Raw genomic sequence first — 57671 nt, forward strand, 5'->3', positions numbered from 1 at the left:
TTAATCCCTTCATATTTCGCCTATTTTTTTTCAGGTAACTGCAGTTCGGGGTCGCCGATACAGGCCCCGCCCCCCCCCCCCCGACCGGGCCCCATCATGCTGACTACCTGCCAACTCTGCGAGAGGATGTGAATAATAGATGGACTTGATACCTGTAATTTTGTCCGGTGGCGTAGGTAGCCGGTTGTGGCCCGTGTCTCGCGAGGCCCATCCAAAACCATTCATGAGATTGCCGGATGGTCAGAATTTGATCCAGAAAACCTTTCTGCGAGCTTCCAAGCTGGCAGGGGTTTCACAAATTCTCACTGTTACAAATCGTGAACTGCTGTTTAAAACAGAAGATGAATATCGCACTGTCAATCGGAGCGGACTTGCACAAGGTTTCATCCTCGAACCTTTTGGCCGCAATACCGCCGCAGCGGTGGCCATGGCCGCCTTGCAAATTAAAGAGCTTAAGGGCGCTGAAGCGCAGATGCTCGTATTGGCTGCCGATCATCTCATCCAGAATGAAGAGGCTTTTTCTGCCGCCGTCAGTAATGCAGTTATGCTTTCTGAAAAAGGGTGGCTCGTCACGTTCGGCATACAGCCTAGCTATCCGGAGACGGGCTTTGGCTACATAGAAACAGACACTTCAGTTACGCTTGAGCCTGGTTTCAAGGTGCGACGTTTTTTAGAAAAACCAGACCTGGAATCAGCAAAATCCTATATCGCTGCAGGCGGCTATCTTTGGAACTCTGGCATGTTCTGTTTTCAAGTAGGCACACTGCTGGCTGAACTTGGCAAGCATGCGCCTGACGTACTGGAGTCGGCGGAGCATGTGCTTGCGCAATCGCGACTCAGTCAAGCAAATGATTACTACTGCCTTTCTATAGACGCTGACGCTTTTGCCAAAGTCCCTGACATTTCCATTGACTATGCCCTGATGGAGCGCTCTGAGAGAGTTGTGACCGTGCCATGCGATATTGGCTGGAGCGATATAGGCTCCTGGAACGCAGTGAGTGAGCTAACTCCCGCGGATGAAAATGGCAATCGGTTTGAAGGCGAGGTACTTTCGTATAACGCTCATAACAACTACGTTAAAAGTGAGGATCGGCTGACCGCTTTGGTAGGCATCGAAAACCTGATTGTCGTGGACACACCCGATGCACTGATGATCGTAGATAAAAATCATGCACAAGACGTGAAGCATATTGTCGCCAAGCTGAAGAACTCTGGCCACACCCTTCATCAGTTGCATCAGACCGTCCACCGCCCATGGGGAACCTATACAACCCTTGAAAGCGGTGAACGCTTTAAGATCAAGCGTATTGTCGTAAAACCCAAGGCATCATTATCCCTGCAATTGCACCACCACCGCAGTGAACACTGGATTGTCGTCAGCGGCATGGCGTCAGTGGTCAATGATGAGCAGGAGATCATGCTCAACACTAATGAATCTACATTTATCCGCGCAGGCCACAAGCATCGCCTTAGTAATCCCGGCGTGATTGATCTCATACTTATAGAAGTACAGAGCGGTGACTACGTAGGAGAAGATGACATTATACGACTGGAAGACATTTACGGCCGAGCAACCTAAAAGGGATCTATCCGGCGTGTAAAAAGCGGCGTTTATCCAATCGCCGCTTTTTCATCGACTGCTGACCTCCATAAAAGAGCAACACCCCTCGTAGCGTCAAAGCAGACTAAAGAAATAGCCGGGTAGATCCGGCTATCTAACTCAACGCCCGAACCTGAACCCGCCCTCTACTATTTTTGACATCAGCAGCTTTGACCCAGCTATATTCAGGTGATTGGTATCGCGATATATTAACGTATCGTCAATCAACATTTTGCACTTAGACTCATCGCACACAAAGTCGGACACTGGTACAAAGGTAACCTGCTCATCACCTTTCATGGCCTCACCCAACACACTCGAATAGAACTCTTTTTGGGACTTGTTTTGTAAAGCGCTCATCTCACACGCTTCAGTTTTTGTAGAAAAGCGCCGGCCATACATACATTTTTCAGGACCAAAATCGTAGACCGGAATATCATCCAACACATAAACTTTTTTACCACTGCGGACAAACTCATCAAGCATACCCTTTAGCCTCCCGACGGGATCCACTGTCGTTTTATTTATCTTATCAATCCACATCGCACTAATAATCACTGTTTTAATATTTGTGCGAGATGAGATTGCGGGTATCGCATTCTTGAAAAGCTCGCTGCCCATTGAAGGCAAATCAGGCTGTATCAGGGACCCTACACTCACACCTCTTAGCTGATCGGAAAGACCCGGGAGCCAATGTTCGGCATGACTGTCGCCGAGCAACAGCACCTCTATGGGTATGTTGGGTTGTGACTGAAAGCATCGAAAACCGTAACTCGTGTCCAGTACAGACAAATTGAGCAGCACTGGGTCAGCGCATCGGCTAAAGTGATTGGTTATGTACTGCAGGTAAGGATCACGCCCTAGATCAGCAGGGTGGTGCACGACAGGATTTGCACCCGAACGCGTTGAAACGCCATCAGCCACATATACAACCGCTGAGAAAGATGCAATTAATATCATTGCACTGGAAAGAGCCAGAACAGATTGACGCCTGCCCACCCGCCCTTTACGAAACGGAGTTTCAATAAATTTGTAGGTAGCAAAGGCTAAAACAAACGACAAAAACAGCACTGTCACTCTGATCGTCAAGCAAGGTGTGGCGCTCTCGACAATCCTTGAAAAAGACAGGAGCGGCCAGTGCCAAAGGTACAATGGATAGCTTATGACCCCAACGCCAACCATTAACGGGTTTGAAAGTATTATACGGTTCGCTACGCCCCGCCTACCGCTCGCAATGAGCATCGCGGCAGCTGAAACAGGTATAAGCGCAAGGAATCCGGGATAAGCATCCTTGCTCGTGATGGTAACTAGCCCTACGAGGACAAGTAACATACCGCAGACCGATACAATGTTGGCACTTTTCTCACCAAGCGACACTCTATCAATATTTGCGGCAATCAGCGCACCGACCAACAACTCCCAGAACCTGGTCAGGGGCGAATAAAAATCAGCTGTAGGGTTATTGGAGGCTTGATAGATATTCAGCGCAAATGACGCGACTATAATAGCCAGCAGAGAAACGGTCAGCCGCGTGGGCTTTTTCCAAACCACCAAAAGCACAACAGGCCACACCAGGTAAAACTGCTCCTCTACACCAAGACTCCACAAGTGCAAGAGCGGCTTTGCCTCTGCAGCCACGTCAAAATAACTTGCCTCGCTCCACAACGTCAGGTTAGCTACGAATCCAGCCCCGGACACGACGTGTTTAGCAAGCGATTTATACTCATCAGGCAGCAACGCCAGCCATCCGAAAACCACGCAAAATAACAAAACCGTGATCAGCGCAGGAAATAGTCGAATGATTCTACGCTGATAAAATCCGGAGATCGAAAACTGTGCGCTGTTAAAATCCTTGATAAGAATAGAAGAAATAAGATACCCGGATATTACAAAAAAAACATCAACGCCGATGAAGCCTCCAGTTAAGACTGAGGGAAAGGCGTGATAAATGACAACGGAAAGCACCGCAAGAGCACGAAGCCCATCTATATCGGATCGATAAGGGATGTGTTGATCATTCACTATTTCTTGCTGCTTTGATCCGTTGCCTAACGACTTCATCGATCCTCACCGTACGAATAAAACTTTACTGAAAAAAATGCTACAGCCTAACCCGGTGATCAACCTCTCGCCCAGCTGAATCCCCCGTCCCTGTCTTGCCATCGTGGGCCACCATGCCTGCCACAACGCAGTGGCCGCCGCTTATTGGCACTGGCGCAGAATCGTAAAGGTGGTTTCGTTGTAGCGGTATTCTGTGCCTTATGAGCGTGTGCCAAGTCATAACGAAACTGCATGCCTACTGCCTCATATCGGCAGCGCGTCATTTACGCGAGGATACCTCAAACCAGTAGCGACTGCCCCAGTCAAGCCTTCATAACGCCACTACGACAGGGGCAAATGCGTGTTCTGTCATACAGTTACACGGGGCGAAAGTCACCGAGTGTTTTGCGCGTTTACTGCATACGTACTGCCCGCACAACCAAGAAGAGTCGTCAACGAATGCCGGCAGTGCTAGGATCCATAAAATTTGCAAAAAGCAGGATTTCGTTAAGGTATGTCCATCTCTGATAATCTAACCAGGCATCTGTCGTCCGTCTCAGCGAGTGAAAGGAGCATGATCAAGGACCAGCGACCTGTAGTGATCTGGCTGACAGGCCTTAGCGCTGCTGGCAAGTCTACAATTGCCAACGGGCTTGAACGTGCGCTTCTGGCGCAGGGAAAACACACGTATTTGCTCGACGGAGATAACGTTCGATTAGGCCTTTGCAAAGACCTGGGATTCAGCGACTCAGACCGCGAGGAAAATATTCGGAGGATTTCAGAGGTCGCCAGCCTGTTTGTTGACGCTGGACTGATCGTTATCACCGCGTTCATATCACCCTTCACCAAGGATCGGGCCTTGGCGAGAACTGTCGTGGGTAACGAGAGGTTCATTGAGGTGTACGTCAACGCAACGCTCGAAGAGTGCGAGCGGCGTGACCCAAAAGGCTTGTACAGCAAGGCCCGCCAGGGACTCATCAAGAACTTCACAGGCATTGGCTCTAATTACGAGCCTCCCTTGAACCCTGAAATCCAGGTAGACACCACTAGCGAATCTATCGAAACAGCGGTCGCAAAAATTGTTCATTACCTGGATGAGCGTCAGCTTTGAGAACCCTGGCTATCGTAGGAGCGGGCTTCTGCGGGGCCGTTGCGGCAATCGAGTTCATTAAGGCCTGCCGCGTACCGGCAAAGCTCATCATTATTGAGCAGACCGGTACTTTTGGTCCTGGGCTAGCTTATGGAGATCAAAACCAGGGCCATGTACTGAATGTCCCGGCCGGGAACATGTCGGCCCTTCGGGACCATCCCGACTCATTTGTCGAATATTGCCTCAGCAATGATATCAAGGCTCACCCTGGCGACTTTGTCCTGAGACAGGAATATGGACGCTACCTCAGTACCCTGCTGGACAACGCAATAGCCTCTTGCTGCGAGACATTAGAGGTAGAACGGGTCCATGCCGAAGCCATTCAGCTCAAGGAGAGCATCGGTGGGGCCACTGTGGTATTAAGCAATCAACGTTGCTTGAACGTGGAGCATGTCCTGCTTGCATGCGGCAACTTTCCGCCCTCGACACCTAAACCTTTAGCTTCCTTCAAGGATCACTCTGCCTATCAAGATGCACCGTGGGGTTCATCGCAGGTCGATAGGCGAGCCATCTCCCCATCTGATTCGGTGCTCCTGATTGGAAGCGGTCTTACGGCGCTGGATATGATTGCCAGACTGACGGAAGGCGGCCACACCGGAAAAGTAACAGCATTATCCAGAAGAGGCTTGCATCCTCAGGCTCATCGAGGGCACTCGCACTACACAGCAAAGCGTGCACAAGCAACACGAGATATTGTCTGCAACGCTGAAGCCACCGCACTCGCTTACATGAAGACCGTGCGCCGATTAATAGGCGAGTCTCTGGATATTGACTGGAGGGACATTGTCGCCGCGCTGAGGCCTTGCACTCCGGAACTCTGGCGACGCTTGCCCCTCTTGGAGAAACGCCGTTTTCTTCGTCATGTCAGGCCCTACTGGGACAACCATCGTCACCGCGCCGCACCGGAAGCGAATGAGTTTTTTGAACGTTCGAGACAGTCCGGCCGGCTTTCAGTAGTGAAGGGACGACTTCTCGCAGTCAATGCGCTCGACGATAAACTTGTCTGTGAAATATCAAGAACACCTGACAGGACCATCACCAAAAGCACGTTTGACGTTGTTATAAACTGTACGGGACCGAATACGTCTGTCGCGAGCACTCAGTCCCCTCTTGTTCAGCAGCTGCTGAAGGACGGTATCATCGTTCCCGATCTTTTAGGATTAGGCATAGTGCTGGGTGAGGACTTATCGGTCGTCTCCTCAGAGAGCAAAGCTGTCAGTTGGCTCAGCTATGTAGGTCCGATGCTCAAATCAATGTTCTGGGAAGCAACGGCGGTTCCGGAGCTTCGTCAACACGTCAGTGCTCACGCAGCTCGTCTTGCCCAGCGATTCAATGACGATTCAGGCAAGGTCGGTTAGCTCGTGGGGTTCAGAGCCTGTTGAGGGACGTCCCTTCACAGCGGCTTCATGATGGCCGGCAACTGCAACTGCAGACTGGGTCAGCAAAATTTCCTGCCTTGCGCCTCAAAGGATCTACTCTGCTATCACCCGTTTCACTAATCACTGCAACACGACAAGAGGCGTCATCTCAACTCGTGTTCAGCGCGAGTAGCCAGTATCATGCTGCGCGGGCGGTCTCCCCTTGCTTGAGCCACTGCGGCGAGGGGGCTATTTTAAGTTTGGAGGTTCTATGAAAGCCATTATCACTGGTATCACGGGTCAGGACGGAGCTTACCTAGCTGAACTCCTGCTCAATAAAGGCTATACCGTTTACGGCACGTATCGCCGTACCAGTTCGGTCAACTTTTGGCGTATAGAAGAGTTAGGTGTTGCACAGCACCCTAATCTTCATTTGGTCGAATACGACCTGACCGATCTTTCAACCAGCATTCGATTGCTGGAAAGGACCGAGGCAACGGAGGTTTACAATCTCGCGGCACAGAGCTTCGTGGGAGTTTCCTTTGACCAGCCGATGACAACGTCAGAAATCACCGGACTGGGTGCGGTCAATCTGCTAGAAGCCATCCGCATCGTCAACCCCAAAATTCGTTTTTACCAGGCTTCGACATCCGAGATGTTCGGTAAGGTGCAAGCCATTCCACAAGTGGAAAGTACGCCCTTCTATCCAAGGAGCCCCTACGGTGTTGCAAAGCTCTTTGCTCATTGGATGACCATCAATTACAGAGAGTCGTACGACATATTCGGCACCAGCGGTATTCTGTTCAACCATGAGTCCCCACTGCGTGGTCGCGAATTTGTAACGCGGAAAATCACCGATAGCGTCGCCAAGATCAAGCTAAACAAGCTGCAGCATCTGGAGCTTGGAAACATGGATGCCAAACGCGATTGGGGCTACGCGAAAGAGTATGTGGAAGGCATGTGGCGCATGTTGCAAATCGACCAGCCGGATACCTTCGTACTCGCAACCAACCGGGCAGAATCGGTACGAGATTTCGTCACACTGGCCTGCAAGGCAGTCGATATCGACATTACCTGGACCGGTAAGGATGAAAACGAAGTCGGTATAGACGAGGCGACCGGCCGGAAAATCGTTTCGGTCAATCCCAAGTTCTACCGTCCTACCGAAGTTGACCTACTGCTGGGTAACCCGCAAAAAGCAAAAGATATTTTGGGTTGGGAAGCCAAGACCAGTCTCGAAGAGCTGTGCCGAATGATGGTTGAAGCAGACCTGCGTCGAAATGAAAAGGGTTTCTCCTTTTAAGGCCAGTGCGACACCCTATCTGCGCCCCGTGAAACCCAATGATGAGCAATTAGCATGATGATGTGGAGCAGTCCAAGTGAGTAGAATCCTGTTGACCGGGGCCAACGGCTTTGTGGGAAAGGCACTTCATAAGCGTTTGCTAGAAGAAAACCATGAGGTGTTCGGCACTGTAAGGTCGTCGTCAGATTCGCTCATGTCGGACCAACAGTACAGCTTATTGGATGTTTGTAATCGCGATGAAGTAGACGAGGTTGTGCAACGGGTAAACCCCACACACCTTGTTCATTTAGCCGCTATTTCGAGCGTTGCCAATAGTTTCAAGGATCCACTGCTGACCTGGAACACCAATATTATCGGCACCCTTAACCTCATGGAGTCCTTGAAAAAGAACGCTCCGGACTGTTTTGTGTTGTTCGTTAGTTCATCTGAGGTTTACGGCGAATCGTTCAAAACCGGCGAACTGCTGAGCGAAGAGACCGTCTGTCACCCCATGAATCCCTACGCGGCCAGCAAACTGGCGGCGGAGATCGCCGTCAAGCAGTACCTGCGGCAAGGCCAACGAGGCGTTATCGTTCGGCCTTTCAACCACATCGGTCCCGGGCAAAGTGTTGATTTCGTCACCGCTTCGTTTGCCCGACAGATTGCTCTGATTGAAGCTGGCCTGCAACCGCCGGTCTTGAGGGTTGGAAATCTGGAAGCAAGCAGAGATTTCCTGGACGTGAACGATGTGTGCGATGCGTATGTAAAAATACTGGGGCAATACCAGAGTACATTCGCTCACGCCGTTTACAATATCTCGTCAGGATCCACACGCAAGATTCAAACAGTCCTCGACGAACTCCTTGCCCAAACCTCGCATCTGATCGAGATTCAGACAGATCAGGAACGCCTGCGTCCTTCCGACATTCCAGTTGCAGCTGGTTCGAACGCACGTATTCATGCCGACTTGGGATGGAGCCCTGCAACGCCATTTTCGCAGACGCTTGCCAGCGTCCTGAACTACTGGCGAGAACAGACAAGCTCTTCGAAATAAAACCTGCTTTATATGTTCGTGTAAAAAAGGGCGCCGATTTTATCGAGCGCCCTTTGTTTTACTAAGTAGGTGCAAAGACCGGTTGAGCTACAGCGTGCCCTTTAAGCGCAGCGGGCCTGGCACACACCTGCTCTATAGCCGGGCACTGATTTCGCTCAAGCGATCACGGTACCGCAGGCCTGTGGAGCGATAGTCAAAGTAACCTTGCATATGCAGCCGAGCACGATTGCCAATAGTCCGCCCCATGGCCGGGTCATCCACAAGGTCGATCATATATTTGGCCGCTTGTTCGTAATCCGGTTCAGCCCAACGCTGGTTCTCATGATGAGGATACTCACCCTCGAGTACAGGAACCAGGTGGTAGTTCACCGCCAGGCTAGTGTCTTCTGTCATGAAGTCCATGTTTCCCGAGTACGCTGTCGCGATGGCAGGCTTGCCCAGTGCCATTGCTTCTGCGACGCCAAAGCCATAACCCTCAGAGCGGTGCAAGGAAATAAAGCAGTCGCTGCATCTCAGCAGGTTTTTGACATCGTTGCTGCTCATGCTTTGGTGAATTAGCGTCACCCTGCCTTGAAGCTCTTGAACACGCTCCCTGAGAGCGTCGAACTCTTTCGGATTCGTCTCTACGCCATTCACCTTTATGACGAGGTGCGCCTTGGCATAGGGCCTCTTGGCCAGGAATTTGTTAAAGGCGTTCAACACGCCCTCAGGATTCTTTCGCGTGGCGTAAGAGCGCAGGTCATAAAAAAACAGGAACACATAATCCGCTTCCGGCAGCCCGAAAAAACGTCGACTCAACAAGGAGTCCAGTTTGATTTCGGTCGCCAGGGGCATGTGTATCACGGGCTTTTTACAGACCTCCTGCAGCCCTTCCATTATGAACTTCGAGGGTGCCCAGACTTCATCAAAGCGGTCCAGCTCCGCTGCCCACTCTTTCGGGTAACGAGGCAGCTCCCACAGCGGATAGATAACGTTGTATCCCGTCCACGGTCGGTTGTAGTTCATGTGCTTCCACACCTGATCAACCTCATTCCCGTTGATATGGAATATGTTGATCGGTGAAGGGGTTTCTACCATAGCTCCGGAGAACTCAACGACATCTGCCGCTGCGGCATTCTCAAGCTTGTAAATGTCATGAAGCTTGGGCGTGTTGTAAACCGCACGCAACGACCGGAAGGTAGCACGCACATGCTCACCCATTCCGATGGGCGCGTAAGGATGGCCGATCAGGCAAATATCACTGTTGTTGGTTATACGAGTCATCAATCACCCACTACTCAATTTTTTTTCAGGAGAAGCGAGGCTTCAGTCGCATTCTTGACAGCTTCCAGATAGGTGTGACCGAAGCGACGATCAGGCTCCAGATAAGCACCCTCGGCCCACTCGTTCCACGCGTTGACGAATACTAGGCGTTCGTCTCCAAAGTTCTGCTCTTTGGTATCTGCAATGGACTCTTCAAGCCAAGCTTGAAAGGCTCCAGGGGTCGCGTTTTCGAAGCAAAAACTAGTATGTGGACGGCGCGCCGTATTATCCCAGCCGGGCATCACCCCTTTGAATCGTGTATATCCCGGCGCTGGCCGTGTGGCATAGCGCACGGCCAGGTCGCGGTAATCTGCAACGTGCCCGGCGAACTCGGGATTGATGATTTCACCGGTTGGCTGCTTCACTTCAGCGAGGCCCTGTGGAGGGAATTCTACTGCTGCATCACATCCCAATGCAGAGGGATGAGTATTGGACTGAACGAGCTCGAACGATTCGACCATGGCGATATATATCTCGCCCAGTCCCTGCTCTCTGCAGACCTTACGCCAGGTCATGGCAGTCTTCGCAAAGTCAGGGAACAACGTGGCGCGGTAAATAAGGATCAAAGGCCGACCATCGATCTTGATATAGCGGTCGTCCTTGAAGAACCTGATCAGGTCGTAAATGACAGCCACGTCATCTTCATTGGTGTGCGCCTGGGCCATCAAAACCTCATGTTCCTGGCCATCCCAGCGACGGGTCCAGTTCTCGTTCGCCCAGCAGAGACAGAACGGGATATCCGGTTTTTTGCTAAGCAGCAGCTGTTCTACCGGCCGCTCCAGCAGACGTTTACCATCAAACCAGTAATAGTAGAAACAGAACCCGTGAACACCATACCGCTGGGCAAGGTCGGCCTGAGCCTGCATAACCTCCAGCAGACGGAGGTCGTAATAACCATGATCGGCAGGAATACGCGGCTGATAGTGCCCGATGAAGTTAGGGCGCGCCTTGCTAACGTTCGTCCACTCAGTAAAACCTTTTCCCCACCAGAGATCATTTTCCGGCACTGGATGAAATTGAGGGAGGTAGAACGAGATGAGACGAGGGTCGACTTTCTTCTCTATAGTCGATGCCCATTTGCGGCTCAGAACGTTCACGTTCTTGGCAATGCACGACATTTTGAACGACTCATCCACGGCGGCGGTGGTCTTGGACAAGTGGTGAATAATCGTCGAGCCCGGGTTGTAGTAAATATCGTACCCGGCACCACGGATATTCATGCACAGGTCGCTGTCCTCGCAGTAGCAAGGCAGGAAATCTTCGGAAAACCCACCCAACTTTTTCAGCAAATCTGTTGGTGTAAGCAGGCAAGCCCCGGACACATAATCAACGCGCCGGGTGTAGTTATAACGCGGCTCATCCGGGTCGCCATTGAGGCCTACCATGGTTGCCGTTCCGTCGACAGCCAGCGATGCACCCGCCTCTTGCAAATGCCCTGAGGGATAAACGAACTTGGGTCCGACGGCGCCGACATTTTCAAAATCGTCGAACGTCGACAGCAGCGCTTCCAGCCATCCCGCAGTCACTTGAACATCATTATTAAGGTAAACAGTGAACGTGCCCGTCACCTGATCAAGTGCGTTGTTACAGTTAAGCAAGAACCCCAGATTCTGCTCGTTGCGTATATATTTTATGCTCGATACGGACTGAAGCAACGTCTGTGTTTCATCGGTGGAAGCATCGTCAGCAATAATGATTTCAACGGCTATGTCTGCCGGCGTGTGCTGGTGTATGGACGACAAGCACTCAAGCGTCAGTTTCACATTGTTGAAAACAGGAATGATAACGGAAACGAGCGGAGTGGGACCCGGATCGGCAAAACTGTAACCGGATACTGTGGACGCAAAAGCCGAAGGCTTGATATCCAGAATATCAAGCGCTCGTGGCTGAAATCTGGCGCGCTCGGCAGCTTTGAGCTGGGCAATTCTAGCCCGCACTTCCGGGTAATCTTTCCATTCCCAGACGCCGTTTGCGTTGGGCAGCTCGACGTTAGGCTGACTCGTCACGGGAGGCAATTCAGCAAGGTCAGTTTCCTGGCTTTCCGCCACTGGCCAGCTGATTGAGCGCTCCTGATATTCTTTCCATAACTTATAAGCGGCCAAATCCTTGAATACAAATCCAAAATAGCGGAAAAGCGCGCCCTTAAGCTTTTGCTTGTTATGAGACGCCATTGGCAGGTCACGATAAACATTAACAAGGCTGTTCTTTATTCTTCTCTTCATTTTGGACACATCCGCATTCGCTCTTCTCACAGGCTTCGTCCATCTCCACGTTCTAGAATTTTGAATAGATTCCAATAACGCTCTATAGGTGTTTATTTCCTGCTCCGAACCATTGCGATATGCCTCGCCATCTACCGTCAGCGCTGCCAATGTCGCCTCAAGCTCAAGCAGGCGGTCCACGCTTGCTCTGCCAGTGGTTTCGGAATCACTAATCATCGTCTCTAGCTGCCGGAGACGCTCCAGGCTAGCTCTGCTAGTGCTTTCAGAAGCTTCGATCATAACCTCGAATTGCTTAAGCCGCTCCAGACTGGCTCTGCCACTGGCTTCGGAAGCTTCGTGCATCATCTCGAACTGCTTTAGACGCTCCAGGCTGGCTCTGCCACTGGCTTCGGAGGCTTCGTGCATCATCTCGAGCTGCTTTAGCCGCTCCAGACTGGCCCTGCCACTGGCTTCGGAAGCTTCGTGCATCATCTCGAGCTGCTTTAGCTGCTCCAGACTGGCTCTGCCACTGGTTTCGGAGTCTTCGACCATCTGCTCCAACTGCTGGAGACGCTCATGGTCAGAGTGCTCGTTCTGCTTGAAGACAACGATCGCCTCTTCAAGCTCCAGCAGCTTCTCTCTGGAAGCCTGCTCGCTTTCAAGGTAGCCGGTTACGAGTACTTCCAAGTGCCGAATATGCTCGCGATAGGAAGCTTCCTGAGCTTGGGAGATAGCATTTACCGCGTCAAGCATGCGCTTGATATCAGCAATCGCAGCCCCTTCATTATCAGCAGTTGGAGCTGCGAAAAATTGTTCCAGTGCATGCGCCTGGATAACGGCGCCCAGTGAAGCATCTCTACCGAGATGGCTGTCGTCGCTGAATTGACGAAACGCATTCAACCAATCACGGAGTTGATCACTGATGGCGTCGATAAACTCACGACGGCTCAGAGAATTGACATGCTCTTCATTTGCCTGCTCAAGCAAGTCCGAAACACGGTGTTCCAGTCGGGAGACCGTATGACTAGCGATCTCTGAAACTGCCCATAACAACTCGGCGTCATCGGAAATACTGATTACCGAATAAATCTCAGAAGCAGGTAATGCAATACGTCCTAACTCTTCCCAGGTATCAGTGTCCAGAGCTATCAGCACGGCAGAAGCCAGACCTCCGGCGTCCAGGTTTCTTGATTTGCTCATGCCCACATAGATGGCGTCGCCGGTGACGCAGATACCTCGCGTGTAGCCTGGCAGCACTTTTTTCCTGATCAGATCACCGCCCGGACCGTATTCGTGCAGCTCGCTTCGCTCGGAATTAGCGAGCAACAGGTTGTCCCCATGCCCGACAGGCGTATGCGGTTGCGACAACCCGGAAACAAGTCGCTTCCCCGAAAACAGCTCATTAACGAAACCCTGACCGTCCGAAAGCCCCTTGTAGCCGCGGTGGCGGGTGAATTCGCCAAACGCCGAATACACAATTGTACCGTTCCAGATTCCCAGACAATTGACATGGCGTGAATCATCCTCACCGGGAAAACGCCAGCGCTGCCGCTCCACACCTTGCTTATCGAGCTTGATGACTTCATTGCCTGTAGTACCGACAACATAGATGTGATCTTCAAACTCGAGAACATCATGAACATCCCCGACCGGAACGGTACCGCTGTCTATCTCAAGCGCCGTGTCGCCGTACACCCAGAGGGAATCGGGCTGAATCCCCCTGAAAAACCTGCCTGACTCGGCGAAAAGACCAACCGTGTTGAAACTGTCGAGTTTCTTGACACTGTTCGCGTTGATAAAAAACAATCCCCCCCCATTAGGAGAGGAGACCAACAGGTTTGAAAAAAGGCCACTCATAGATAAGTCACACTGGAAGTACAACCGAAATCGACCAGCTCGGTTGCAAGGTTATTCTGGATGGGGGCGACTCTAAATACCACGGCATCGACAAGGCGATGCATAACCGTTTCTTCCTGGCCGTCACTGGAGGTGCCAAAGACACCTGCGTTGACAAAGTAGGTCCCTGGGTTCACCAGGCAATTGAATTGAAAACTGACGAGCAATTCGGTACCGGACTCGACCACCGATATGGCCTGGTTTCCAGAGCTGGAATGCGCACCTCCCAAGGCAAGCCCGGTTGTGGTACGAATAACCATACCAAAACGCACTCTTTCGGCGGCTCGCTCGAACTGGACTCGATAGTTGTAGATGTACGTCCTGCCACGGACGAGGTTGTTCACCGCGCGCCCATTCAGGTCAGTGATGTAGGGATGATCAATGTAGGCACCGTGAGACTCGAACTCGACCATGCTCGAGGACTTGAGATTCTCATCAAAGAAGTCATCTGCATCAATATCTGCCGCAACGCCCTCGCCAGTGACCGCAGAGTCAAGCGCATCAAGTTCCACCGCCTGAATGGTCAGACCGTCCTTTATCGCTGCGCGGATAGTTTCGCGCTTTTCAGCTGGCGCATACATGAGCTTCTGATATTGGCTTACGATTGCCTTCGGGTGTCCCTGAGCGAGCAACTCACCTGAATCGAGCAATATTGCGTGATCACACAACTCGACAATTGTGCTTCCAGAGTGAGACACGAACAGTATGGTCGCCCCCCTGCTCCTGATGGCCTCAAGTCTGGCGAAACACTTGCGCTGAAATAACTCGTCGCCGACGGAAAGAGCCTCATCGACGATGAGGATTTCCGGATCGGCGTTGATGGCCACGGCAAAAGCCAGTCGAACCAGCATCCCGCTGGAGTAAGTCTTGACCGGCTGGTCAATGAAAAGTCCAATATCTGCAAATGTTGTTATTTCATCAAACCGCGCATCAGTTTCCGCCTTGGTCAGCCCCAGAACCGAGGCGTTCATATAGACGTTTTCCCGCCCCGTAAACTCAGGATTGAAACCCGAACCCAATTCCAGCAAAGCAGCAATGCGGCCATTGGCTTCAACACTTCCCTCTGTCGAATTCAACGTTCCACAGATAATCTGCAGGAGTGTTGATTTACCTGAACCGTTTCGGCCGACGATGCCTACGGTAGAGCCCCGCTCGATCTGGAAAGAAATATCCTTAAGCGCCCAGAACTCACGATAGTAGCGCTTGCTGCCACGGGACAGCATCTGCATCAGTCGATCGCGGGGCTTATCGTATATATGAAAACACTTGCTGACGGCGCTGACATTTATTGCGATTTCAGAGCACATCAGCAAATCCTTTCCTTGTCTTTTGAAACCATGCAAAACCGAGCAAGGCGATGACCATAGACCCCAGGTAATACTGGAGCAGTACGAGCAGGTCAGGCAGTTGCCGCCAGAACATCACCTCACGAGCCATTTCGATAGCCGGGGTGAGCGGATTGAACTCAAGCATGCCGCGATATTCTTCAGGAAGCGCCGTCACAGGATAGAAGATAGGCGACATAAACATCAGGACCGTGATCACGATGCCAATGAACTGAGAGACGTCTCGAAAATAAACCCCCAGGGACGCCAACGCCCAGCTCACCCCCATGATGAACAGAATCAGTGGGAGAATGACCAAGGGGAGCAACAGAAGCGTGGCAGACGGAACCCCGAAGAAAATCGAGTAGGCAGCCAGCCATACGCCGACACTGACCAGCATGTGAAAAAGCGCAGCGCCCATGTTGACCCATGGAAGAATTTCAAGAGGAAACACAACTTTTTTAACATAGTTAACGTTCGCCAAAATAGCCGCGGGTGCCCGCCCCACGCACTCGGCGAATAAATTGAACATTATGAGGCCGGCAAAAAGTACTAATGCAAACTCTGTCTTGGAGTCACTGCCTGTGCCCCAGCGCGCCTTGAAAACAATACTGAACACAAATGTATACACGGCCAGCATAAAAATCGGATTAAGGAAAGACCACAGAATGCCTATGAACGACCCTCGATACCGGCCCAAAACCTCACGTTTGATCAAAGCAGATATCAGTCGCCGATTACGTACGAAGCTGGCAACCATTTCCCTTGGAGATGCGGAAAAATCTTGCATTAGCCTTCGACCCCGGTTTTTCCCGTCCCAAACATTCAGCAAATTCCTCATTCCGCGGGAGCCTGCAAAGGCAGGCCTCCCAAACCAATACTGTTACGTTGCTGCAGGTTACGACAACCGACATACGAAGCCCTCAGCTGACTACCTGGCGCTTTGAGTATGTCGAGCGAATTCGGCAAGAGAGCAAGACAGGGGGCATTTTTTGACAAGAGATCATCTCACAGTAGCGCCTCCCCTGCCACCCGCACCCGACGTCGAAATACTGACCATAAGTGGCTACACGCCATTAGCCCAAACAGACAACCAGTGGCTGACGCAGAGAGTTTCAGACGTTAAGATACTGATCTTTTGCCAGTGAAGAATCTCTTGAAAACCCAGCCTGTGGAGAAGGATGAAGACTACGACGCAGGTCGTGTAGACGTTGCGATCCTGATGTGCACGTACAACGGCGCGACCTACTTGCGCGAGCAGCTCGAATCCTTCCGTGCTCAATCCTTTCAGAACTGGACTCTGTACGTATCCGACGACGCCTCAACCGATGCAACGCGCAGCATCCTGACTGACTACCGGCGCCGCTGGGGTGAACACAAGGTGGTGATTTTCAACGGACCTTGCCAAGGCTTTGGCAAAAACTTCATATCGCTGCTCAAAAGACAGGAAATTCAGGCGCACTACTACGCATTCAGTGATCAGGACGATGTATGGTTTAGCGACAAACTGGAGCGTAGCGTAAAGCGACTCGAAGCCATCACTGAAAAGACCCCGGGCCTGTATTGTTCAAGAACACGACTCATTGATGCGACCGGCAGGGTTATCGGCTTCTCACCGCTATTCCCACGCCTGCCTTCATTTCGAAATGCATTGGTGCAAAGCATCGCCGGTGCCAACACCATGCTGGTTAACCACGCTGCGCGTCAGCTGCTGATGCTTATACCGGATGACGCGAAGATTGTGGCTCACGACTGGTTGACCTACATCATCGTGACGGCGTGCGGCGGAGAAGCGTGCTACGACGGTGAACCGAGTCTCGACTATCGCCAACATAGCGGCAATCTCATCGGAGCAAACTCGAGTTTCAGTGATCGTATTACACGCCTTCGGAAAATGCTGTCAGGCCGGTTTTCAGAATGGAATGACACGAATGTTCAGATCCTTAAGGACATCTCCCACTGCACCAATGAGGACAGTCAGGCTGCACTCCAGCACTTTGCCTCTGGACGCAAGATGAAGCTGCCAGGAAGACTGTGTGAGCTGTATAAGTCAGGCATTTATCGGCAGACAGCATCAGGTAATATCAGCCTGATATTGGCAGCGTTGCTGAAACGAATGTAGAGGCCCTTTTTTCTGCACTCTGGAAGATACGAAGAGAAGTGACGAAGTCATTAACTGCGTGTCAGCGCTTGACGCTGACCGCAAACGGCACTTCTCGAACAAGGCCTAAACAAGCCAGGCACCTATAAAAGCATTCCAGCAAAACAGATCGGTCGCGACGGCTGCCCCGCCCCATGCAAATGCTACGCTTTTACCGTAATGATGATGCCCAGGATAATGACGGCAACGCCAATAAAGTACTGAGACTGAAAGCGTTCACCAAATACGAAGTGACTGCCTATCGGAACAATAACGAACGCCAAGGCCATGAGCGGGTACACCTTACCGAGCTCAATTTTCTGAAGCACCCACACCCAGGCGATTGTTGTAATACCGTACAGAGCGAATGCAGAAAACAGCGTGGTTAGCGTGGCCAGGTCAAAGAAACTTCCCGTTCGCTGTAAGGTCGCCGCGCTGAGCTTGAACAGGATCTGGCCAGCTGCAATGCCCAGCACGCAAATAAGCGCAATGAAATAAGTCATTTGGTTTCCTGCTCTGCTGCTGACCTGTTCTTGCGCAACAGATGGAACGCACGCTTGGGGACTGCCTGAACATCGTGCCCGATGAACGCAAGGATAAACTGCGTACCCAGTATCACCGGGAGAGCAGAAAGCATCACCGTGCCCGCAGAAGTAGGCACACCAGAACTGACCGACGCCGCCCAATGGGACAAGCCAAAGAGACTGCCCAATGTAACCAACAGTAGCCCCAAAGGTAGCTCCAGTGAAGCAAGCGACATATCGCGCAAATAATAGCTGTAAAAAATACGCTTCCCAAGATTACGCATATGTTTAATGAAAAACTCGCCGATGATCTTGGAAATCTTGAGGTTGCTTACTTCATCCGCATACTTGGCGTCCATTGGGATGTCGACGGCCACTGCCCTCAGCGTGTTGAGGCGAAACAACATGTCGGTTTCGAAGAAGTAGCGACGGCTGATTTTATGAAAAGGCAAGTGACGGGCAACATCGCGATGTATTGCAGTATAGCCGTTGGTGGGGTCGAACAAATCCCAGTAGCCTGACGACAACTTCGTCAAGAAAGAGAGCGCCGCATTACCAAACAAGCGGATTTTTGGCATCTGGCGTATTTCTTCAAGGTCAAAAAAACGATTACCTTTTGTATAGTCTGCCTCGCCATGGATGATGGGTGCCACAAACCCCGGCAGTAAACGAGGATCCATTTGCCCGTCACCGTCAATTTTTACGAAAATATCCATATTGTCGTTAATAGCAGCTTGATAGCCTGCCATCACCGCTCCACCAACCCCCTGATTCTCTGCATTACGTACCACCGTGACACGAGGGTCCTTGCAGTGTTCCTCAATGAAGTCACCCGACTGTTCAGGGCAGCAATCATCAACAGCATAGATCTTGATGACCTCACTACCTATGTCGGCGATCACCCCCAAAATATGGGCTTTTACCTTGTAGCACGGAATGATAACTGCAATTTTTAGATCAGAGGTTGTCATATTTTTTTGCGCCGTTTCCTGCCCTGAACCCACTCGACCATTGCTCGAGATTTCGGGCAATCCGTGTAGGGTCGCACCACCAGACCGGCGGCACAATTTATAAAGGCGCCATTCTAGGTCTTTAGATTTCACAGTGGCAATGCCGGGGACAGATACTCGAAGAAAAAACGTGCCCTCCGCCCGAAAAAGCCATGAATCCTTTTGGGCTATTCCAGCAGGCGGGTGAAGGACGTAAAAGCGCCATCCACCCTTGCCCCACATAGGCGTTATAGCGAGTTACAACCACAGAGAGCCATGTGAATCGTGCATACGCCCTCCTATAGGCGCTCCACCGAGACCTTGGCAATTGCGACGCCTAACGTCCGCCCCGACCCCGAAGGCCTATCTACAGCAGACGTTATGACGATACGGTCTGTCTCTGCGCTAACGTCAAAATCAACCTCCACCTCGGCCCCGCTGCTACCAACGGATATACGCTTGACAACATCCCCCACTTGCAGAGATATGCCCTCGCGTAGATTTTGTTCAAGTGCCCACGCAAAAAGTTTGATTCGGATGCGGCCTTTTAACTGAACAGGCAGCTCAATCACCGCTGTCCGTTGAGAAGTCCAGCCCCCCCACGGCTCGACTCTATTGAAGCCTTGGAGGCTTATACCGGCCGGCATGTTGGCCAAGGGCATATCCAAGCTGGACATCGGCTTGAGGAACGGTTTATTCGCAGGGCTGAGGGAAGGCTTTGGCGTATCCAGGACAATCCTGGCAGAAGGCTTGAGCGCATAATATTTCAGACTCCCGACCTGGACGCTCGGAAGCGCCAGAGTCTCGACATTGTAACTCCCGTCAGTGATCAACCACGAATACCCGGCAACATCCTGCGGCGTGATATCAAGCCCTTCGGGGCGATCGATCACTTTGGGTGCGCTGGCAAGATTGAAAAGCAGGTAAGACTCGCGTCCGTAACGCTCATGCCCCACCAGAATCCCGTCTCCGTGGCGGACATCACCTATCAATCCGGCAAAGTGGCGCCCTGCCTGGGAGACCTCACTATTGCCGTACAGATGAACATACATCCAGAAATAGCTTTGAAAGCACCCGACTAAAAGGATCGAACACAGCACGACCGAACTGATCGTCATCTGCCAGTGACGATACAAGAGTGAAGCCACGAAACCTAAAAAGATAATGACATACAGACCATTGCCGACCCTGACGCCCAGATTTTTGAACCCCCACCCATACCAGTTATTCTCATTGAAGAAAGAAAACAAGAGAGGATTATCCCAAGGGTAAATCTTGAAATGCTGGCTGACGAACCAATAGGAGACCGCCAACGTGAAGAGCGTCAACGCGACCAGGATTTTTTTATAGGCCTGCGACAGGCAACTGAGCGAGTAGAAAAACAGAAACGGAAATGCGACAAGTGCGGGTCCCAGATACCGGCCGTGTATGCGCTGAGCCTCGCCGGCGTTCAAAATAGCGGCCCCGGCTGTAAACCAGGCAGTCATCGCCAAATGCGCAGCGATTGAAAGCATCGCGAACAGCACCAGAATAATGGCCTTGGGTGATGTTTCATTTTCACCGTGACCTATATTCAAATGCCCCTTAATACGCGCCATTGCCAGACTGGCCGCCCATATGAAGACGGGCAAAAAGAGCAGCGACACAACCGTAAAATTCGCCACAAAATAGAGCATCACCTGATACAGCTTTGTCAACAGCCCCACACTAGCAGCGGGGCCATCAATATACTTTCCGTAAAAGGTCAGGCCCAACGCGCCTGCTGGATTGAACGTAAATGTTCCATCCATCAACGCCCATAATCCGACCACACCAATATAAAGAGCGATTAGAAAGCATACGACCGCCCGAACGCTTACTCGCACCCAAGTGTTTCTGAAACACAGGAAATTGAAAATCGGCAGCAGGACAAGCAGAGCAGCCAATGAGGCCACAGCATGCGGTTTTATCAACAAAGCGATTGAGACAAGGAAGCCAATGACCGCCGCCGTGACGACGGGCCTTTCTGGATACTGCGTGACCAGTACGAAAGCAACCAGGGCAGATAACAGAATCAGCTCGACTTCAGGCATCACAGCATAAATATAGATATGACTTGGCAGCGCCAGAAACGCCGCCACCCCCATCAACGCGTGGGGCTTGGGCATGAAACTCTTCGCAGAGACATACAATAGGCCTGCTGCCAACACGTATTCCAAACAGTGAACAAGGCGAAATAACGAAACAAAGTGATCACCAAAAAGCTGTCCCAGCACGTTCACTTCATGAAAAAAGAGAAGGTTGGACAGTCGTTGCAACCCTGGATCGAGACCATACAGCTCAGACAAATGACCAATGTACTTGCCGCTGATAAAATAAACATATTCATCCGACGCAAAAATCGGTGAGCCCGCCGTGACAGCGTTAAACGTATAAAAGATGAAGGCCGCAAACAGCACAATCGACACCGGCATTTTTTCGAGAAACGCTTCACTTTTTACAATCATCGTGTAAGGGTCCGATAGCTCGTGCATCTGAGACGAGGTCACTATTAAGGTAAGGTTATTAAACGCTGGCGACTTCCCTGATCAGGAAAGCACCACATGGCCGGTAGAGGGATGTATCCCTCCCCTTTGTGACGGTCTGCACCAAGCCCAACCATTCATTTGATAAAAACCCGCTTCCTGCTTATGAGCAGCTAAGCAGATCGGCTAGCTTATCGAATCGAGGTCTTGAGGAGCAAGCGTAACAGCCGACCGTCATTCCGCGAGGCAGGACTCGCATGAGATAAGCCGGACGCTGTCTGGACGGGAGTCAGTGAGTCCTGCTTCACCTGCAGAACAGAAGCCATCGCCCGAGGCCGCTATCGAGCGACTCGGGACAAGCAACCTTCCGACATCACCCCAACCGGAACCGCGCCGTATTGTCATTCAACGCCCGACTGCCCTGGCTCAGGGTATCCGCCGCCTGATTGACCGCTCGCGCACCTTCGAGCAAACGCCCGGCTGCCTGATCGACCTGCTGGATGTTGCTGCTGACCTCGTCGGCGGTCGAGGCCTGTTCTTCCACCGCCGTCGATATTTGCGCCAGCGTATCGGCAACGCCCTGCACTGCCGTGGCGATTTCACCCAGACGAACCCCCAGGCCGGTTACCGATTGCGCATCGTTGACGGCTTGTCCGCAGGCGGCTTCCATCAGGTTCACTGCCTGAGTCACGGTGGAGCGCAAGCTGTCGACCGTCCCGGCGATCTGAGCGGTCGAGGCCTGAGTACGTTGCGACAGGCTGCGCACTTCATCGGCAACCACCGCGAACCCGCGCCCTTGCTCACCTGCCCGCGCCGCTTCGATCGCTGCGTTGAGCGCCAGCAGGTTGGTCTGCTCAGCGATACCGCGAATGGCGTCCACCACCGATTGAATCTGTTGACCCTGCTCGCTGACCCGGCCCAGGGCAGCGGCGGTTTCGGTCAGGCGCTGATTGAGCTGCTGGATGCTGTCGGTGGTGCGCTGGCTGTCCTGGCTGCTTTGCTCGGCGATACGCCGGGTATGCCTTGCGCTTTCAGATGCCTGCTCACAGCTTCTGGCCACACCTTGAGAAGTAGCGGCCAGCTCGGTTGCTGCCGCAGCGATCTGGCTGATCTGCTGTTGCTGGTCTTCGACCTCGGTCAGCGTCCCGCTGGACTGGGCATTCAGCGTCAGCACTGCATCGCCGACGCGTACGGTCTCCTGATTGACGCCCAGCAGGCTGGTACGCAGTTGCACAACCGCGACATTGAGCGCCCTGCTGATAGCGGCAAGCTCGTCACGCCCCTGCACAGCCACTTCGACACACAGATTGCCGTCACGCATGGATTCAGCCAGCGTGGTAATGCCGCTGGCGCTGTTACGAATCGAGGATTGCAGGCAGGCGAACAGATAGATAGCCATGATCACCAGAACACAGAAGATCACCGCCATCGGGATGAACTCCATATTGGAGGTTTCATGGTAGTAATCGAGGCGACCATTGAGCGCATCAAGCGACTGCCTGCGCAGATCCGCCGTACTGCCGGTCAGGGTGTCGATGCTTTTTTCAAACTCTTCCGGCTTGAGCTTGATGCTGCCGCCAAAAACCCCGTCATCAATGACCTTCAGTTCGGTTTCCAGCACTTGCTTGACCGCAGCGTACTTGTCGGCCCAAGGCTGCAACTGCTCGGGGAGTTTGGATAACAGCAGGCTGGCAGCCTTCTGCATCTGATCCTTGGAGTCATCGATACGACCGCGCAGATCGCGCATCTGCAAGCGGCTCTGCAGGCTGAACTGACCCGACGCCACCGACGTCTGGCCCACACTCGACAGGCGGCCGATACGCTCGATCAGATCCGGTACTTGCTGGGTGGAAAGCTGCATGAGCATGTAGGTTTCAAGCCACGGGTCGAGAATCAACCCGCTGTCCATTGCGATTTGCTCGCGCAGCGCCTGGACCAGGTTCAGCACCGTCGTGAAGCGCTCGTAACCATCGGGCCACCAGCCCACCGTACGCAATGACGCAGTGTCCAGACCGGTGACTGCCGCCTGAAGCGCCTTGAAACGGTTCATCGTGTCGGCAGGCGCGTTTTCGCGCTTCAACGCGGCGTCAACGCCTTCCAGGGCTTTGGTGATACGCGGGATGCCTGCATCGACATTGGCCATCGCAGCCTTCGCAGCCGGGGTCGGCTCGCGCAGAATGTCGGCAGCTTTCCAGCGAGCGGCATGGTCGCGCTGGGCAGCCAGTTCAATATTCAGATCGTCAAGCGCCAGCAACTGACGCACGCCCGATTGCTCTCCGGAAATGACATCGAGCTTGTTGCTGTACTCCTTGGTGATGACCCATGCGCTGCCCGCCAGCGGCAACATGAACAGCAGGAACAAGACCTGAAACTTGCGAGCAAAACCAAAATGTCCCATCAGGCGCATGCCTGGTGACAGAAGACTGTTCATGTCCTGCGACTCCCCGTGAACACCTGCCGGATCTGAGCAAACAGAGGCGATGCTTTTTTTAAAAAACGCTAACAGCAAAATGCCATGTTCTTGTTTCAATGGCGATACGTGTCGCCTCACATTGGAACGAAAAGCACGGCCGATGATGGGTTTTCGTACCAAATGGCGCAGCAATTGACGTATCACCGACACTGAAGCAAGAACCGGACCGTACACGAGGCTGAGAAGGTTCTTTCAGGGCAGCAAAATATTCATCCCGAACAGGGCACTGGAAACGTAAACTTCGGCAAACCGATTGAACCTGTCCTAGCGGTCCCCTCGTCAAGGAGGTCTTGCCATGACCACACCGCCCGCCTCACCGCGTATCGTCGCGCAACCGTCCAGGCCTCAACTGAGCGCCGGTCAGAAGAAATTCAACACGTTGATGGAAAAGCTCGAAGCCAGGCGCAAACTTTTGCAGCAGTGGCTCGTTATTTCAACCACCTGCGAAAAGCTCTGGGTCGAAGAGCTGGTCCCGATGATCAGCGAGCAGGCTGAGAACGAGATTAACAAGCTGCGCCTGCTCGACGTGGCCTTCGATCAGTTCCGCCTGAGCAAGAAAGACAGAGCCACGTTACTGGAGATCATCTGTGTCATGACCATGTCGCTCATGGGCGGCGAACACGATGAAGAACTGAAGCAGCTCTACTTCAAATACACCGGCAACGATTACGACGAGGATGAGCGCCTGCAAAACCAGTTGCTCAAGTCCTCACTGGAAGAAGAGCTAGGCGTGGAACTGGGAGACGATGTCGACCTGAACTCCATAGATGATGTGACCCAGCACATTGAAGAGAAACTGCGCGAGCAGGCCGAACAGGCGCAAAGCACCCAAAAGCCGAAGAAACCCACTGCCAGCGAGATACGCCGTGAACAGGAAGAGGCAGAAGGCAGCCAGTCATTGCGCGAAATCTACCGCAAACTGGCCAGCGCACTGCACCCGGACCGCGAGCAGGATGCCGATGAGCGCGAGCGGAAAACGGCGCTCATGCAACGGGTCAACGAAGCGTACGAAAATGACAACCTGCTGGCGCTGCTGCAGATGCAAATGGAGATCGAGCAGATCGACCAGACGCATATCGATAACATCACCGACAAACGCCTGAAGCACTTCAACCGTATCCTGAGCGAACAACTCAGAGAGCTGGAAGACGAGATCCACGACCGCAAAATGCTGATCAGGGAACAATTCCTGATGGACCCCTATGAGGACATCAGGCCCAAGACGGTCAATGCAAAATGTGCGAAGCAGCTCAAGGCCATACGTGAACACCTCGACGACGCGCAGGATGAACTGGACGCACTGACTGACCCGAAAAGCCTTAAAGCCTGGCTCAGGGATCAGCGCGACATGGCAGAGATGCTGGAGCGGGTAGACGAATTCGATGATATGGAGCTGCTGGACACCCTGTTCCGGTAAAAGCCCGAAAAACGTGCCTTACGCGAGGGCAGCCAGCTAACCGGTTGATCGCACGCAATTATTTTTCACAACAACGCTTGACACATATGCGTTCTCCGAGAATAATGCGCGCCACTTGGCTACATAGCTCAGTTGGTTAGAGCATAGCATTCATAATGCTGGGGTCCGGGGTTCAAGTCCCTGTGTAGCCACCAAGTACCGAATGACAGATTTCAACTGAAATCTGTCATTCAACAAGAAGCCCGCCTCGTGCGGGCTTTCTTGTTTCTGGCTGTCCACCCCTGTCTCCCCTTATACCTTCCCACCGTGTACTCCCTGTGAAAAACAGAACCAGAGCGATGAAGCGCTCCGAGATAAAGCGCCGCTCCTGCCTGATACCATCCTGGCCGGCCTTGAACCGGACACCAAGCAATACAGGTAGCAGGACGGTAATAGCCTTTATTTCCGCGTAAAACATGACGGCCACCCAGCAGGCCCGGCAAGCGACTGAACTGGAAGCGAACAATAACACCTTTGAAGCGCTCGCTAGGGAATGGCATACCTTACGCATTGCGTCGTGGGATGCCGTAACTGCAAAGCGTGTTAGGGGCGCCCTAGAGCGCCACGTATCGATGATGGCGGCCCTTGCAAACGAGCTTGATACAGTCGACGAACATATCGTGTTCGACAGCATCACTCGCAACAGAGCGCCTTCAAGATGAGTGGGACGCAGCCGCCGAGAGACTGGCAGAGATCGGTTCAACGGTTTGGTGAACTGATGCACCAAGTGGACAGGAGCGAACTGTGCATCAGTTTGGACACTGGACATGTAAGCCCGCAATGTGTTCGATTTCGTGTATTAGCCATCTGGTCTTGCGGAACGGCTGACGACGATAATCTTAGAAAAGACAGGGCAAGGAGAGATAATGGAGTCTGCGCGGAACAGAATTACCATGGATGTCGTAGACGCTGAAGACTTGTGGCTTTTGACGGAGGTCGACAAGTACGGCTACATCTGTCGAGGTTGTGAGCTGACGGTTTACCCGGCCTCCTATCTGAAGACAAATTTGCAGCGCCCCCATTTTCGAAGCCCCCACGGCAAGAAGCACATGCAGGGCTGCGATATTGAAGGTGATGAAAAAGCCGTCGCAAGTGGAAAAAAAGGCTCTGTGCGCAACAAGCTAGAGACAAGCTCCGCTTTGTCTCCGGCGCGCCTGGTCCTTAGGGATGAGCGACCGATTGTTGATCCCATTGCTTCACCGCTGTCATCGGGGGCGACCAGGTCTGGCGGGACGGGCTCATCAGGCAATGGAGAGGCGCGTCCTCAGGGACGTAGATCCGCGCAAAGCATTAGACGGATCTGCCGCGCTTTCATCAACTTCCCATACGACCGGGACCTCTCGCTGGAAATACCTGGGGTCGAGGCAACGACCTACCAGCACGTGTTCAAAAAACTTAGAGGCAAAGGTATCGAGCACCTACCTTCACAAAAAATCTTCTACGGCGAGCTCAGTTGGGCCAGGGCTGAAGATGATGAGGACAACCTTCTAATAACCCTATCAGCCGGGGAATGGGGAACGGATGCTAAACGGTACGTTCAACCATATAAAGTCCAGATTTCCTGGGCCGATTGGTCGAACGCAAAGCGTACTATGGTGACAAATGAACTTGAGGTAGTTCGGCAGGAGGGTATAGATGCCAAGAAAGACGGTAGCAAGGACCGGCCTTACATCTTTTTCCTAGGCCATCAGGATGAGGGGGACCCATCGATTTTTCATGTAGATGATCATCGCTTGATCTGCGGGCTGCTGGCGACCATGACTTACCCACCCCGGGGCTAGCTGGGAGCGACTGCAAAATCTGATGGTGCGTACTGGGTCAGCGAACCATAAAGCCCGTCAAAATAAAGGCCTAAAGGCTCGAATACAAATGACTGTGTACCACCAAGTACCGAATGACAGATTTCAACTGAAGCCTGTCATTCAACAAGAAGCCCGCCTCGTGCGGGCTTTCTTGTTTCTGCCGTACCAAAATGGGATGTCAGGTGCAGCATCATTTGCAACTGAGATGCGCTCAGAGCTGGACGCATCTCGGAGACAATCGTCGTCCGAGCTACGCATGCGAACCGCAGCAAGCAAACATCGCAGTGTTCTTATTTTTTCAGGAGCTTTCTGCCAAGCTTGTAACTGCCCCAGCCGATTCCACCGAGAATAGCTGCACCGCCAACAGCGCAAGCAACAATAGGGAGTACCGCAGTGCCCGCCGCCGTGCCTGCTATGGCCACCACGCCACCGGCCATTCCTGTCCCGCCCGCAGCGATCGCGCCTCCCCCCGCCGCCGCAATAGTTGCCGTTGTCGCTGCTGCTGATGCCCCGGCAGCTACAGCTGCGGCCGCTGCTGCTTCTGCTGCCGCAACGCCTATTACACCTACGCCATAAGCGGCTCCAAGACCTGCACCAGCTGCAGCGCCTACACCCACAGCAGCCACTTCACCAACCTGTTCCGTCTTCATGTAGTTTCGCTGCCCATCATCCAAGATTGAATTGCAATATTAATGCAGGCAATATGATATCACCCAGCAAAAAATCGCTTTCAACCATCCACGCCACGATTTGGCTTGCTCACGTTTCGTGGCGCGTAACAGAGTAGCCAGCTGCCATACCGAAATGAAACGTCAGCCTCCCTGTTCCTGAAGGCTCCTGATGCGAGCTGCTCAGTAATTGGAATACCCTTCCACCAAGGATGGAAAAAATGAAAATAATCCATGCAATAGCGATTCTTATCCTCGCCCTAACTGGTTGCGGTACAACTACCACCACCTCCGCCCCGCCCGGCCTGTGGTATGCCGAACGCGAGGTGCCCGATCAATTTCACTACAGTGTTTACGTGTTGTTTCAGGATGACGCCCACTTCCAGTGGTGGCGCACCAGAGAGGACATGGAAACAGTCTTGAAACGAATAGATTACTACAAACATGAACACCCGGGCTGGGATCATCCGACTGCATATAGCCGTCAGGGCAATGAGCTAACGGGTGAACGAAAATTCGTAACCCCTGCTAGCGCCAGCATGCTGGCTAATACATTCATTCAGAAGTTTTCTGGTCGCTTTGATGGTGACACGCTTGAACTGACGATCAAGAGCTATACGATCATGAGCGTGGAAATGGGGGCGGACGATATGATGCCGCCGCCGACTACGGTAATCAAATGGCCACTAAAGCGTTTAGGGCCTCCGCTTGAGAAATAATCCTGGCGGGATTTAGCTTGCAGCCATGCGAATGAGGTCTATGACGGGATTATTTTTCGATCCGGCATCGACTGACCGGCACGCAGACAGGGTTAAAGTCGGGCCAATTGTCCGAGCGCATGATAGATAGCCCGGGGCATCTGGCGTGACATACAAATAGGTAGTCTTAAGGACGCTCGGCAATGATGGTGAATATCTTTGATCTTCTTGAGCTCCTCAGAATTTTCGAGCTTCTGGACTTTTGGAAGGATGCCAGGGACGCGCCCGAAGGGACGACGCTGCATCGGTGGAGATATGTTGTTCAGGGTCTTATTCTGCTGATCGCAGCCTCCGTAGTGCTTGGACTGCCGCTATGGTTATTGGCGCTGTATTTCAAGCCGTAGGCTGGGCGCGCCGACAGCCCCTCCTGGAGGTGATAGATTGGAGAGCGTGTAGAAAGTATCAGCCAGCAAGGTCCGATATTCAGGCCCACACGAGGCATGTTCACCGACTGACTACAGACCTCTGCCGGAACGCCTACTCCAGAACCGCACTCACATCGCCCTCCAGCATGCTTGCCACCCTGATAGCAAGCGACTCCAGCGTGAAGGGTTTAGTCAGAAGCTGCATATAGGGGCCGAGAAAGTCAGCCCTGGTCAACGCGCCTTCCGCATACCCCGTCAGAAATAAAACCGGCAGGCGCGGCCTGAATTGTTGGAGAATTTCGGCCAGTTGACGACCGTTCATTCCTGGCAACCCGACATCCGTGAGCAGAAAGTCGACCTTTTCCAGGTCGTTGAAAACCCTCAAGGCCTCTTCGCCGTCACGTGCGACGTGAACCCGGTATCCAAGCTCCTCCAGAACCTCCTGGTTGATCAAGCGCACAGAGTCGTCATCTTCGACCAGAAGAATAACCTGGCCCTGCCCCGTGCTGAATTCCGGGGAAGTAAACGGTGGGTCCGATTCAACTTGCTTATGTTTGGGCAAACAGATTGAAACGGTCGTTCCGACTCCGACTGTGCTTTCGATTGAAAGACGTCCATTGCTTTGATTGGCAAACCCATAAACCATCGATAGCCCCAAGCCTGTGCCTTGACCAATAGGCTTGGTTGTGAAGAAAGGCTCGGTTACCTTATCCAGCATATCCTTGGGAATGCCATGCCCTGTATCGCGCACCTGCACGCACACATGCCGTAAAGGGTCATCCTGATCGTCCTGTTCCACGCACGTAGCAATGGTTAACTCACCGCCATGCGGCATGGCGTCTCGCGCGTTGATCACCAAATTGAGTACGGCGTTTTCCAATTGGTTGGCGTCTGCAAAAATCCAGGGATCTTCGCGACTCAAATCGAACCTGATAATGATTTTTTCATTGACTGTTTTCTGCAGCAGGTCGGCAAGAGCATTGATGAGTTTATTGACCGACACCGCTTTTTCATCAAGGGACTGGCGTCGGGAGAACGCCAGCAATCTATGAGTGAGTGACGCGGCCCTTTGGGCTGAAACGAGTGCGGCGTCCATGAATCGCTCAACGCCCTCAAATCGCCCCCGGGCCATTCGGAGCTTGATCAGATCAAGCGAGCCGATCACCCCGGTCAGCATATTATTGAAGTCGTGAGCGATTCCGCCGGTCAATTGACCTACGGCTTCCATCTTCAAGGACTGTCGTAACTGCTCTTCGGCGCGGGCTCGCTCTTCACTCTCGGCCTTGAGCTGCTCAACCGCAGCGTTCAGCTCTTGCGTTCTGGCTTTGACTTGAACCTCTAGTTCTTCATTGAACCTGCGTAAATTCAGCTCAGCCTGTTTTTCGTCGTTGATATCGACGATGACGGAGGCCGCACCAATTATGTGGTGCTTTTCGTCATACAGAGGCACAGCACTGACACGCATCCATGACTCCCCACCTCCATCCTGGCGATGATAAAAGTCCACGCCGGTTGCCGCATCCCCTCTCAATGCCCTGGCACCAGGGAACATGACGGGCTCCAGGCGCTGACCTTGCGCATCGAGCCCTACCCAGCGTGCGGCACCATCTGGCTGCCTGGAAGGGATCACATTCTCCGGCACATATTGGCGATACAAAGGATTGCTTACCAGGGAGGTCCCTTGAGTGTCCATGAAGCACACTCCAACCGGGATGTTTTCGAGCAGGATCTGCAACCGGGTTCGTTCTTCAGCCAATTGAATGAGACTTTGGCGCATCTCGAACTGACGCTCACGTGCTCGCCAGGCTGCGGCGATCGCGCTCAATAACGAGGCCGAGCTGAGAGGGCGCTCCAGAACGATTACATGTCCTGCCGATTTTGGCAGCCTGCGCCTGGCCATCTCGGTGTCTCGCCCAGAACGCCCTTTATTCGACGCGAGCAAGATGACAGGGATCTCCGACCATCGCGGTTGCAGGTCCAAAGCGTTTCCGAAACTCAGCACATCCCCGGAAAGGCTCTCTTCCGTGAGTATCACCAGGCCGGTGCTTTCACCCAGGGCAATTGAAAGCGAGGTCAGGTCGTGGTGGGCTTGAACGGGGTAAATATCGCCGAGCAGTTTACCAAGGCTGATCGCATCGCCCTTGAACGGCGCCACAACCATCAGGGTCTTGCTTTCAGATAATTGTTCAGTCGCCACGCTTTCGCTCTTCCATCAGCGGAAGGTTGGCACCGAAATACTCTGGAGTACCCGTCAAGACGCCGCGAAAATCGACTAATGGTGCACCGACACGAATACCCTTGGAGTCAATCCGGAGTTCGCGAATCGCGTCCTCATGGGCTCCGGTACGGTGTTTCAGAACAGAGATGGCTTTGCGCAGACGCCCTTGCGCCTCGAAGAAGCGAATGAGGATGACAGAGTCCGCGACATAGGAAATATTCAGGTTGGTTGACATCGACCCTACCAGACCATGCTGAGGGTTGATCAAGAAAGTAACGACACCCAGTTGGCTCAGGTATGAAAGCAACTCGTGCATCTGCAAGATCAGTTGCTGTTCCTGCGGCATCGCCGCCATGTAGCCGTTAAGGCTATCAACAACGATCATGGTACTGCCGCGCTCTTCGACCTCTGTGCGAACCCGCCACGCAAATTCCCCGGGAGAAATCTCGGCAGGATCGATTTGTTGAATGAGCAACTGACCGCTCGATACGTGGCGACTTAGCTCCATGCCCATGCTGTCCGCCCGGGAGATCAACGTAGCGATGCGCTCATCGAATTCGTAGATGGTGCATTTTTCACCTCGTGCGCAGGCTGCCGCCAGATAGGCAAGGGTTACGGTGGTCTTTCCAGAGCCAGCAGGCCCTGTGACCAAGGTACTGGTTCCCCTGAGCGGGCCACCGACCAACAAGTCATCCAGTTCCTTCACACCGCTAGGCACAGGCTCCGCTTTGAATGGGACATGGTGAGTGGCCGCAATCAACCTCGGATACACCTCCAACCCGCCTCTGCGAATCGTGAAGTCGTGAAAGCCTGCAACGAAATCAACGCCTCGTAGTTTTTGCACCTGAAGTCGTCTGCGGGCAGCACCGAAATCCAGCGTCAGTCTCTCAAGCGTGATCACACCGTGGCATAAGCTGTGAAGATGGTTATCTCGTTCACCTGTGGAACTCGTGAGATCGTCCACAAGCAGGACCGTGATATCCCGACCTGCAAAATATTGCTTGAGCGCCAACACCTGGCGACGATAACGCAGAGGATCCTGAGCCAGGAGCCGCATCTCGGAAAGACTGTCGAAGACTAGCCGCCTGGGCTGAAGCTTATCGACTCGCTGCTGAATAAGCTTGATGGTATCGCCCAGCTCCGCCTCCCACGGATGCAGGATAGACTGCTCGTACTCATCGCCCAGCACTTCCTCCGTTGAGGAAAACTCGAACAAATCAATGCCGTTTAATGACCAGCCATGTGAGTGAGCGACGCTTTCAAGCTCTTCGCTGGTTTCTGAAAGCGTGATGTACAAGACAGGCTCGCCGGCCTTGACCCCATCGAGCAAGAACTGGAGACCCAGCGTCGTCTTGCCTGCTCCAGGCGTGCCCTCGAGTAAATAAAGCCTGTTGTTTGGCAGACCACCTTTAAGGATCGAGTCAAATCCGGCATTGCCAGTTGAGACAATCGGGCGAGGTAGCTTCATTTTAGCCTCAAGGAATAATGTGAGAGCACGTGCAGGCCCTGCAGTATGGGGCTCCCCTCAAAGCTGCGCCATTGGCAGATGAACCTTTTTCAAAATAAATTGAACTTTAAGCGAAAAAAGATTTCGTCAATTAAAATCGATAGCTCTCGTGAATATGCAATGACGCTATATTCCGCAGTTTATTCGCACTGTCGGTGCTTAAGCTGGAAAGCTGAATCAGCGCCTTCAACGTCGTCTGCCTGGTCTATGCTCGAAAATGATGGTTCATGAGGGGCCAGCATTTTTCACAAGGAGCAAAGCATGCGCAAACTCGTACTCTCAATGACTGCCGCTCTCTTCCTCGCTGGCGCTGTGGTGCCCGCGGCCTTTGCAGAGAGTGAGCTGGAAAAGGGCGTCCGACACGATAACCGTGAGCTGGATAAAGGTGTTGATCATGACGCCAAACAAGTGGACAAGGGCGTCAAGCACGATGCTGACGAGGTCGACAAAGGTGCAAAGCATGATGACAAGGAGCGTCACAAGGCTGACAAGCACGTCGATAAAGAGGTTAAAAAAGATCTGTAAAAAAAGCCTGCCACTGAGCAGGCTTTTATAGTCGGACGATGTGGGGCGGTTCAGCGAACCCGCTAAAACACTCACACTATCGCTTGCAGATTACCTGCCGCAAAAGCCGGGCCCCGTATAAAGGGCCCGGCCTCTGTCACTGGATGTACGGTCAGATCTTGAAGCTGTCGACCAGTTGCTTCAAACGACCTGCTTGTTGCGAAAGCGCAGCACAATCCTTGAGGGTTTCATTAAGATTGGCCACACCTTGCTGATTAAGTGTGTTGATCTGGTTGATATCGATATTGAGTGTTTCCACAACCGCGGTCTGCTCTTCCGTGGCCGCGGCAACTGACTGGTTCATGCCATCGATATCACCGATGCGGCGCGTTACATCGCGCAGACGACTGCCCGCCTGATTGGCAACTTCGACACTTTCCTGACTCGACACCTGGCTTTCGTTCATGTTGAGCACGGCATGCTGAGACCCTGTCTGCAGGCCGCCGATCATCTTGTGAATTTCATCGGCCGATGTCTGCGTGCGATGCGCAAGGTTGCGCACTTCGTCGGCCACCACGGCAAAACCGCGTCCGGCTTCACCCGCGCGGGCCGCTTCGATGGCAGCGTTGAGCGCCAGCAGGTTGGTTTGCTGGGAGATGCCTTTGATCACATCCAGAATGTGGCCGATGTTGTCGGTACTGGCGTTGAGCTGCTCGATCTGTGTGCACGAGTCACTGATTTTGGCGGACAACGTACTCATGGCGTGGATGGTTTTTTCGACCACCACCTGACCGTCTTCAGCCTGGGTGCGGGCCTCACTGGCCTGAATCGAAGCGTCCGAGGCGTTGCGAGCAATCTCCTGAGTGGCCGCACCCAGTTCGTTGATCGCAGCGGCAACGCTGTTGGTACGGGCGCTCTGCTCGTCAAAGCCGACGATTGAAGAGTTGGAGGAGTTGACCACTCGCTGCGACAGGTCATGCACCTGCAGCGTTGCGGAGGAGACTTCCGCAATGGACGCGTGCACGCGCTCCACGAACTGATTGAACGAGCCACCCAGCTCGGCGAACTCGTCCTTGCCCTGAATGCGCAGACGGCGGGTCAGATCACCCTCGCCCTGGGCGATGTCCTGCATCGCACGGCCCATGTCGGTCAACGGCCGCATCAGCGCACGGATCAACAGGCTCAACAGCAAGGCAATCACGGCCACCGCAATCAGCACGGCGACCATCGCCGAGCTGCGGAACTGGCTCAACGGTGCGTAAGCCTTGTCCTTGTCGATCGACAGTCCAATGTACCAGTCGGCCGAAGGCAGCCCGGTGATCGGGGTAAACGACAGCAGCCTCTGCTGGCCATTGAGCGTAACCTCACGCAGGCGCGCGTCCAGGCTGAGGGTCTGGCCTGGGTAGACGTCCTTGAGGTTTTTCATCACCTGTTCCTTGTCCGGGCTGACAATGATCTGCCCGTCCCCGCTGACCAGAAAGGCGTAACCGAGCCCGCCGAACTCCACCGAGTTGATGATCTTGACCAGCGTGTCCAGACTCAGGTCACCACCGACCACGCCGGTTATCTGGCCTGCAGTCTTGACCGGGCTGGCGATAGTCACCACCAGGCCGCCCACGGAAGCCAGATAAGGCGGGCTGAGAATGGTTTTACCGGCGTCGACGGTGGACTTGTACCAAGGCCGCTGACGCGGATCGTAACCCGCCGGCATATCGACATTGGGCCGCTGGGTGAACGCACCTTTGCTGTCACCGACGTAGGTGAACTGAAAGGTCGACACCAGCGAAGACTGCGACACCAGCCCGCTCAGATCGGAATTGACGCCCTGGAAGGCTACGTTCTGGGTGAGGTTTTCCAGCACCAGAATGCGTCCGCTCAGCCAGTTCTGCACGCTGCTGGCCGTCAACTGACCCGCCTGGCTCACCGAGGACTCAAGGTTCTGATTGATGGTGGTGCGTTGCAGGTAGTCGTTGTACAGGGTGAACAAGGCAAAGGCCAACACCACAACACCGGCCGCAGCCAGAAGAATTTTATGACGAAACTTCAAATTCATGACAAGGCATCTCAACGTGACGGGAAGAAGGTTCAGAGGCCAGAGCAACTTGTGACATAAAAATGTCACGCACTGCAAAAAGCAATGAACCTGAAGCGGATAAGGTTTCCACTGTCGCGAGCATAGACAATATTTTGCCGCACCCTATGAAAGGCGGCGCTCTATTTCAGTCTTCTCAGCGGTTCTTTATAGCGGTTCGTCTCCGCAGACGATAGGGCTTGAAAACGTATTTCAAGCGTCTTGAAACTTTCTCTTTTTTTTATTTCAGCTTGGCCACCACCTGCCGATAGTGTCTGTATAACACACCCCGCCCCTGACCTGTATGCCATGCCTTTCAGGGGCTCTACTGCTTTTAAATGGCTGTTGTTGGAGAATTCAATGAGTAGCTGGTTTGCAAACATCAGCGTCAATATGAAACTGGCCCTCGGTTTCGGTCTAGTACTTGTTTTTACTGCGATTCTTGCGCTGACTGGCTGGACCAGCATGAGCGGACTGATCAATCGCAGCAACTGGATGAGTGACATTACTTCGCTCAACTCCCAGTTGACCAAGCTGCGTGTTACCCGTCTGCAATACATGGTCGCTGACGGTGACGAGAAAGTCGCCGAAACCGTTCAGGTCTCGCTGGACGGCTTCAAGAACTATCAGCAAAAGCTGCTGACCTCGTTCAAAAGCCCCGAAAACGTAAAAATGCTCGAGCAACTGGGAGTGGTGATTGCTGACTACCAGAAGTCCCTGAACAACATGCGCGGCGGGTACAAGGCAAGCATTGTGGCGCGTGATGAGCTGGCCACGTATGCCGGCAAAAGCATTGATGTGTTTGAGCTGCTTCAGGCTGAAGTGAAAAAAATGGACCCTGCCGATGCCAATCGGTTCGAGCAATACCAGATCGTCACCGACGCAAAGGAAAACCTCAGGCTCGCGCGTTATGAGGTGCGTGGCTACACCACCAACCCTACGGCCGAAACTGAACAGACCGCCGTTGCAAGGCTGGATTCTGCCATCAAGGATCTGGATACGCTGAAAACGACGTTCAGCGGCACCCAGGCTGATCAGCTCAAGCAGCTGGAAACCTCGCTGGCCGCGTACCGAAAAGCCCTGCAAAGCTTCAAGGCCGCAACTGCCGACATCGCTCAGGCTCGCAAGGAGATGACCGTACAGGGCCAGGATATCGTCAAGATCAGCGAAGCCATGTACCAACTGCAACTGGATCGTCGTGATCAGGAAAGCGCACAGGCTCGCACCACGCAGATCACCTGTACGCTGCTGGCAATTATTCTGGGCATGATTGCAGCAGTGATCATCACCCGGCAGATTACCCGCCCCCTGCAGGAAACCCTGGCAGTGGTCGACCGTATTGCATCCGGCGACCTGACCCAGACTCTGGCAGTCACTCGTCGTGACGAGTTGGGCGTTCTGCAGCAAGGCATTCAACGCATGGGCAGCACCTTGCGCGAGCTGATTGGCGGTATCCGCGACAGCGTTGTGCAGATCGCCAGTGCTGCCGAAGAGCTGTCAGCGGTTACCGAGCAGACCAGCGCCGGCGTCAACAGCCAGAAAGTCGAAACCGACCAGGTGGCGACCGCCATGCATGAGATGTCGGCCACGGTTGCAGAAGTGGCGCGTAACGCCGAACAGGCTTCGCAGGCAGCGTCCAACGCCGACCGCGAAGCGCGCGACGGTGACAAGGTCGTGGGCGAAGCGATTGTGCAGATCGAGCGTCTGGCCAACGAAGTGGGTCGCTCGGCCGATGCCATGAACCAGCTGGAGCAGGAAAGCGACAAGATCGGCAAGGTCATGGACGTCATCAAGGCTGTGGCCGAACAAACCAACCTGCTGGCCCTTAACGCAGCCATCGAAGCGGCCCGCGCCGGGGAAGCCGGACGTGGTTTTGCCGTAGTTGCCGACGAAGTCCGCGGCCTGGCACAACGCACGCAGCAGTCCACAGTCGAGATTGAAACGCTGGTTGCAGCCCTGCAAAGCGGTACGCGTCAGGTTTCCAGCATCATGCTCAGCAGCCGCGAACTGACCGTCAGCAGCGTACAGCTCAGCCGTCAGGCGGGTACATCGCTGGGCAGTATTACCCAGACGGTCTCCAACATTCAGGCAATGAACCAGCAGATCGCTGCCGCAGCCGAGGAACAGAGTGCCGTAGCTGAGGAAATCAGCCGCAGCATCGTTAACGTCCGCGATGTGTCCGAGCAAACCGCCTCGGCCAGCGAAGAAACCGCTGCCTCCAGCGTCGAACTGGCACGCCTTGGCGGGCAGTTGCAGACGATGGTCAGCCACTTCCGGATCTGATATTCCGCAACAACCTTCAAGCCCGGCTTTTGCCGGGCTTGTTTGTTTCAGGCAGGTGTAAAAACAGGTTTGAATTCAACATAGCGAAGCAGCCCGGAACGTTTCCGGGCTGCGGGCATATGACCTTCGTCGACGGCATCAAGCCTGCGGCGGCTGTCCGTTGGACGCTGACAATCCGCCATCCACCGGCAAATTCACGCCAGTCACGAAGCGTGCGTCTTCACTTGCCAGAAAGGCGATGACATCGCCGACATCTTCAGCTTCGCCTGGACGCCCCAGCGGGATGCGCTCCATGAATTTGGCCATCAGTGCCTTGTCGCCGAGCATGTCTTCCGTCAGCTCGCTGCGAGTCAGTGACGGGCAGACGGCGTTGACACGCACACCGTCGGCACCGTGGTCCATCGCCAGCGCGCGGGTGAAATTGGTGATTGCACCTTTGGCCGCGTTGTAGAAGCTCATGCCCCAGTCGCCGCCCAGGCCGGAAACCGACGAGACGTTGATGATGTTGCCTTTACTGGCTATCAGCGCCGGCATGGCGGTACGGGTGCAATAGAACACGCCATCCAGGTCCACTGACATCAGTTCTTTCCAGTCGTCTACGCCCAACTCGGTGACTTTGCCGGACTTGACGATACCGGCGTTATTGACCAGCACATCCAGACGCCCAAAGTGTGTGGCGACTTCCTTGAACAGCGCTTCCACATCGCTTGGGTCCGCCACATCGGTAGCACGGACCAAATGCCCTTCGCCCGACAGTTGCGCGGCGACTTTGTCCAGCTTGTCGCGATTACGGCCTACCAGTACAACGCTTGCACCTTCCTGGGCAAAACGCTTGGCGGTAGCTTCGCCGATCCCGGAACCGGCCCCGGTCACGACAACAACTTTCTGGGTAAAACGATTCATGCAGCAGCTCCAAAAAAATAATGGGGTTATGAGGTGGACTGCCCGGTTGCACGCAGCGTTCAGTCAAAATCATTCACTGCTTTATGAGGGGTTAAAATCAGGTGAATCGGTAAACCTCGACTAACAGCGCGTTGACAAATCGAGACTGCGCTGCAAATATCACTGCGGTTGTACGACAACCTATAACGCCAAAAATAAAAACAAGACTGGGCCAACCATGAAAACTCTCGTCTGTACGTCTGCGCCACCGATTATCAAAGCCTCATCTATTCCGGCCGTTTCGCAGCACCCGACATCCTTTCAGATTCACAACATTCGCTGATACATGGCGAACGGTACTCGGCCGTCTGTCGGTCGAGGCCATGCCTGGCAACAGGCATCACGTAATCCTCAAAGGTGTCGGCTGCTGCTTGCGCGCGGCCAGAAAAGAGGACGGTTTCGATAAACGAGGGAGCAAAACAATAATGACATCTCACACTTCCCGCTCACGCATCCTGCTGGGTGTTGGCGGCATGGCACTGATTTTCCCGATGCTCGGCATGGCAGAAGGGTTCGTCGACGATACCAAAGCCACACTTACGCTGCGTAATGCGTACTTCAACCGCAACTTCACCAACCCGGCCTTTCCCAACAGCGCAGCGCCGCAGAACAAAGCCGAGGAATGGACACAAAGCTTCATTCTCGACGCCAAGTCGGGCTTCACCCAGGGCGTGGTCGGTTTCGGGGTTGACGTGCTGGGCCTGTATTCGCTCAAGCTCGATGGCGGCAAAGGCACCGGGGGCACTCAGTTGCTACCGATCCACAGCGACGGTCGCCCGGCCGATGATTTCGGCCGTCTGGGCGTTGCAGGCAAAGCGCGGGTTTCCAAAACCGAACTGAAAGTCGGCGAATGGATGCCGGTGCTGCCGATTCTGCGCTCCGATGACGGTCGTTCGTTGCCGCAGACGTTCCGCGGTGGTCAGGTGACGTCCAAGGAGATCGACGGCCTGACGCTGTATGGCGGGCAATTCCGTGGCAATAGCCCGCGCAACGATGCCAGCATGGAAGACATGTCGATGAACGGACGAGGCGCGTTCACGTCCGATCGCTTCAACTTCGGCGGTGGCGAGTATGTCTTCAACGACAAGCGCACTCAGGTCGGTGTCTGGTACTCGGAGCTGCAGGACATCTATCAGCAGCAGTTTTTCAACCTGCTGCATAGCCAACCGCTCGGCGACTGGACCCTGGGGGCTAACCTGGGTTACTTCATCGGCAAGGAAGACGGAAACAAACTGGCCGGCGACCTCGACAACAAGACCGCCTACGCACTGCTCTCGGCCCGCTATGGCGGCAGCACGTTCTATGTCGGCCTGCAAAAGCTCACCGGCGATACCGCATGGATGCGCGTCAACGGCACCAGCGGTGGCACGCTGGCCAACGACAGTTATAACTCCAGCTACGACAATGCCAGGGAAAAGTCCTGGCAGTTGCGCCATGACTATAACTTCGCGGTGCTCGGCGTACCCGGCCTGACCCTGATGAACCGCTATATCAGCGGCGACAATGTGCATACCGGCAACATCACCGACGGCAAGGAATGGGGACGGGAGTCTGAACTGGCGTATACCGTACAAAGCGGTGCGCTCAAGAACCTGAACGTCAAATGGCGCAACTCCAGCCTGCGTCGCGACTTCAGCACCAACGAGTTCGACGAGAACCGCGTGTTCATCAGCTACCCTATTTCGCTGCTGTGAAACCTGTGGCAAAGCCTGCCTGAAAGCTCGTCTGCAGGGGCAGGTTTTGCCTTGTTACAAATGTGTTCGCACAGGCGGGCATACAGGTCGTTTTTATACTTTGGCCGCGTTGACAATCAGCGTATGCGGTGCCGATAATTCGGCAAGTCATACGACAACAGATGACAAAAATAACAATCGGGACTTTTCTCATGGCATCGGCTCATACCACTCAAATTCCCTTCAATCGCCTCCTGCTGACCGGCGCGGCAGGTGGCCTGGGCAAGGTATTGCGCGAAACACTGCGCCCTTACACAAAAGTGCTGCGACTGTCCGACATTGTCGAGATGGTACCGGCAGTCGACGACAGTGAAGAAGTTCAGGCCTGCGATCTGGCCGACAAGAACGCCGTGCACCAACTGGTCGAAGGCGTCGACGCGATCGTGCACTTCGGCGGTGTGTCAGTCGAACGCCCCTTCGAGGAGATCCTCGGTGCCAACATCTGCGGTGTGTTCCACATTTACGAAGCGGCCCGTCGTCATGGCGTAAAACGCGTGATCTTCGCCAGCTCCAACCACGTAATCGGTTTCTACAAGCAGACCGAGACCATCGACGCACACTCCCCTCGCCGCCCGGACAGCTACTACGGTCTGTCCAAGTCATACGGCGAAGACATGGCCAGCTTCTACTTCGATCGCTACGGCATCGAAACCGTCAGCATCCGCATCGGCTCGTCGTTTCCTGAACCGCAGAACCGTCGAATGATGAGCACCTGGCTGAGCTATGGCGACCTGACCCAGTTGATCGAGCGCTCCCTGTACGCGCCAGACGTTGGCCATACCGTGGTCTACGGTGTTTCGGACAACAAAACCGTATGGTGGGACAACCGCTTCGCCAGCAAACTGGACTACGCCCCCAAGGACAGCTCGGAAGTTTTCCGCGCCAAGGTTGAAGCCCAGCCGGAGCCTGCGGCCGACGACCCGGCGATGGTTTATCAGGGCGGTGCGTTTGTGGCCTCAGGCCCCTTCGGCGATCAATAAACAGCCCCTACCTGTTGAAGAACTCTGCTTGCAGACGTTGGAGATACGACCTGTCATGGATGCCGAACTGATTGTCGATGCACAAAACGCCACAGGCGAAAGCCCGGTCTGGAGCGCACGTGACCAGGCGTTGTACTGGGTAGATATTCCGAAAGGCACGCTGCAGCGCTGGAGTTTCGCCGACGGCAGCATACGCACCTGGAAAGCGCCGCAGATGCTGGCCTGCATCGCGGCCGACAGCCGCGGCGGCTGGATAGCCGGGATGGAAGACGGCATTTATCATCTGCAGCCCATAGAAGACGGCAACCAGAAAAACGGCAGCCTGATCAGTACTCTTCTGGCTAGCGTCGAACACGCACAGACAGGCATGCGCTTCAACGATGGCCGATGCGACCGGCAAGGACGCTTCTGGGCCGGCACCATGCTGATGGACATGGCAGCAGGCGCAGTGGTAGGTGCGATGTATCGCTACAGCGCCGGGCAGAAGACACTCGATGCCCATTTAAAGGACTTCATTGTCCCCAACGGCCTGGCGTTCAGCCCGGACGGCAAGACCATGTACCTGTCCGACTCGCATCCCAGCGTGCAGAAGATCTGGGCTTTCGATTACGACACTGATAGCGGTACGCCGCACAACCGTCGCCTGTTCGTGGACATGAACCACCACCTGGGCCGCCCCGACGGTGCAGCAATCGACACCGATGGCTGCTACTGGATCTGCGGCAACGACGCGGGCCTGATCCACCGTTTTACGCCCAACGGCAAACTCGACCGCTCGCTGGTCGTGCCGGTCAAAAAACCGGCCATGTGCGCCTTTGGCGGCCCCGATCTCGAGACCTTGTTCGTAACGTCCATTCGCCCGGGTGGCGATATCAGCGACCAGCCATTCGCCGGTGGTCTGTTCGCTTTGCGCCCTGGTGTCAAAGGCCTGGAGGAACCCGTGTTTCAGGGCTGACAGTGCCCACCGAAAATCCCATAGCTCGACCAAAAATAACAACATCGGAGATATCCATGGATTTCAAACGCAAGCTTCTCATCGCTGCACTTCCGTTGGCCTTCTGCGTGTCAGGCATGGCCCAGGCAGAAGTCAAAATCAAGTTCGCCGAGGTTCACCCCGCAGGCTACGCGCCGGTCGTGGCGGAGCAGAACATGGGCAAGAAACTCGAAGAACAGTCCAAGGGCGAGATCAGTTTCAAGATGTACGCGGGTGGCGTGCTCGGTTCCGAGAAGGAAGTCGTTGAACAGGTCCAGAGTGGTGCCGTGCAGATGACTCGCGTCAGCCTGGGCATCGTCGGCCCGGTCGTACCGGACGTCAACGTCTTCAACCTGCCGTTCGTGTTCCGTGATCAAGCGCACATGCGCACGATTATCGACGGCGAGATCGGCCAGGAAATTCTCGACAAGATCACCAACTCGCAATTCAACATGGTCGCGCTGGCCTGGATGGATGGCGGCACACGCAACCTGTACACGAAGAAACCGGTACGCCAGATTTCCGACCTCAAAGGCATGAAAATCCGCGTACAGGGCAACCCGGTATTCATCGAAACCATCAACGACATGGGCGGCAACGGCATCGCCATGGCCACCGGCGAAATCTTCAGCGCGCTGCAGACCGGCGTGATCGATGGCGCGGAAAACAATCCGCCGACCTATTACCAGCATAACCACTACCAGAACGCGAAGTTCTTCACGATTACCGAGCACTTGATTCTGCCCGAGCCCATCGTGATGGCGAAAGCCACCTGGGAGAAGCTCAAGCCGGAGCAACAGGCTCTGGTGAAAAAGCTCGCGCGTGAAGCGCAAATGGAGGAGCGCGCGCTGTGGGACAAGTCGTCAGCCGACGCGGAAACCAAGCTCAAGGCTGCTGGCGTGGAGTTCATCACCCTGACGCCGGAGCAGAAGAAAGCCTTCTACGACGCCACCCAGCCGGTGCGTGACAAATTCGGTGCGCCCTACAAGGATTTGATCAGCCGTATCGAAGCGGTCCAGACCAATCCGGCACTGGCTGCACCGAGCACCCAAGCGGCCCAATAAGCCTGTCCGATTATGCTGCGCGAATGAGTGAAAGCTCGTTCGCCGCCGCAGTGGTGAGCCCATGAAAAATACGCTATTGCGCATCAACGACACGATCTATCGGGTCTGCATCGGCATTGCCGGTCTGTCCGTGCTGATCATGACCCTGATCATCCCCTGGGGCATCTTTGCCCGTTACATACTCGGCAGCGGCTCCAGTTGGCCGGAACCCACGGCCATTCTGCTGATGGTGGTATTTACCTTCTTCGGAGCCGCAGCCAGCTATCGCGCCGGTGCGCACATGGCCGTTTCTATGGCCGTGGACCGTATGCCGCAACAGGTACGCCGCAGCGCTTCATTGCTCGTGCAGATCCTGATGGCGATCGTCGCCCTGTTCATGATCTTCAAGGGTTTCAAGCTGTGCGCCACCACGTGGAATCAGTTTGTCGGTGAGCTGCCGTTTCTGAGGGTCGGCATCACTTACTTGCCAATCCCCATTGGCGGCATCGTAACCCTGATTTTCGTGTTGGAAAGACTGTTTCTGGGCGACCAGAGTCATCGCGCGGTGATGCGCTTCGATGTCATTGAAGAAAGCGAAGGTGCCGCATAAATGGACGCTTTTATACTGCTGGGCAGCTTCATCGCATTGATCCTCATCGGCATGCCTGTCGCCTATGCGCTGGGGCTTTCGGCCCTGATAGGCGCCTGGTGGATCGATATTCCGGCCGATGCGCTGATGATCCAGATTGCGGGCGGCGTGAACAAGTTTTCGCTGCTGGCAATTCCATTCTTCGTGCTGGCCGGGGCAATCATGGCCGAAGGCGGCATGTCCCGACGGCTGGTCGCCTTTGCCGCTGTGCTGGTGGGTTTCGTGCGCGGCGGGCTGTCGCTGGTCAACATTGTGGCCTCGACCTTCTTCGGCGCGATTTCGGGCTCTTCGGTGGCCGATACCGCGTCGGTAGGCTCGGTGCTGATCCCGGAAATGGAACGCAACGGCTATCCTCGGGACTTCTCGACGGCAGTGACCGTCAGCGGTTCGGTTCAGGCCCTGCTGACGCCACCCAGTCATAACTCGGTGCTCTATTCCCTGGCGGCGGGCGGCACGGTATCGATTGCTTCGCTGTTCATGGCCGGGATCATGCCGGGGCTGTTACTCAGCGCAGTGATGATGGGCCTGTGCATGATCTTCGCGCGCAAGCGCAATTACCCCAAGGGTGAAGTGATTCCGCTGCGCAAGGCACTGAAAATTGCCGGGGAAGCGCTCTGGGGCATGATGGCCATGGTCATCATTCTCGGCGGCATTCTGTCGGGGATCTTCACCGCCACCGAGTCGGCTGCCATTGCTGTGCTCTGGTCATTCTTCGTCACCATGTTCATCTACCGCGACTACAAATGGCGCGATCTGCCCAAACTGATGCACCGGGCTGCACGGACCATTTCCATCGTGATGATTCTGATCGGTTTTGCCGCCAGCTTCGGTTACATCCTGACGCTGATGGAAATCCCGATGAAGATCACCACGGCATTCCTGACCCTGTCAGATAACCGCTACGTGATCCTGATGTGCATCAACGTCATGTTGCTGCTACTGGGCACCGTGATGGACATGGCCCCGCTGATTCTGATCCTGACTCCGATCCTGTTGCCGGTCATCGTCGGTGTCGGCGTCGACCCGGTGCACTTCGGCATGATCATGCTGGTGAATCTGGGGATCGGGCTCATAACGCCGCCGGTGGGTGCGGTGCTGTTCGTCGGTGCCGCGGTGGGCAAAGTCACCATTGAAGCCACCGTGAAAGCCTTGCTGCCGTTCTATGTCGCGCTGTTTGTGGTGCTGATGCTGGTCACCTACATTCCCGCCATCTCGCTGTGGCTGCCGAGCGTCGTGCTCTAACGTCATCCGTTGCAACGCTACCGGAGCGCTCAAACCGCTCCGGTATGCACCTCTGTTGTCCAGCCAAGGAGGCTGGTTGCATATGTCTGCCCCTGCCCTGTTTCCCCGCCACATTGCCGTGCTTATCCTGGCATTGCTGGCCTGCTCGTTTGCCGGCAACCACATTGCGGCACGCATCGCTTTCGATCATGACACCGGCTTGCTGCTGGCCATTCTTTGCCGCTCCGGCGTCACCCTGCTGGTGCTGGTCAGCCTGGTGCTCTGGCAACGTGAAAAGCTCAGTCTTCCTGCCAGCACCTGGCGCTGGCAATTGCTTCTGGGCTTGCTGATCGCGACTCAGAGTTTTTGCATTTATTCGGCGGTAGCCCGTATTCCGGTGGCGCTGGCATTGCTGGTGGTCAACGTCTCGCCGATTCTGCTGGCGCTGTTGACCTGGGCACTGGGCGGCGCAAGGCCCACACGACGTGCCGCAGGCCTGATGGCGTTGATTCTGTTCGGCCTGACGCTGGCGCTGGATGTGCCGCATCGGCTGTCAAACCCTGGCAGCAGCGAACCGCAGTGGCTGGAAGGTATCGCCTATGCGTTTACCGCAGCGGTGGTGTTCGCCTTTGCGCTATGGATCACCGACAACAAACTGGCCAGCATGCGCGGCACGGTGCGCAGTATGCTGACCATGGTCGTGGTGTTCGCGGCGGCTGCGCTGGCCGGTGCCAGTGGCCTGTTGCCCGGTGGCGTGGATCTGCCGTCAAGTCGCATCGGCTGGACTGCGCTGGCCAGTCTGGTGGTGCTGTACGGGTTGGGCTTTTCGCTGCTGTTCATCTGTATGGCGCGGCTGGACATCGCCCGCAATGCGCCGGTAATGAACATCGAGCCGGTGGCGAGCCTGCTGTTCGGCTGGCTGATTCTCGATCAGTTGCTCAGCAGCGGCCAGGTCATCGGCGGGCTGATCGTCGTCAGCGGTATCGTCCTGTTGACCTGGCGGCGCGCCACGCCACCTGCCTCTCAATCATCCGGCCCGTCATCCACGAAGGTTTTGCATCATGCCCGCGAACGTACTGACCCTTGAAGATGGTCTGACCCGCCTCACTCTGGCCCCCGACATCGGCGGCAGTATCGTCAACTGGACCATATTGGCCAGCGGGCACCCCTTGCTGCGCCCGAGCGACGAACAGGCACTGGCTGCCGGTACACCTCGCCGACTGGCCTGCTACCCGCTGGCGCCCTGGTCGAACCGGATAGGCAACGGCGGTTTCGACACCCCGGATGGCTGGCTCGCACTGGCCCCCAACAGCGCCAACGACCCATTACCGATTCATGGCAGCGCCTGGCAACAGGTCTGGAGTGTTACCGAGCAGACCGCAGAGCAGGTCTGCCTGCAACTCGACAGCCAGACGCCGTTCGCCTACCGCGCGCAACTGCGCTACACCCTGCAAGACGGCAAGCTGGGCATCGAACTGACCACTACCCACCTGGACAGTCGTGCCGCCTGGCACGGGCTGGGCTTGCACCCTTACCTGCCGCGCACGCCCCACACACGCCTGCAGGCCAAGGCTGCGCAGGTATGGCTGTGCGACGAAGCCGGTTTGCCCAGCGCCTTGCAGGACCTGCCAGCAGAATGGGATTTCCGACACGGCAACGCGCTACCCGACACACGTCTGGACAACGGTTTCACCGGTTGGGATGGCGGCAGCCTCATCAGCCAGCCGGACCTGGGCTATGAACTGCACTGCCAGGCTACCGGCAGCGACTACTTTCTGGTGTTCTGCCCGCCAGGGTTGGATTTCTTCTGCTTCGAGCCGGTCAGCCACCCAGTCAACGCACATCATTTGCCCGGGCGGCCGGGATTGAGCCTATTACGTCAGGGGGAGTCGATGGAGTTAACGATCAGTCTGCATTACAAGCCCTTGTAGCAGGCTTTATGCGTGCATGCTCCATGCCTTTCGTTACGGGGTAATCAACAGTGTTGAAGACCGCTGACGCGGGTAACGCCGGTGGCGGTGTCGCAGCTGTCGTTCAACGTTGACTGAAGATTGCCAAGTAAAAATGTACTTGTCGCATTGGCGCCTTTATAACGGCCATCCACAATTGCCCCGACACCAACAATGGTCGTGTTCAAAGTACCAATATTATTGATCGTCGCGTTGAACTTGTAAGTGCTGGTGACTCCATCGCTCCAGCTAATGACCCATGTTCTGCTGGATGTTGGTAGCAGTAACGACTCGCAGGAAAACGTAGACTGGAAGCTTTCGCTGGACGAAGCGCTGGCAGCCAAAGGGAATGAGAGCGAAACACACGGGTTCCAACTGCTCGTCGTCGATACAACAATCGTCTGACTGGTGTTGGTCAATCCTGGCGACCAGTTTGTAGTATGGGTTCCTTTACAGGTAACCAGATTTACAGCCTCAGCCTGAGCTCGCCAAGGTGCAAAAAGAAGCCCCATACAAATGATAACCAGCAGTACACAGGCCAGCTTGGCCAGCGTAGATGAAGCACGTGCAACGTGAGTGTCCATAATGGTCTCCCTGACCTTGATAGCATCCAGATCACAGGTTAAGCAGCCAGCTGCTCATAGCGCTACTGGCAGAAATGACAGCGACTGTCTGCATGACTGGACCGTGGTCATTGTCATGGCCGCACCTGTAAAATTCCTCCACGCCGCTCGTCATATCCTGTGATCCACTCCCCATCCCGTTGCGTAACACCTCTGCATTGCGAACCAAAACCAGACAATGGTGATCAGAAGGTGGATCATGCGCACTACTGCCAGTCTCAGGATCTTCTGTCACTTGTCCCCCCCTCACAGCGAACCGACAATAACCCGACTTTGGATTGATGAAGTCACCGCCGTGGCCCGCCAGAGGGACCGCGAAAGCTTCATGCGCATCTACGATTACTTTGCGCCGCGCTTATTGCGTTATCTGACCGGGCTGAATGTGCCGGAGGGGCAGGCTGAAGAATTGGTGCAGGAAGTGCTGCTCAAGCTGTGGCACAAGGCCGACTCCTTCGACCCGACCAAGGCCAGCCTGGGAACATGGCTGTTTCGCATTGCCCGCAATCTGTACATCGACAGCGTGCGCAAGGACCGCGGCTGGGTGCAGGTGCAGAATTCGCTGGAACAACTCGAGCGCCTGGAGGCCCCGGTAGATCGAACGCTCGATTATAGCCAGCGTCAGGAGCAACAACTGAACATTGCCATTCAGAACCTGCCTCCCGATCAGGCCCGGGTGTTGCGCATGTCGTATTTCGAAGCGCTCAGCCATCGGGAAATTTCCGAACGCCTTGGTATGCCACTGGGCACGGTGAAATCGTGCCTGCGCCTGGCGTTTCAAAAATTGCGTTCGCGGATAGAGGAATAATGATGAGCCCACGACATCATCCGGATGACGCGACTCTGGTCAGCTATGCAGCGGGAGCGCTGTCGCAGGTCCTCGCAGTGGTGACTGCGGCGCACCTTGAACGCTGTGCCGAGTGCCGTGCGCGACTCAGGCAGGCCGAAGAGATTGGCGGTGTGTTGATGCAGCAGCACATCAGCAGCGTGGTGCCACTCAAGGGCAGGTCGGCAATGCTCGCGCGTCTCGATGAACAGCAAACGGGCGCTGAACCGTCAATGTATTCGATGCCGGCAGCCAATCAGGACCCGGACTTGCTACCTGCCTGCCTGCACGCGCATTTCGGTCGACAGCTGAGCACACTGAAATGGAAGACACTGGTTCCTGGCGTGCAACGAGTACGTGCGCAAGGTATTGAACAAGGCAAGTTGATGCTGCTGAAAATCGCCCCCGGCGTCAGCATGCCGGTGCACAGCCACGACAGCGGCGAGATGACCATGGTGCTCAAGGGCGCGTACCACGACATACAGGGAGCGTTCGGGCTCAATGACGTAGCCGATCTGGACAGCCACATCCAGCACCAGCCCGTCGCCTACCCTGACCGGGAATGCATCTGCGTACTGGCGACGGAATCAAGGCTGCGCTTTCACGGGCTGCTGGCGCGGATGATGCAGCCGTTCTTCGGGATCTGAAAAACGGCTCCATAGCTGCTCTCAGCGCTGGACACTCACCCCCAGCGAAGCCAGTGCATCCCAGTAACCCGGGTAGGTCTTGCCGACGCAATCGGGGTCGAGAATGCGGATACCGGCGATCTTCAAGCCTGCCAGCGCAAAACACATGGCGATGCGATGGTCGGAGTGGGTGTCGATCAATGCATCTACCGTAGTACCTGCCAGCGCCGGGTTGGCGTGCACCAGCAGATCGTCGCCCTCTTCTACCGCAAGGCCCGGTGCGATGGCGCACAGGCCGTGGGACAGTGCTGAAATACGGTCACATTCCTTGACCCGCAGGTTGGCGATGCCGACAAAGCGCACTGGCTGACGGTTGAAGGCGGCGAGTACCGCCAGGGTCGGAATCGCGTCCTGCATTTGCGAACCGTCGATCACGGCAGGCATGTTCGGGAAGCTAGCGATGATCTGACTGGCCAGGGCATCAGGCTGAGTGAATGCGTCGCTGGCCACGCCGAGGTCGATATCGCCCTCGGTCAATGCTTGCGCGGCCCACAGGTAGGTGGCCGCCGATGCATCCGGCTCGATATGGAAGTCCGTAGCGCGATAACCAGTGGCCGAGACTTTCCAGGCGGTTTCGCCGATGGCCTGAACCTCGGCACCGAACGCCTGCATGGCCGCCAGAGTCAGGTCGACGTAACCACGTGCGCCAATCTCGCTGCCGGTCAAGGCGACTTCGACCGGGCCCTTGCCGCAGGCTCCGGCCATCAGCAATGCCGACACGTACTGGCTGGACAGATTGCCATCGATTTCAATACGTCCGGCTTCCAGGCCGCCCTTGCCCTTGATCGCCACCGGCGGGCAGCCGCTGGGCGCACTGACTTCCACACCCATGCGCTGCAAGGCATCGACCAGCGGGCCGATCGGGCGCTTGCGCATGTACTCGTCGCCGTCGACCACAAAGTCGCCTTCGAAGTTGGCCAGTGCAGCGGTCAGAAAGCGCGTTGCGGTCCCGGCGTTGCCGAGAAACAGAGCCTGCTGCGGTGCCTGCCAGTGCCCGCTGCTGGTGACCACAAAGGTGCTGTCATCCGGCTCGTCGACCTGCACGCCCATCAGACGCAGTGCTTCGGACATCACGCGGGTGTCGTCACTCTTCAGCGCGCCGGTCAGGCGGCTGGTGCCTTTGGCCAGCCCGGCGAGCAACAATGCGCGGTTGGTGATCGACTTGGAGCCCGGCGGGCTGACGCGCCCGACCAGCGGGCGCTCGACAGGCAAAACAGTGAGGGTGGCTTGAGGTCGCATGATGTCCCTGAGCGTCAGCGGAAAAATCGCGATCCTAGCACGAGCGGGATCAAGCCCGCAGTGCGGTTTTGCTGCCCCGACGAGCCAGACAGCCGTTTACTTTTGTTCAGCACCCGACAGTTGCTGCAGCTTGTCATTGGCTGCCTGCAATTGATTGCGGTTGGCTGCCACGTCGGTGACGTCATAGATCACCAGGCACACATGGCTGATCGCTCCGGTGGTTGAACGCAGCGGAAACAGCGTGGTGTTCTGGTACATGAACTCTTCGTGCCCGGTGATCGGCTGGTAATTCTTGAAGCGCACCAGATACGGCCGCTGTTCCCAGATGGTGAACGCCGGTGTGCCAAGGGTCACGACGTTATCGATTTTCTTGCTCAGCCATTGGCGGTTAACCTCCGGAAACAACTCGAAGAAGGTCTTGTCGATGGCCACATAGGGCACCACGCCAGAACGGTTTTCCATGAAGGTATTCCAGACCGTTACCCGGTAGTTCAGGTCCAGCACCACAATGCCTACGTCAATGTTCTGCGTGACGGCCAGCAACCAATGAAGCTCGTTGATTTCGATAGCGTTGCTCATGGGTCAGCTCATCATGTAGGCGAGTTTTTTGGTAAGCAGCTCGACCGAATCTTCGGTGAACAGCATCAACAGATCGAAATGAATGTTGTGGCCTTCCACGCTGTAACTGATTTCAACCGCCAGGGTCTTTTTCCAGCGCTGCTGATTGATGCGGATAAGCTCGTCGATGCCACCCTGCGCGCCCAGCAACTGTGGGTGACCTTGCGAAAACGCGATGTCGATCTGCTCGGCGATACCGCTCAGGCAGGCACCGATCAGGATCGTGGACAGGTCCAGAAGCATCTCCATGTTGGAGCTGTCGGAGTTATCGTCGCCCATCAGTTTCGACATGCCGGAGATTTCCGAGTCATGGAAAATCAGCAGCGCTTCACCTGCAATACCACCACCGATGTAGCCCTGACACACCGCCGTCAGACGCTGATCAGCATGGGCATCGGCCAGCGCCATATGCAATTCGCCGACCTCAAGCATGTTGACGTTGGGCACCGGCAACTGCACGAACACGCCCAGCACCTTGGCCAGCAACGCCGCAGCGCGGCCCATGGCAACGTTGATGGTTTCGCGGAAGGCATCCTGAAAGCTGATCACCCCGCCCTTATTGTTGAGGGCCGGCAGCGCAACAGGTGACACCGCCGGCTTGCCCAGCAGGCCCAGGCGTTCCAGCGTGCTCTTGAGTTCGTCCGGGTCGGCAGGTTTTTTCAGAAACGCCAGCGCGCCCAGTTCCATGACCCGGCGCACCGCTTCGTCCTGCACGTCGCCCGACACCACAATGACCTTGGTGTCGAGGTTTTCGGCACGAATCGCCGTCAAGGTCTGGTAACCGTCCATCACCGGCATGGTCAGATCGAGCAGCACCACCTGGCCCTGGCCTTTACGGATGGCCTCAAGACCTTCCTGCCCCTGGGTAGCGAGCGTTACCGATATATCCCAATCAGCAGGCAGGGCGCGCAACAGTTGCTTTCGCGCCATGTTCGAGTCATCGCATATCAATAGTGCAAGCGTGGACATCGTGTGGTTCTCACTGCAAAAAAATCAGGCTGACAACGGCGGACAGCACGTATACGTTCGACAGCACTATCGAAATCGACTGACACTGAGCCTATAACGCTCGATCAGCAACATTCAAACTAAACCTATAGCCTTAAGTCGGCGATGTTTGCAGTTTCTGTAATTTAAGTCGCTTTCTGTTGCTGCAAATCACTACCGCGACCATCCAAACCAGCCTATTATCAAGTGATAGATTTAATAGCAATCACTCGATAGACAGGTGTGTCCATGTCTCTGCCTATAAGCGACTACCATCCGGCCCTGCCCCGGCAGGACGATTTCTGGCAGCATCTGGGTATTCCGGCCCGTGGCACGCGGCTGTACTCGGCGCTGCACGACGGTTTGCCGTATGAAGTCTTCGAACGTCTGGCGCATTACACCGACCTGAACCGCTCGACCCTGGCCGAGCACTTGGGCATCGCTCCCGCCACCTTGCAGCGACGCCTCAAGGTGCGCCGCTTCAATGCCGAGGAAAGCGATCGGCTGTTCCGCCTGGCAGCGGTTTACAAAGCGGCGCTGGACCTGTTCGAAGACGATACCGAAGCGACCCGCCTGTGGCTGGCCAACCCGGTCTATGGGCTGGGTAATCGCAGGCCGCTGGAAATGCTCGCTACCTCAGCCGAGGCGCAGGCAGTGCTCGACCTGATCGGTCGGCTGGAACACGGTGTCGTGGCGTGATTGCAGTCTATCGACTGGTAAAGCGCAAATGGCTGGCTCAGGCGTTCGACGGTGAAGGCGCCAAGCTCTATGGCGGACGCTGGAACAGCAAAGGCAACGCCTGTGTGTACTGCGCAGGCAGCGAATCGCTGGCGCTGCTGGAAGTGCTGGTGCACCTGGGCAACGCTGGCGTGGCCCGGCATTACGCGATGCTTGAGCTGCAGATTGGCGAAGAGCACATCCTCAATGCACGGCCGGACACCCTGCCCCCCGACTGGCGAGAAGAGCCCGCACCACCGGCAACCGCCTCGTTCGGCGACGACTGGCTTGCCTCGGGTCAAAGCCTGGCACTGGCCGTGCCCAGCGTGATCATTCCGCGTGAGTCCAACTACCTGCTCAACGTCCAGCACCCGGAATTCCTGGCCGTTGTGGCAACGGCCAGGGAGCTGGAGTTTGTGGTTGATCCGCGCCTTGGTTAAACGGGCCAGATAACTGCAAAGCGGCTCGTTGAATACACAGTTACATGCCGGACGAGCGTGCGGACCGGGTCAGTGGCTGGCAGGCGCAGTGGTCGTTGCAGGCGTTGTTTCTGCTGTCTGCGGCAACGCCATACCCTTGGGCCACAGCAACCAGATATTGCCTTTCTGTTTCATGTCACCTGCCAGCTTCCCGGCCTCATCGCCAGTGCCCCAGAACAGATCAGCGCGGACTTCACCGGCAATCGCACCGCCCGTGTCCTGCGCAGCAACCGGGCGCACCACGCTGCTGCCATCCGGCCGCGTGGTAGAGAGCCAGAGCAGGCTGCCCAGAGGAATCACCTTGCGATCGATGGCTACGCTGTAGCCCGGTGTCAGCGGCACGTTGAGCGAGCCGCGCGGGCCTTCATTGCTGTCGGGGTTACGGGCAAAAAACACATAGCTGGGGTTGCTGGCCAGCAACTCGCTGACCCGTTCCGGATGCGCTTTGGCCCAGGCAGCGATGCTGCCCATGGTCACGTCTTCCTTCTTCAACTGGCCCTGCTCCACCAGCCAGCGACCAATCGCGCGATACGGGCGGCCGTTCTGATCGGCATAGCCCAGACGCAGCTGCGAGCCATCCTCCAGACTCACGCGCCCGGAGCCCTGAATCTGCAGGAACTGCACATCCATCGGGTCGGTCAGCCAGGCAATCACCGGCGCATTCAACCCCTGCGCGTTGATCGTCGCGGCATCGTCGTAAGGCTTGAGCACCCGCCCTTCGAGCCGACCGCGCAATCGCTTGCCCTTGAGTTCGGGATAAATGCTGTCCAGATTGACCACAATCAGATCATCCGGAATACCGTAAACCGGCACGTTAGCCGTGGCGGTCTGAGTCAGGCTGCCGGGGTAGACAGGCTCGTAATAACCGGTGATCAGGCCATCGGCACTGCCGCCGTCAGCGCGCAGGCTGTAGACCTGCAACTGACTCTGCAAAAACGTGCGGATCTGCGCCGCATCCGGAGCCGCCACGAGGCTGCCTGCCGCCGCACAGGTCAGTCCCCACACGGCATCAGCCTTCAGACGAACACACGCACTGCGCCATGAGGCAAACCCGGCTTGCAAGTCGGCGTCCGACACGGCTGGCAGCGCGTCCCAACCAGCCTGGCTATAAGTGGTGTGCGGCGGCGCAGGCGGCGTCACCGGCTTATCGGACTTGTCACACGCGGTCAGCAGGGCAGCCAGCGGCAAAGCGAGCGCCAGCCCCCGAAACCATGGCTTGAAAGAGAGCATCATCAGCAGCAATCCTTTTACAGCCCACAGCAGGCTGGAGGGTAAAAGGCGTCATTGTGGCCGAAGCGGGCAGAGGGGCCTAGTGGGGAGCTTCATTCATCAGCAGAGCCGGGCATAGTGCCATCAAGAGCGGGTCTATCGAAGGCAGCTCCTGTCACGCCATTCAGAAAACCTCAGTAGACTGCCGCCATACTGAAAGCATCTATGTATTCACCATCCCGATAGGCAAACTTGCGGTGTGTACCCTCTATGACGAAGCCATTCTTTTTATAAAGCGCAATAGCAGGCTCGTTATCAACGAAGACTGTAAGCTCCAGGCGTTTTACATTCATCCATCGACAGGCGGTTGCAGTCAGTTCTTTCAATAATTCGTCGCCAATGCCCTGGCGATGATGACCGTCTGCGACCCCCATCCAGAAATCAGCTACGTGCTGCCTTCTTCCCTGAAAGCGATAGAGCATGGCGCACCCGACAACGATGCCATCGCGCTCGGCAACCAGGGAAAGGCCTGAAGCGCTGCGACCTTCAACAAGTTTTTTTATGTCGTTGACTGACTGGTATGGCATCCGAAGCGTCCACCAACGGAACACCGGCTGTTCAAAAATCTGAGCCAGCGAAGACCAGTCACTGTCTGCCATCGCACGAACGATCAAACTCATTTCAGACTCCTCGCCAGACCTGTTCCGTCCGGACCCAGACGCATTCTGATTGTCGATACAACCCGCCATGCTTAACGCCCGGCGTCGCCCTTCCGGCTGCCCGTCTGTTTACTGTCAAGGCCGGCCCGGATGCGGTTCCGGATAGTCGCGGTTGATGTCGATTGGTTTGGCATACGGCCCATCCCATAGCTGCTCATGCAGAGCGCCGATGCGCTTGGCCATTGTGCTGTCGTGCATCACCACTTCCAGGTTGCGCGAGTTGTCGAGATAACCGCCGAGCCAGTTGCTGGTGCCAACCCATGCGACCTGATCATCAATGTCCATGGTCTTGCTATGGATCACGCGTGCATACGGGATGAACCCCTCGGCGGCTACGGGCAGTGTGACGATGCGCACCTGCACGTTGGGCACCAGGGCCAGACTCTTCAAATAGGCAACTTCGGGCATGCCTGTGTTCCAGTCCGACACCATGAGCTTGATCGAAACGCCACGAGCGGCGGCGCTGCGGATGGCGTTATCGATGACCGCATAGTAAGGCCGGGTTTTGTCAGGCCCGTAGGACAAGGGCGCGTAATCCAGTAACTGGACGCGAACCTCGCGGCTGGCTTGCGCCAGTAAACGCGGCAGCTCGGCCTGGGAGTCGAGTACGCCGGGCGGGTTATAGCGCTGCGGACTGGCGACCAGATAGTTGCCAGCGGGCAAAGCATTCTTGTTCGAGTGTGGCACCGGAATCGGTTTGCCTTCGGCGATGGCGGCCTGGGCAAGCCAGTCCTGATCGAACACGGCCTGCGCCTGGCGCACGACATTCGGCTCGTCAATACGCAGGCCGGTTTCATGGATGTGCTCCAGAGAGCGCCAATCGAAATTCTGACTGCCTATGAACGCCTGCCGGCCATCCACGACGATGAATTTGGCGTGAATGATGCCGCTGCCCGTGAGCTTGGCGTAGGGCAGTACGCGCAAGGTGAGGTTGGGTATCGCCCGCAACCGTTCAAGGGTCTGCGGATCGGACATTTTCAGGCCTTTTTCTTCCAGCAGAAAACGGATTTTCACCCCGCGCTGCCCCGCTGCAGTCAGGCTTTCAAGCACCTTGTCCATCACCGAGCCGGCCTGGTCTGCGACATAGAACTGCTCGATATCGATACCCTTGCGGGCCCCATCGAACAGTTCGCGCCAGACCTCGCCGGGCGCTCGCAGGTCAGGTGTCTGCAGGTCGGTTCCGAGCGGAACGCTGTGTACCAGCTCGAAACCTGGAATAGCGAAGTCGGCCTGAGCAAACGAGCTCGTCAGCAGTAACGCTGCGATCAAGGCGCGGGAGCGCGCAAGTACCCTACGACTTGGAAGATTAAAGAACATGCGGGCCTCATCGCCGGACACAGGCAGGAAGGCGCATGCCAGGGGCACACGCCGGCAGGTTGATCAGGCAGTGCGGTATTTCGGTTGGGCCGGGGCAGCCGAATGCTCGGTTTCATCCTGCACCCGTGCACCGCTGGAAGCGCGGATCAACAGGATCTTGAGTTGATCGTTGATGCGTTCCAGGCTGTCCTGAAAGTAGTTGTGAAAGACCACGCAGAACAAGGCGATGGCAATACCCAGCCCGGTCGCGAACAGTGCCGTGCCGATACCGGCAGAAATCTGTCCGGGATCGGACACCCCGGCACTGGCCAGCGCCTTGAACGTGTCGATGATGCCCAGAATGGTGCCCAGCAACCCCAACAGAGGTGCAGCGGTAGTGATGGTCTCGATCAGCCAGAGGCTGCGGGCCAGCGGCGCGCGAGTGCTCAGGTACTGGGTTTCGATGACATCGTCCAGATCCCTGCGCGAGCCCTGAGCATTTTTTTGCGCAAGCACCGGCAGGACCATGTTCAGCGGCAAACCGGCCCGGCGTGTCAGCGCCTCCGGCAGGTCCTTTTCACTGTGCACCGAAGCACTGAGTGCCGCTTGCAGCGCCCGTGCCTGACGGCGTACGTAAGCAAAGTAGATACCCCGCTCGATCGCGACAAAGATCGCTATCGCGATGGCGGCGTACATCACATAGAAGGTGATGTCGTGAAGCTGATTCATGTCCATGGCACAGACCTCTGGTCAATGAAGATTAGAAATTGGCTTCAAGAGAAACGGTAACGGTACGCTCGACGCCGACGATGTAGGCCGGGTCGCCGTCGCGGAAACCGCTGTAAGTGCCCGCGTTGGTTTTGGTGGTGTACACGCCGTCCAGGTACTCCTTGTCGAACAGGTTGTCGACGTTCAGACGCAAGGTGGCGTCCTTGACGATTTTCTTGTCCACCGGCAGATAGATGCCCGCGCCCAGATTGAAGATGGTGCGCCCCGGAATGCTTTCGTCATTGGTCAGGTCGCCATACAGCTTGCTGGTGAGCTTGGCGCCAAAGGTCCCGTAATAACTGCCGTCGTCGTAGCCGATGTTGGCGGCCAGCATGTTCTTTGGCACGTTGGCAAACTGCTTGCCGCTGGTAGGCAGCTCGATGGCGGCACCGTTATTGAAAACGGTCAGGTCATCCTTCTGTTTGGCACGGGTGTAGGTGTACGAGGTGTAGTAATTGAAATGGTGCGGCAGCAGGCCGCTCCACTCCAGTTCCAGCCCGCTGTTATCGACTGCACCGGCATTGATGTCGGCAAAGTCACCATTGAT

General features: G+C 55.3%; 47 protein-coding genes, 1 tRNA gene and 3 pseudogenes (1 of these 51 running past the window's edge). 27 read left to right on the forward strand and 24 right to left on the reverse strand.

Annotated elements, in window-relative coordinates:
- Positions 1–139: 139 nt before the first annotated feature.
- Entirely contained in the window at positions 140–1579 is a 1440-nt protein-coding gene (locus RYB09_RS22970; protein ID WP_122259030.1) for a mannose-1-phosphate guanylyltransferase/mannose-6-phosphate isomerase, read from the forward strand.
- A gap of 141 nt (positions 1580–1720) precedes the next feature.
- Here the strand turns inward: RYB09_RS22970 and RYB09_RS22975 are convergent, their stop codons facing one another.
- Positions 1721–3661, reverse strand: coding sequence for an acyltransferase family protein (locus tag RYB09_RS22975; protein WP_316890371.1), 1941 nt, complete (start codon positions 3659–3661; stop codon positions 1721–1723).
- A gap of 493 nt (positions 3662–4154) precedes the next feature.
- On the opposite strand from RYB09_RS22975, the gene cysC reads away from it, so the two are divergent.
- From cysC to RYB09_RS22995, 4 genes are all read left to right on the forward strand, one after another.
- Positions 4155–4751: an adenylyl-sulfate kinase gene (cysC, locus tag RYB09_RS22980; RefSeq protein WP_122259028.1), complete on the forward strand. Its 597-nt coding sequence runs from the start codon at positions 4155–4157 to the stop codon at positions 4749–4751.
- The gene (locus tag RYB09_RS22985; RefSeq protein WP_316890373.1) at positions 4748–6148 is read left to right on the forward strand and encodes an FAD/NAD(P)-binding protein; all 1401 of its coding nucleotides are present in this window, start codon (positions 4748–4750) and stop codon (positions 6146–6148) included. The genes cysC and RYB09_RS22985 overlap by 4 nt, the downstream gene beginning before the upstream one ends.
- A 271-nt stretch (positions 6149–6419) precedes the next feature.
- The gene (gmd, locus tag RYB09_RS22990) at positions 6420–7451 is read left to right on the forward strand and encodes a GDP-mannose 4,6-dehydratase (protein ID WP_005741026.1); all 1032 of its coding nucleotides are present in this window, start codon (positions 6420–6422) and stop codon (positions 7449–7451) included.
- Between the two features lie 76 nt (positions 7452–7527).
- Complete coding sequence (locus RYB09_RS22995; RefSeq protein ID WP_122259026.1) at positions 7528–8484, forward strand: GDP-mannose 4,6-dehydratase; 957 nt, start codon at positions 7528–7530, stop codon at positions 8482–8484.
- 132 nt (positions 8485–8616) lie between these two features.
- Here RYB09_RS22995 and RYB09_RS23000 read toward each other — a convergent pair whose 3' ends face one another.
- The 4 genes from RYB09_RS23000 to RYB09_RS23015 are packed head-to-tail and all read right to left on the reverse strand — an operon-like array spanning position 8617 to position 15998.
- Positions 8617–9747: a glycosyltransferase family 4 protein gene (locus RYB09_RS23000; RefSeq protein WP_122259025.1), complete on the reverse strand. Its 1131-nt coding sequence runs from the start codon at positions 9745–9747 to the stop codon at positions 8617–8619.
- Between the two features lie 14 nt (positions 9748–9761).
- Positions 9762–13844, reverse strand: a complete 4083-nt coding sequence (locus RYB09_RS23005; protein ID WP_122259024.1) for a glycoside hydrolase family 99-like domain-containing protein — start codon at positions 13842–13844, stop codon at positions 9762–9764.
- A complete protein-coding gene (locus tag RYB09_RS23010; protein WP_005741031.1) occupies positions 13841–15190 on the reverse strand; it encodes an ABC transporter ATP-binding protein in 1350 nt (449 codons plus the stop codon). Before RYB09_RS23010 ends, RYB09_RS23005 begins: the two co-directional genes overlap by 4 nt.
- The gene (locus RYB09_RS23015; protein ID WP_039847268.1) at positions 15180–15998 is read right to left on the reverse strand and encodes an ABC transporter permease; all 819 of its coding nucleotides are present in this window, start codon (positions 15996–15998) and stop codon (positions 15180–15182) included. The genes RYB09_RS23010 and RYB09_RS23015 overlap by 11 nt, the downstream gene beginning before the upstream one ends.
- 366 nt (positions 15999–16364) lie before the next feature.
- On the opposite strand from RYB09_RS23015, the gene RYB09_RS23020 reads away from it, so the two are divergent.
- Complete coding sequence (locus RYB09_RS23020) at positions 16365–17330, forward strand: glycosyltransferase family 2 protein (protein WP_005741033.1); 966 nt, start codon at positions 16365–16367, stop codon at positions 17328–17330.
- Positions 17331–17512: 182 nt separating this feature from the next.
- On the opposite strand, the gene RYB09_RS23025 is transcribed toward RYB09_RS23020, so the two are convergent.
- The 4 genes from RYB09_RS23025 to RYB09_RS23040 form a co-directional block, all read right to left on the reverse strand.
- Complete coding sequence (locus RYB09_RS23025; protein ID WP_005741034.1) at positions 17513–17851, reverse strand: hypothetical protein; 339 nt, start codon at positions 17849–17851, stop codon at positions 17513–17515.
- Positions 17848–18843 carry a glycosyltransferase family 2 protein gene (locus tag RYB09_RS23030; protein ID WP_122259023.1) on the reverse strand — a complete coding sequence of 332 codons (996 nt, stop codon included), beginning with the start codon at positions 18841–18843 and terminating at the stop codon, positions 17848–17850. Before RYB09_RS23030 ends, RYB09_RS23025 begins: the two co-directional genes overlap by 4 nt.
- A gap of 317 nt (positions 18844–19160) precedes the next feature.
- Positions 19161–21347: a DUF7024 domain-containing protein gene (locus RYB09_RS23035; protein WP_316890382.1), complete on the reverse strand. Its 2187-nt coding sequence runs from the start codon at positions 21345–21347 to the stop codon at positions 19161–19163.
- A gap of 391 nt (positions 21348–21738) precedes the next feature.
- Positions 21739–23796 carry a methyl-accepting chemotaxis protein gene (locus tag RYB09_RS23040; protein ID WP_058400551.1) on the reverse strand — a complete coding sequence of 686 codons (2058 nt, stop codon included), beginning with the start codon at positions 23794–23796 and terminating at the stop codon, positions 21739–21741.
- Positions 23797–24133: 337 nt separating this feature from the next.
- Here RYB09_RS23040 and RYB09_RS23045 point away from each other — a divergent pair, with 337 nt between their 5' ends.
- The 4 genes and pseudogenes from RYB09_RS23045 (at position 24134) to RYB09_RS23060 (ending at position 27075) form a co-directional block, all read left to right on the forward strand.
- Positions 24134–25255 carry a J domain-containing protein gene (locus RYB09_RS23045; protein ID WP_122281290.1) on the forward strand — a complete coding sequence of 374 codons (1122 nt, stop codon included), beginning with the start codon at positions 24134–24136 and terminating at the stop codon, positions 25253–25255.
- Between the two features lie 117 nt (positions 25256–25372).
- A tRNA-Met gene (locus RYB09_RS23050) sits at positions 25373–25449 on the forward strand.
- Positions 25450–25593: 144 nt separating this feature from the next.
- Positions 25594–25863, forward strand: a pseudogene (locus RYB09_RS23055) (integrase); the annotation flags it as partial.
- 324 nt (positions 25864–26187) lie between these two features.
- The gene (locus RYB09_RS23060; protein ID WP_144439779.1) at positions 26188–27075 is read left to right on the forward strand and encodes a hypothetical protein; all 888 of its coding nucleotides are present in this window, start codon (positions 26188–26190) and stop codon (positions 27073–27075) included.
- A 311-nt stretch (positions 27076–27386) separates the two neighbouring features.
- On the opposite strand, the gene RYB09_RS23065 is transcribed toward RYB09_RS23060, so the two are convergent.
- Positions 27387–27746 (reverse strand): hypothetical protein, encoded by a 360-nt coding sequence (locus tag RYB09_RS23065; protein WP_058400546.1) that lies wholly within the window; start codon positions 27744–27746, stop codon positions 27387–27389.
- A gap of 239 nt (positions 27747–27985) precedes the next feature.
- Here RYB09_RS23065 and RYB09_RS23070 point away from each other — a divergent pair, with 239 nt between their 5' ends.
- Positions 27986–28483 (forward strand): hypothetical protein, encoded by a 498-nt coding sequence (locus RYB09_RS23070; protein ID WP_058400545.1) that lies wholly within the window; start codon positions 27986–27988, stop codon positions 28481–28483.
- 182 nt (positions 28484–28665) lie between these two features.
- Complete coding sequence (locus tag RYB09_RS23075; RefSeq protein ID WP_058400544.1) at positions 28666–28866, forward strand: hypothetical protein; 201 nt, start codon at positions 28666–28668, stop codon at positions 28864–28866.
- 133 nt (positions 28867–28999) lie between these two features.
- On the opposite strand, the gene RYB09_RS23080 is transcribed toward RYB09_RS23075, so the two are convergent.
- Together RYB09_RS23080 and RYB09_RS23085 are read right to left on the reverse strand one after the other, a co-directional pair.
- Positions 29000–31084 carry an ATP-binding protein gene (locus tag RYB09_RS23080; RefSeq protein WP_058400543.1) on the reverse strand — a complete coding sequence of 695 codons (2085 nt, stop codon included), beginning with the start codon at positions 31082–31084 and terminating at the stop codon, positions 29000–29002.
- The gene (locus RYB09_RS23085) at positions 31074–32573 is read right to left on the reverse strand and encodes an ATPase domain-containing protein (protein WP_058400542.1); all 1500 of its coding nucleotides are present in this window, start codon (positions 32571–32573) and stop codon (positions 31074–31076) included. The genes RYB09_RS23080 and RYB09_RS23085 overlap by 11 nt, the downstream gene beginning before the upstream one ends.
- Before the next feature lie 300 nt (positions 32574–32873).
- Here RYB09_RS23085 and RYB09_RS23090 point away from each other — a divergent pair, with 300 nt between their 5' ends.
- Positions 32874–33137 carry a hypothetical protein gene (locus RYB09_RS23090; protein WP_058400541.1) on the forward strand — a complete coding sequence of 88 codons (264 nt, stop codon included), beginning with the start codon at positions 32874–32876 and terminating at the stop codon, positions 33135–33137.
- A gap of 151 nt (positions 33138–33288) precedes the next feature.
- Here RYB09_RS23090 and RYB09_RS27300 read toward each other — a convergent pair whose 3' ends face one another.
- Together RYB09_RS27300 and RYB09_RS27305 are read right to left on the reverse strand one after the other, a co-directional pair.
- Positions 33289–34149, reverse strand: coding sequence for a methyl-accepting chemotaxis protein (locus tag RYB09_RS27300; RefSeq protein WP_369812069.1), 861 nt, complete (start codon positions 34147–34149; stop codon positions 33289–33291).
- Between the two features lie 45 nt (positions 34150–34194).
- Positions 34195–35169 (reverse strand): annotated as a pseudogene (locus RYB09_RS27305) (cache domain-containing protein); the annotation flags it as partial.
- A gap of 513 nt (positions 35170–35682) precedes the next feature.
- Here RYB09_RS27305 and RYB09_RS27310 point away from each other — a divergent pair.
- Positions 35683–36567 (forward strand): annotated as a pseudogene (locus RYB09_RS27310) (methyl-accepting chemotaxis protein); the annotation flags it as partial.
- Positions 36568–36765: 198 nt separating this feature from the next.
- Positions 36766–37470, forward strand: a complete 705-nt coding sequence (locus RYB09_RS27315) for a methyl-accepting chemotaxis protein (RefSeq protein ID WP_369812070.1) — start codon at positions 36766–36768, stop codon at positions 37468–37470.
- A 138-nt stretch (positions 37471–37608) separates the two neighbouring features.
- On the opposite strand, the gene RYB09_RS23105 is transcribed toward RYB09_RS27315, so the two are convergent.
- Positions 37609–38373 carry an SDR family NAD(P)-dependent oxidoreductase gene (locus tag RYB09_RS23105; protein WP_122259017.1) on the reverse strand — a complete coding sequence of 255 codons (765 nt, stop codon included), beginning with the start codon at positions 38371–38373 and terminating at the stop codon, positions 37609–37611.
- 464 nt (positions 38374–38837) lie between these two features.
- On the opposite strand from RYB09_RS23105, the gene RYB09_RS23110 reads away from it, so the two are divergent.
- From RYB09_RS23110 to RYB09_RS23145, 8 genes are all read left to right on the forward strand, one after another.
- Complete coding sequence (locus RYB09_RS23110; RefSeq protein WP_058400537.1) at positions 38838–40106, forward strand: OprD family porin; 1269 nt, start codon at positions 38838–38840, stop codon at positions 40104–40106.
- Between the two features lie 191 nt (positions 40107–40297).
- A complete protein-coding gene (locus tag RYB09_RS23115) occupies positions 40298–41125 on the forward strand; it encodes an NAD-dependent epimerase/dehydratase family protein (RefSeq protein WP_122281288.1) in 828 nt (275 codons plus the stop codon).
- A 55-nt stretch (positions 41126–41180) separates the two neighbouring features.
- Positions 41181–42080, forward strand: coding sequence for a glucurono-1,5-lactonase (locus RYB09_RS23120; protein ID WP_122281287.1), 900 nt, complete (start codon positions 41181–41183; stop codon positions 42078–42080).
- A gap of 56 nt (positions 42081–42136) precedes the next feature.
- Positions 42137–43162 carry a TRAP transporter substrate-binding protein gene (locus RYB09_RS23125; protein ID WP_058400534.1) on the forward strand — a complete coding sequence of 342 codons (1026 nt, stop codon included), beginning with the start codon at positions 42137–42139 and terminating at the stop codon, positions 43160–43162.
- A 61-nt stretch (positions 43163–43223) separates the two neighbouring features.
- Positions 43224–43751 (forward strand): TRAP transporter small permease, encoded by a 528-nt coding sequence (locus RYB09_RS23130; protein WP_058400533.1) that lies wholly within the window; start codon positions 43224–43226, stop codon positions 43749–43751.
- Positions 43752–45032 carry a TRAP transporter large permease gene (locus tag RYB09_RS23135; RefSeq protein WP_122281286.1) on the forward strand — a complete coding sequence of 427 codons (1281 nt, stop codon included), beginning with the start codon at positions 43752–43754 and terminating at the stop codon, positions 45030–45032.
- 82 nt (positions 45033–45114) lie between these two features.
- The gene (locus RYB09_RS23140; RefSeq protein ID WP_230017517.1) at positions 45115–46098 is read left to right on the forward strand and encodes an EamA family transporter; all 984 of its coding nucleotides are present in this window, start codon (positions 45115–45117) and stop codon (positions 46096–46098) included.
- Positions 46073–46942 carry an aldose 1-epimerase gene (locus RYB09_RS23145; RefSeq protein WP_058408045.1) on the forward strand — a complete coding sequence of 290 codons (870 nt, stop codon included), beginning with the start codon at positions 46073–46075 and terminating at the stop codon, positions 46940–46942. The genes RYB09_RS23140 and RYB09_RS23145 overlap by 26 nt, the downstream gene beginning before the upstream one ends.
- Positions 46943–46986: 44 nt before the next feature.
- Here the strand turns inward: RYB09_RS23145 and RYB09_RS23150 are convergent, their stop codons facing one another.
- Positions 46987–47544, reverse strand: coding sequence for a hypothetical protein (locus tag RYB09_RS23150; RefSeq protein WP_316890393.1), 558 nt, complete (start codon positions 47542–47544; stop codon positions 46987–46989).
- Between the two features lie 334 nt (positions 47545–47878).
- On the opposite strand from RYB09_RS23150, the gene RYB09_RS23155 reads away from it, so the two are divergent.
- Complete coding sequence (locus RYB09_RS23155; protein WP_031595881.1) at positions 47879–48388, forward strand: sigma-70 family RNA polymerase sigma factor; 510 nt, start codon at positions 47879–47881, stop codon at positions 48386–48388.
- Between the two features lie 2 nt (positions 48389–48390).
- On the forward strand, positions 48391–49053 hold the full coding sequence (locus tag RYB09_RS23160; protein ID WP_058400528.1) for a ChrR family anti-sigma-E factor: 663 nt from the start codon (positions 48391–48393) through the stop codon (positions 49051–49053).
- A 21-nt stretch (positions 49054–49074) separates the two neighbouring features.
- On the opposite strand, the gene aroA is transcribed toward RYB09_RS23160, so the two are convergent.
- From aroA to RYB09_RS23175, 3 genes are all read right to left on the reverse strand, one after another.
- Positions 49075–50331, reverse strand: a complete 1257-nt coding sequence (aroA, locus tag RYB09_RS23165) for a 3-phosphoshikimate 1-carboxyvinyltransferase (RefSeq protein ID WP_004663868.1) — start codon at positions 50329–50331, stop codon at positions 49075–49077.
- A 96-nt stretch (positions 50332–50427) separates the two neighbouring features.
- Entirely contained in the window at positions 50428–50910 is a 483-nt protein-coding gene (locus RYB09_RS23170; protein WP_002556144.1) for a PAS domain-containing protein, read from the reverse strand.
- A gap of 3 nt (positions 50911–50913) precedes the next feature.
- A complete protein-coding gene (locus tag RYB09_RS23175; RefSeq protein WP_316890396.1) occupies positions 50914–51918 on the reverse strand; it encodes a response regulator in 1005 nt (334 codons plus the stop codon).
- 267 nt (positions 51919–52185) lie between these two features.
- Here RYB09_RS23175 and RYB09_RS23180 point away from each other — a divergent pair, with 267 nt between their 5' ends.
- On the forward strand, positions 52186–52635 hold the full coding sequence (locus RYB09_RS23180) for a DUF2384 domain-containing protein (RefSeq protein ID WP_054071259.1): 450 nt from the start codon (positions 52186–52188) through the stop codon (positions 52633–52635).
- The gene (locus tag RYB09_RS23185; RefSeq protein WP_004655447.1) at positions 52632–53093 is read left to right on the forward strand and encodes an RES family NAD+ phosphorylase; all 462 of its coding nucleotides are present in this window, start codon (positions 52632–52634) and stop codon (positions 53091–53093) included. The genes RYB09_RS23180 and RYB09_RS23185 overlap by 4 nt, the downstream gene beginning before the upstream one ends.
- A 69-nt stretch (positions 53094–53162) precedes the next feature.
- Here RYB09_RS23185 and RYB09_RS23190 read toward each other — a convergent pair whose 3' ends face one another.
- The 5 genes from RYB09_RS23190 to RYB09_RS23210 all read right to left on the reverse strand — a co-directional run.
- Complete coding sequence (locus RYB09_RS23190; RefSeq protein ID WP_316890398.1) at positions 53163–54365, reverse strand: murein transglycosylase A; 1203 nt, start codon at positions 54363–54365, stop codon at positions 53163–53165.
- Positions 54366–54535: 170 nt separating this feature from the next.
- Entirely contained in the window at positions 54536–55021 is a 486-nt protein-coding gene (locus RYB09_RS23195) for a GNAT family N-acetyltransferase (RefSeq protein WP_058400526.1), read from the reverse strand.
- A gap of 114 nt (positions 55022–55135) precedes the next feature.
- Positions 55136–56377, reverse strand: coding sequence for a phospholipase D-like domain-containing protein (locus tag RYB09_RS23200; RefSeq protein ID WP_316890401.1), 1242 nt, complete (start codon positions 56375–56377; stop codon positions 55136–55138).
- A 63-nt stretch (positions 56378–56440) separates the two neighbouring features.
- A complete protein-coding gene (locus RYB09_RS23205; protein WP_122259010.1) occupies positions 56441–57091 on the reverse strand; it encodes a MotA/TolQ/ExbB proton channel family protein in 651 nt (216 codons plus the stop codon).
- Positions 57092–57116: 25 nt separating this feature from the next.
- Positions 57117–57671, reverse strand: partial view of a TonB-dependent receptor gene (locus tag RYB09_RS23210; RefSeq protein WP_122259009.1) — the 3' portion only. The gene runs 1728 nt beyond the window's last position; 555 of the gene's 2283 nt are visible here — the last part of the coding sequence; the start codon falls outside the window, past its right edge; its stop codon occupies positions 57117–57119.

This window comes from Pseudomonas syringae group sp. J254-4, assembly GCF_032586855.1.
Lineage (GTDB): Bacteria > Pseudomonadota > Gammaproteobacteria > Pseudomonadales > Pseudomonadaceae > Aquipseudomonas > Aquipseudomonas amygdali.

Excerpts from the sequence above, each read along its gene's own strand:
- RYB09_RS23150 (WP_316890393.1), bottom strand. The coding sequence starts at position 47,544 with ATGGACACTCACGTTGCACGTGCTTCATCTACGCTGGCCAAGCTGGCC.
- RYB09_RS23170 (WP_002556144.1), bottom strand. The coding sequence starts at position 50,910 with ATGAGCAACGCTATCGAAATCAACGAGCTTCATTGGTTGCTGGCCGTC.
- RYB09_RS23200 (WP_316890401.1), bottom strand. The coding sequence starts at position 56,377 with ATGTTCTTTAATCTTCCAAGTCGTAGGGTACTTGCGCGCTCCCGCGCC.
- RYB09_RS23030 (WP_122259023.1), bottom strand. The coding sequence starts at position 18,843 with ATGACAACCTCTGATCTAAAAATTGCAGTTATCATTCCGTGCTACAAG.
- RYB09_RS23110 (WP_058400537.1), top strand. The coding sequence starts at position 38,838 with ATGACATCTCACACTTCCCGCTCACGCATCCTGCTGGGTGTTGGCGGC.
- RYB09_RS23190 (WP_316890398.1), bottom strand. The coding sequence starts at position 54,365 with ATGATGCTCTCTTTCAAGCCATGGTTTCGGGGGCTGGCGCTCGCTTTG.
- gmd (WP_005741026.1), top strand. The coding sequence starts at position 6,420 with ATGAAAGCCATTATCACTGGTATCACGGGTCAGGACGGAGCTTACCTA.
- RYB09_RS23125 (WP_058400534.1), top strand. The coding sequence starts at position 42,137 with ATGGATTTCAAACGCAAGCTTCTCATCGCTGCACTTCCGTTGGCCTTC.
- RYB09_RS23000 (WP_122259025.1), bottom strand. The coding sequence starts at position 9,747 with ATGACTCGTATAACCAACAACAGTGATATTTGCCTGATCGGCCATCCT.
- RYB09_RS23025 (WP_005741034.1), bottom strand. The coding sequence starts at position 17,851 with ATGACTTATTTCATTGCGCTTATTTGCGTGCTGGGCATTGCAGCTGGC.
- RYB09_RS23115 (WP_122281288.1), top strand. The coding sequence starts at position 40,298 with ATGGCATCGGCTCATACCACTCAAATTCCCTTCAATCGCCTCCTGCTG.
- RYB09_RS23145 (WP_058408045.1), top strand. The coding sequence starts at position 46,073 with ATGCCCGCGAACGTACTGACCCTTGAAGATGGTCTGACCCGCCTCACT.
- RYB09_RS22970 (WP_122259030.1), top strand. The coding sequence starts at position 140 with ATGGACTTGATACCTGTAATTTTGTCCGGTGGCGTAGGTAGCCGGTTG.
- RYB09_RS23075 (WP_058400544.1), top strand. The coding sequence starts at position 28,666 with ATGATGGTGAATATCTTTGATCTTCTTGAGCTCCTCAGAATTTTCGAG.
- RYB09_RS23070 (WP_058400545.1), top strand. The coding sequence starts at position 27,986 with ATGAAAATAATCCATGCAATAGCGATTCTTATCCTCGCCCTAACTGGT.
- RYB09_RS23105 (WP_122259017.1), bottom strand. The coding sequence starts at position 38,373 with ATGAATCGTTTTACCCAGAAAGTTGTTGTCGTGACCGGGGCCGGTTCC.
- RYB09_RS23130 (WP_058400533.1), top strand. The coding sequence starts at position 43,224 with ATGAAAAATACGCTATTGCGCATCAACGACACGATCTATCGGGTCTGC.
- RYB09_RS23015 (WP_039847268.1), bottom strand. The coding sequence starts at position 15,998 with ATGCAAGATTTTTCCGCATCTCCAAGGGAAATGGTTGCCAGCTTCGTA.
- RYB09_RS23060 (WP_144439779.1), top strand. The coding sequence starts at position 26,188 with ATGGATGTCGTAGACGCTGAAGACTTGTGGCTTTTGACGGAGGTCGAC.
- aroA (WP_004663868.1), bottom strand. The coding sequence starts at position 50,331 with ATGCGACCTCAAGCCACCCTCACTGTTTTGCCTGTCGAGCGCCCGCTG.
- RYB09_RS23065 (WP_058400546.1), bottom strand. The coding sequence starts at position 27,746 with ATGAAGACGGAACAGGTTGGTGAAGTGGCTGCTGTGGGTGTAGGCGCT.
- RYB09_RS23090 (WP_058400541.1), top strand. The coding sequence starts at position 32,874 with ATGCGCAAACTCGTACTCTCAATGACTGCCGCTCTCTTCCTCGCTGGC.
- RYB09_RS23160 (WP_058400528.1), top strand. The coding sequence starts at position 48,391 with ATGAGCCCACGACATCATCCGGATGACGCGACTCTGGTCAGCTATGCA.
- RYB09_RS23180 (WP_054071259.1), top strand. The coding sequence starts at position 52,186 with ATGTCTCTGCCTATAAGCGACTACCATCCGGCCCTGCCCCGGCAGGAC.
- RYB09_RS22975 (WP_316890371.1), bottom strand. The coding sequence starts at position 3,661 with ATGAAGTCGTTAGGCAACGGATCAAAGCAGCAAGAAATAGTGAATGAT.
- RYB09_RS23005 (WP_122259024.1), bottom strand. The coding sequence starts at position 13,844 with ATGAGTGGCCTTTTTTCAAACCTGTTGGTCTCCTCTCCTAATGGGGGG.
- RYB09_RS23085 (WP_058400542.1), bottom strand. The coding sequence starts at position 32,573 with ATGAAGCTACCTCGCCCGATTGTCTCAACTGGCAATGCCGGATTTGAC.
- RYB09_RS23175 (WP_316890396.1), bottom strand. The coding sequence starts at position 51,918 with ATGTCCACGCTTGCACTATTGATATGCGATGACTCGAACATGGCGCGA.
- RYB09_RS23045 (WP_122281290.1), top strand. The coding sequence starts at position 24,134 with ATGACCACACCGCCCGCCTCACCGCGTATCGTCGCGCAACCGTCCAGG.
- RYB09_RS23140 (WP_230017517.1), top strand. The coding sequence starts at position 45,115 with ATGTCTGCCCCTGCCCTGTTTCCCCGCCACATTGCCGTGCTTATCCTG.
- RYB09_RS23120 (WP_122281287.1), top strand. The coding sequence starts at position 41,181 with ATGGATGCCGAACTGATTGTCGATGCACAAAACGCCACAGGCGAAAGC.
- RYB09_RS23040 (WP_058400551.1), bottom strand. The coding sequence starts at position 23,796 with ATGAACAGTCTTCTGTCACCAGGCATGCGCCTGATGGGACATTTTGGT.
- RYB09_RS27315 (WP_369812070.1), top strand. The coding sequence starts at position 36,766 with ATGTCGGCCACGGTTGCAGAAGTGGCGCGTAACGCCGAACAGGCTTCG.
- RYB09_RS23195 (WP_058400526.1), bottom strand. The coding sequence starts at position 55,021 with ATGAGTTTGATCGTTCGTGCGATGGCAGACAGTGACTGGTCTTCGCTG.
- RYB09_RS23010 (WP_005741031.1), bottom strand. The coding sequence starts at position 15,190 with ATGTGCTCTGAAATCGCAATAAATGTCAGCGCCGTCAGCAAGTGTTTT.
- RYB09_RS23035 (WP_316890382.1), bottom strand. The coding sequence starts at position 21,347 with ATGATTGTAAAAAGTGAAGCGTTTCTCGAAAAAATGCCGGTGTCGATT.
- cysC (WP_122259028.1), top strand. The coding sequence starts at position 4,155 with ATGTCCATCTCTGATAATCTAACCAGGCATCTGTCGTCCGTCTCAGCG.
- RYB09_RS23205 (WP_122259010.1), bottom strand. The coding sequence starts at position 57,091 with ATGGACATGAATCAGCTTCACGACATCACCTTCTATGTGATGTACGCC.
- RYB09_RS23135 (WP_122281286.1), top strand. The coding sequence starts at position 43,752 with ATGGACGCTTTTATACTGCTGGGCAGCTTCATCGCATTGATCCTCATC.